Raw genomic sequence first — 55,492 nt, 5'->3', positions numbered from 1 at the left:
TCACCGACGGACTCAACCGGCTCACACAGGTGGCCTCGCGGGTGCTGTACCAGTGCTCCACAACGAAACTGGTGATGCTCGGCTATTCCCAGGGCGGACACGCCGTGTCGATGCTCGCCCAGCAGATCGGGGCCGGGAAAGCGGGAACGATCACCGCCGGTGATATCGCCCTGGTCGCCACGTTCGGCGATCCCACACGCGGCCCCGGCGCGACGCTGTTCCCCGGCCGCCCCGGACAGGTCGGCCCGGACCCATGGCCCGGCACCGATAAGAAGGCCCGCCCGTCGGCGACGAAGTTCCCCGACATGTACAACTCGCCGAAGGGCCAGGGAATCGGCCCGTCCCGCGACATCGCCGCCAGCTTCGGCACCTTGGACGGCCGGGTGGCGCAGTTCTGCTTGGACGGGGATCTGGCCTGCTCAGCGCCCAAGAGCATCAGCCTGGCGAAGGTCGCGCTTCAGATCGCGGGGCAAAGCTCGCTGGACTTCACGCGCGACCCGTTCGGCGTGGTCACGTCGGTGGCGGCCGCGACCGCCAACACCCTGGGCACCGGCCTGGCGACGTTCACCGACAAGGACGTCAAAGGCAAGAACCTGGCCGACATGTATTTCGACGGCAACGCCTCGATCTCCAAGAGGCTCGAAGACGCCGCCGATCCCCGCAACGCCGACACCCAAACCAATCCGCTGGTCGGCCTGCTGAAGGCCGGGCAAATGGTCGCCTCCTCGGTGACGACGTTCGTCGGCTCCGTACTCAATACATCGACGTTGACCAGCCTCATCAACGCCGGGGTGTCGGTCGCGAGCAGTGCCGCGACCGGCGCCGCCGGAAACGCCGCGAAAACCGCCCTGTTGGGCCCGGAAGTAGCGCTTGCGGCCGCCGCTGAGGGCGCGCTGGCCGGAGCCGCGTCCGCCTCACCGAGTCTGGTCGCGCCGCTGATCTCGGTGGTGGGCAACACGGCCACGGCCGCGCTGAACATCATTCCGCCGCAATCGGCCGAGAAGAAGGTGAGCAGCATCTTTGACCTGCTCATCAACGAGGTGAAGGCGAATGCGGATCTACCGCAGGTGCTTTTGGACTCGCGGCTGTGGAATCAGCAGGCCACCCACGGCGGCTATCGCACCGCCCGCATCGGCACCGACGGTTCCACACCGCTCGACATCACCGCGGATTGGATCATCGCCGCCGCGCGGGATCTGAAGAACGCCGCCGACAAGGAGACCGCGAAGAAGAACCCGCCCGCCAGCACCGCGAAGGCCACCACCACGTCCAGCGCCAAGCCTGCGCCCGTCGTGAACGCCCGCTACGACCGCGACGACAACGGCAACATCGTGAATCCGGCCGGAGCACCGGAGCTGAAGGCCGATCCCAAGGCTGACACCCCCGGCGACGTACGGCTGACCACCAACGACCAGACCAAGCCCCCGGCCCCGACCGAAACCACGTCCCTGGTGTGGCTGCCCGACGGAGCCGACACCATCGCCGCCCGCGTCGTCGCCACCGACCCCGCGACCCCTGCCGGAGCCTTGCTCCACCTCGGTTCCCCCGTGCTTCTCGCCGCGCCCGCCCAGGTCAAGGAGGTTGGCAAGCAATGACCAGCATCATCCGCCGCGCGGAACCCATTGTTCGGCCGGTCATCGAACCCGACCCGATCCCCGAGGAAGAGGGCCAGGACGAACGCGGCCCCGCCGAGCACGAGGGCCAGGAGCACGCCGACGCCGAGCCCGCCAAGACGGACAGAGCGGCCGCGCCCGGACCGAGCCTGATCAAGGTCACCGACGACGAGGCGGCCGCCGAGGCGGCCGCCGCCGCCACCGACGACGACGGCCCTACGCCGCTGTTCCACATCATGTCCGCCCTGCCGGAATCCGGAGCTTCGACGCTGGCGGCATGGTGCGGATGCGCCGAAGAAGTGGAGCGGGATATGCGCTGGCGGCCGCCCGCCGGCCACAGCCCGTACCTGGTCCTCACGGCCCCGAAAAGCCCTGATGGTGTGCGCGCCGCCCGCCAGCTGGCGGGCGCGCTCTCGCGCACCGTCGGCGGGGGCGCGCAGGTCGCGGCAATCGCACTGCTCGAAGACCAGCCCCGCCCCACGCTCGCGCTCCGCGAACTCATCGCGGCCGCCGAGCGGGCCGGAATCCCGATTCACACTCTCGCCCACGATCCGCGAATGCGGATGCCGTACGTCATCGAACAAGACCGGTTATGGACTCCGCAGACCGCCGAAAAGCCCACGGTACCGCCGGTTCTCGAGCACATCTACCGCCACGTCTTCCACCACATTGCCCAGAAGGAGAACAGCAGATGAGCCTTAGCACCCTCGCCGATATCGCGGTCCTGACCGTGAACCAGCCCACCCCAGACGGCGGGCCATTCGAGGAACCCGCAGGGAAGTTCCTCGGTCTGCTGTGGGCGTTCGCTGGATGGATCGGGTTGGCGTCGTTCCTCATCTCAGGAGCCGTCTACGCCTACCAGAAGTGGACCATGCAGCAGTCCACCGCTCTTTCCATGATCGGCGGTGTGACGCTGTTCCTCGGGTTCGGCGCGACCGGAGCCGCCGCCGTCAACTGGGCGATGGGCGCGTGACCACCGAAGTACTTGCCGAGCAGCTGCCCGCCGAAGTGCTTGACCCACTACTCAAGCTCGGCGGGCAGCTCATCGGCCTGGCCGGATACTTCGCGCTCGGCGGGATCATCGCCGCCGGAATCGCCGGGACGCTCCGCTACTACCGGGGCGGCGAGAACATCGCCGACTACTGGCGCGAAGTGCTGATCATCCTCATCTGCGCGTCTATCGCAGCCCGCACGTTCGATATCGCCACCTGGCTTCACTGACAAGGACTCCCCAATGCGTATGCGTACCCGAATCGCCTCACTACTCCTCGCCGGTGTCGCGGCCCTGTCCGTGGCCGGATGCGGCAGCGACACTGACGAAGCCGGAAAACCCCTGACCATCACCAGCTATCGCGGCGCGGATTGGGTCACCGACGGCACGGTGAAGCCGCCCGCCTCCCCCGGCCGAGGCGACCGAATCCAGTTCCCCCGCACCATGGACGGCGCGGTCATGGCCGCCGCGGACTCGCAAACCCTGCTCGACACCGCCCCGGACGATGCGTTCGGCGCCATCGCCCGTGACTATTTCGCCGTCGGCAACGGCCTGACCGCCTACCTCGCAGCCCGCGCGAACGTCTCCGTCACCGGCCAACCCGACCCCTCCCGGCTCCCACGCATCAGGGGATTTCGGTTCCTGGACTACAAGGACAGCTCGGCCACCGTCGAAATCCTCTTCGAGCAGCCGGACAAGTCCATCAACGGCCTGACCCGCCAACTCGTCTGGCTCGGTGAGAACTGGCTGATCCAGCTACCCGACCCCAAGGACAACGTGACCGTGCTCAAGGCATACGACGAACTCCCCGGCGACCTCGAAGCGCTCCCCCAGACGTAACCAGATCAAATGATGAGGCAAGCCAACGAAGTTGGCGCGGCAGCCCTACCCACTCAACCACTCACCGAAGGAGCGCCGATATGAAGCGCAAGACCCTCGCCGTGTGCGCCGCAGCCCTGGCCGTCGCAGTCGCCATCACCACCGCCGCCGCGTGCAGCCGCAACAGCGATGACAGCACCGGACCGACGCTGCCCGGCCAGCCCCCCGCTGCCGCAAAGCCGCTCAAGCAAACCCAGTGGTACACCGACAACTTCGGGAACCCGCTGGTCGCTAGCACGAACGTGACGCCGAAGACGATCGAACAGGCCAAGGACGTTCGTGGGACCGTTCTGCCGCAGGACAAGTCCGCCCTGGACGGACCCGTGCTGTGGCAGCGCGTTCGCTGCGCAGCACTGCCGTTCAGCACAACCGACGGGCCGAGCAAGACCCGCGCGGACGGCATCTACGGCGGCTACTCGCGCACATCCCTCGGTGCAGCGCTCGCGGCGCTCCAGATGGCCACCTGGGGCGCGACCGTGGGCGGCAACGACGCCGTGCCAATGGTCATCGCGCCCGCCGACCGGGCCCGGCTCGCCCCGCAGCTGCCCGCCTACGAACGCGGAAAGAACATCGACAACCCCAGCTGCCTGGCCCAACAAAAGATCATCACCCGGCCGGCATTGTGGAAGGCCGAACCGGTCTCCGACACCGTGACCCGCGTCCAGCTCTGGTTCCCGCCCCGCCAAGGCGAATCGCAGGGCGGCACCTTCGACTACTCGGTGATCTGGCAGGACGGCGATTGGTACCTGACCGAGCAGACCGCGAACGATGTCCTGGCCATCGGCGGCCGGACACCGCGGGCAGGGCAGTACACCACCCAACCAGTCGGATGGTCGCCATGGTGATCACCCGCCGCCTCCTAGCCACGCTCGCGGGCCTGCTGCTCGTGGTGCTCGCGCTGGCTGGGACCGCGACGGCACAACCCACGACCACGGAGCCGAGTGCCCCGCCGACCACCACCGCCCCGGCGTCGCCGAGCACCACAACGCCAGCGCCCAGCACCACGCCGAGCGCCCCGACCACGGCCGCGCCCAGCGGCGATGACGAGTGCAACGGAGTGTCAGTTCCGGTCGTCGGATGTGTTCCGACCCCCGGCCAAGTGCTGTCCTCAGCGGCAGGGGAAGCCGCGAAAGACGCAGGTAGCAACATTCTTTCGACCATGGTCGATTGGGTTTTGGCGGGGTTCGTTTGGATCATGAAGTACGTCATCCAGCTTTTCATGGGTACCAGCGTGGATGTCTCCAACACCCAGGGTGCCGTACAGAAGATGGCCGATCTGACCGGCGATCTCCAGACGCTCGCGCTCGGTCTCGGCCTGCTCATCGCCCTGATAACCGTGCTCTACCAGCGCGCAATGCTGTCGGGCGACAATGCCGCCCCCGAAGCTATCGGCGGGCTGGTCCGCTGGGCCGTCGCAGCAGCGATGGCCGCCCCGGTCCTGCTCGCGCTATCAGGAGTCAGCGACGCCCTGGCCAGCTGGATCTTCACCAGCGCCGCCGGGCCCGAAGGCCCCACCCGCGTGGTTGATGGGCTGTCCTCGGCTCTATCGGGCCGTGACGAGCGGCTGAAGACCGAAGATGTCATCAGCTTGGCGCTGTGCATCCTCGGACTCCTCGCGTATCTGGAATTGCTGATTCAGCTGGTCATGCAGAAGTTCTGGATCATCTACGCCGCCGTCGCGCTGCCGATCGCGGGCGCGGCCAGCGTCGTCGGCGGCGGCAAAACGGTGTTCTGGGCTCTATTCCGCGCCGCCATCGCGGCCCTGCTGTTCAAGCCCATTGCCGCCATCGCCTTCGGCGTCGGGTTCATGCAGATCCGGTCGCTGGAATCCGGCGCGGATGTCGTGACCGCCGTAACCCTCATGGTCGCCCCTGCGTTCATCCTGCCCCTGCTGGTCAACATGATCGGCACGAACGTCTCCTACGCCGGAACCCCCATGCTGCGCGGCACCATCCGCAACGGCCGCGCCGGAATCCAGGCGGGAAGAAACGCCCTGAACACCGGCAAGGACGGTGCGAAGGCCGCCGGAGGGGCGGCACTGACCGGTGCGGCCGCAGCCGGCCGGGGAACAGCGAAGGCCGTTCCGTTCATCGGCGCGATGGGCCGCGCCGCCGCGCACACCCTCACCGGCCCCCCGCCGTCGCGCAGTTCCGGAAGCAACACCGGCAACAACGGCAACCGGGCGACGGCATCGGCCAGCGGCAGTGGGACCACAGCTGCCGCCCCCAGCAGCGGAGGAAACCGGGGCCAGGGCGGAACGCCTGGCACTCGCAACAGCGCGAGCACCAACGCCGCAACGAGCGGAACGCGCAACACGACCGGATCGGCCAGCACCACCGGCGGCCGCACGTCGAGCACAGCCAACGCACCGTCCACCAGCAGCACCGCCCGCACCAGTGCCAGCGCCAGCAGCCCCGGCACCCAATCGGGCGCACCGACGAGGCAGAGCAGCGGCCGCGCCCGCAACAGCACCCGCGCCGGGGCCAGCAGCGATACCAGCACAGAGCACACCCCCCGGCCCGGCCGCAGCGCTGCCAGCAGCAGTCCGCCGCGCGACTCGGCATTCCGCCGGATCACCTAGCCGCCGCTCACACCTCCCGACCACACGAAAGAGGTAACCCACCATGGGATCTCAGAAATACGCCGGATGGCGCAAACCGGAATCGACCGGCCTGGTGCCCGGTCTGTCCTCGGGTATGTCCATGGTCGCCGTCGGTGCCATGGCCATGGCCATCGGCTCCGCCTACCTGCTGAACTCCATGACCGGCGCCATCGTCATTGTCGTTGTCGCCGCGCTACTCATCGGCCCGTCCATGATCAGGTTCCGAGGCACCTCCGCCGGTGACTACTTCCTGTCCTGGGCCCGCAGCCTCCCGATTCGCCGCCGCATGGCCCACAGGTACCGCACCGGGTTGTTCGCCCACGTCCCCGGCGGACACGCGCGGATGCCGGGCCTGGCCTCGCCGATCATCCTGGATCGGTTGTTCGACCCGGTGACCGGCGACGACATCGGCGCTCTGATCAACCCGGTACACCGGACCGTCACCATCGTCATGGACATCTCCGCGACCGGCCGCGACACCCAGCCCGAGGAGACCACCAACGCGCAGGTAGCCGGATGGGGCGAATTCATCCGCCGTGCTGGAGAATTCGGCGACGTGGCCGGAATCGCGGTGATCACCGATACCGTGCCCGAGACCGGGGCCCGCTACGACGTCGAGATCGAAAAGCGCCGTCACGAATCCGCGCCCGGTCTGGTTGTCGAGCTGATGGACGACCGCACCGAGAACCTGGCCACCGACCGCATCCGCTACACCCAGCGCATCGCCGTGACGTTCCGCTACTCCAGCGGCAATTTCCGCTCCGGCATGGAATCGGTGGCGCGCCGCCTCGAAGAGTTGACCGACGCGGCCGCCGGGGCGGGCCTTTTCGCCACCTTCGCCACTGTCGGCGAGATCATCGCCTTCACGCACGCGGCATTCAACCCGGCGGCCGGGCCCATGCTGGACGAGGCCATGGCCCTGGACGGTGACCCCGGCATCACCTGGAACGACGCGGGCCCGACCTACCACGACCCCGAGCACAGCTACTACCTGCACGACTCCGGCAAGAGCTTCACGTTCCGCGCATGGGACTACCCCGTGCAGCCGATCGAGGACAACGTGTTGGCCCAGCTGCTCGCGCCCACCTACCGCGCCCCCTACAAGCGCGTGACCATGATCTACCGCCCGTACCGCCCGCAAGACGCCATCGAGATCAGCGACGGCGACTACCGCGACGCCTTCGCCGCCGTGCAGCGCAAGAAGCGCGGATTGGTCGATGCCCGCCAGCAGATGCGCTACGACGACATCGCCGCCACCCGAGAGGATCTGGCCGAGGGCCACGGCCTGACTCGCGTCGGAATCCTGGTCACCGTCACCGTCCCCATCGGCACATCAGGCGTAGACGAAACCGCCTTCATCCGAGGAGCAGGCGTGCGCGCCAGCATCAAGTTCGCACCGTGCTTCAGCGACCAGGCCGCCATGTTCCTGGCAGGGCTCGGGATCGGCGTCTACCCGGACATGGACGAAACCGACGTGACAGACATTTTGTCCGCCTAACCAGCGCAAAGCTCGCGATTTCCGCCGAGCACATCGACCTGATTTAGCCATATGGCCCATAGCGGCCCTATATCAAGGAGACCCGATATGTCCGGCAGTCGCCTACTTCTTCCCCGCCGGGTGACGGCCCGGCAGGAGAACCACGCCAGCGGAGCCGACGGCGTGATGCCCGCCGACGAGGTGGCCTACCTACGCGAGGCCATGCCGTCGATGAGCATCGCGGGCAAGTTCAACGCCGCCCGCAAACTGCGCGCCCACGAACTCGCCGTGTGGCGTGCCAGCTACTCGGCCGCCCGCCAGCCCTGGCAGGCCGACCGCAGCCCGAGTCCCCGCGGATTCCTCGCGCCCTACGGCGGCTACATGAAGAAGCCGATGCCGCTGCCCGAAATTCGCGGCACCACGAACAGAGTGTGCGGCCTGTGGCCCTTCCCCCGCAGTACCGAATTCATCTCCCCTGGTTGGCCTATCGGCATCCAGGAGGAGACCGGCGCACCGTTCTTCTTCGACCAAATGGCGTGGTTCGACGCGGAGATGATCTCCGCGCCGGTCGCAGTCGTCATCGGCCCCAACGGATTCGGCAAATCCACCCTGGGGCGGCAGCTCATCCTTGGCGGGCTCGTCAGTGGTCGAAAGGCCATCGTGCCCGCCGACATCAAACCCGACTACCGGCGGATGTGCGAACTGCTCAACGACCCGGAGACCGGGAGCAGGGACGGACAGATCATCGAGGTAGGCCCTGGTCACGGGGTGATCAATCCCCTGGACCCCTCCCCCTACGCCTGGGCCATTGACCGGCTGCCCGATCGCCACCCGGCCATCCAGGGACTCATGTCCGAGCTGCACCAAACGCAGCTGTTCAACATCGAGGCCCTGGTGAGCCTGCGCCGACGGGCCCCGCTCGAAGACTTCGAGTCAACCGCCGTTGCCGCCGCCCTGGCCGAACTGTATGCCGGTCAACGGTTCTCCCCGTCGCGGCCGCCGATCACATCCGATCTGATCACCCAACTCGAGCACCCCACCGCGGACATGCTCTACGCGGTCGCCGCGTCCAACGCCGAGGAATTCGCCGCCACCACCCACCGGCTATTGCAATCGCTGAAGAGTCTCACGGTCGGCATGTTCGGCGAATCGTTCAACGGCCAAACCACCACACGACTCGACTTGACCGTCTCCATGGTCGATATCGACCTGTCCATCATCGACGCGCACTCCGGCCGCGACCTGCGGGCGGGAATCATCGCCCTCACCGGCATGGAAGCCCAAGCCGCCGTGTCCGCGCGAATGACCCTCGCGAACAACGGCTACGGCCGCCGCGCCGTCACCGACATCCACATGGACGAGCTGTCACAGCTCTTGGACGTGGGCGGATCGAGCCAGATCAAGACCATCGACCGGACCACCCGCACCGGCCGCACGGACGCCAAATCGCTGACCACCTACAGCCACACCGTCACCGACTTCACCAAGGTCTCCGCCGATGTCACCGAGCAGGGAAAGGCCACCGGGTTCATCTCCCGGTCGCGGGTCAAGTTCATCGGCCCCATCAACGGCTACGAGATCGACGCCCAACGCGGACTCATCGACTACACCGACCGCGAACGCGCCCGCCTGCTGTCCTGGACCTCCGCACCGCCCCCGGCCCAGACCGGTCACCGCACCATGCCGCACCCCGGCAAGGGCAGATTCATCGCCAAATGGGGCGATGACCCTGACCGGCCCGGCCTGGCCTTCCGTACGTGGATCAGCCCCCTCGAGCGCGAACTAGGCATTCACGACACCAACACCGGCATGACGACGGAATAGCCGATGACTGCCGTTGTTGCTGTCCTGCTGCGCCATTGGCGCAAGATCCTCGCCGTCATCCTCCTGTTGCTTCTGCTGTTCGCGAGCTGTGAACAGCAGAAGCAGAACACCGGGTGCGCACCGAGCACCGGGGGCATCAGCGTCAGTGGCCCGCTGGCGTACCCGGTGGACCCCAGCGTCGAAGTCGGCTCCGGATTCCAGAGCGCGGACCGGCCCGACCACCAGGGCGTTGACTTCGCAGTCCCGCTCGGCAGCCCCGTCTACGCCCTCGCCGACGGCACCGTCACCGCCGCCCAGGACTCCGGCATATCCGGATTCGGTGGCTGGGTGGTCCTGAGCCACGTCGTAGACGGCAAGCCGCTGAGCACGGTCTACGGGCACATGGACCCCGGCGGCGTGCTGGTCTCGGTCGGCCAGCAGGTCACCGCCGGCCAGCCTATCGCCCGCTCCGGCAACAGCGGCCAAAGCAGCGGCCCGCACCTGCATTTCGAGGTGCACGGCAGCGCCGACCGCATCCAGCAGTACGCGCCGATCGACCCGACCCCGTACCTCGAAGCCGCCCGCAAGGGCACCACCGCCACCGGCGGCACCAGCCCGAACCCCGATCAGCAGGTAGCCGCCGCGGATTCGGCCCGCGACCGAAACGCCGTCACCATCATCAGCACCGGCAAGGGCATGGGCGTACCCGATCAGGGAATCGTCATCGCCCTCGCCGTCGCCCTGGTCGAGACCGAGCTACGGAACCTCGCCAGTGAAGCCGTGCCGGAATCGAAGAACTACCCGAACGACGGGGTATTCCCCGGCGACCACAAATCCGTCGGCGTCATGCAGCAGCAGGTTGGAATGGGCTACGGCACCGTCGCCGAGATCATGGACCCCGCCCACGCGGCCACCGAGTTCTACAAACGCCTGCTCGCAACCGATTGGCAGGCCAAGGAATTCACCATCGCCGCCGCCGACATCCAGCGGCCGCGCGAGGATCTGCGCGGCAAATACGGCGCGCGGGCGGCCGAAGCCCGCGAGCTGTTCACCCGGTTGCAGGGCGTAGCGCCCAGCGGTGCAACAGGAACATGCGGGCCCAACGGAGGCACACCAGGTCAGCCCACAGCACCCGGCGACCCCGGCAGCGGCGCGGCCATCGTGGCGGCCGCCAGATCCCAAATCGGGCGGCCCTACGTGTGGGGTGGCGGCGACGCCAACGGACCCACCGGCGACCCCGCCGGATTCGACTGCTCCGGACTGACGCTGTACGCCTATGCGCAAGCGACCAACGGCGCGGTGCAGCTCCCCCACTACACCGGCGACACCAGCAATCCCGGCCAGATGGGACAAGGCCAACCCGTCGCCGACATATCCCAAGCGCAGGCCGGTGACCTGGTGTTCTTCGGAGCCGACGGCAAGGCCGAACACGTCGGCGTCTACGCCGGAGGCGGCCAGATGATCCACGCTCCGACCTTCGGACAAAACGTCCAGGAAAGCCCCGTCAGTGACGGAGGGCAATTGATCGGCATCCGCCGGTACATAACCCAGAACGACGGACAGGCCGCCGTCGCGGCCGCCGCCCCGAACGCAGGAGGCCAGCAGCAATGACCCGCAACCATACCCCGCACCGAGGGCGCCGGAGTCTCGCCGCCGTCGTCCTGGCCCTCGCCGTCGCGGCCCTGGCCGCGTGCTCCACAACCGACCATGACCACTTCGGCGAACACGATGATCACGGCACCGGCGTACCCTCCGGCGCGAGCATCGAGACCCTTCCGCCACTGCCGGCCCCGTGGACCGATCTCGACCGCAACAACCCCGAAGCCGTCGCCCTGGCCGCCGTGAACGCCCTGTTCGACTGGCGGCCCGCCGCCGGCGATACCGGCCCGGAGTCCGCCCACGACCGAGCGCGGCCGCTGCTCACCCCGCGCGCCGCGGATTCCTACCGGCTCTACCCGATCCCCCGCCCGCTCTGGGAATCGTGGATGAACACCCGCGCCACGATCACCGCCTCCAGCGAGATCAGCAGCGAACAGCACCCCGCCGACACTCCCGTGACCTGGCAACGCAAGATCACCACCCGCCTGCACGCCCCCGAGTTCGGGGACTTCACCGCAACAACTCTGATCACGGTCACCAAACAACCTGTCTGGACCGTCACGGCCGCGACCACTCTCCCGAGTTGACCAGCCGAAACCGAGGCAAGCCAACGAAGTTGGCGCGGCAGCCCTCAGCGCGTGGCGGCAACTCGCGTCGAGCAAGAACACACGTTGTTCAAAAAACCGTGCCATGATCGGCGTGTCCTACCTAATCAATCCATCCGGACCCACTAGGAAGGGACAAGGGCCGATAGGCCCACCACAGACCCCATAAACGAGGAAAAGCCCCCCGGTTGCCGCCGGAAGGCTTTTCAAGGCCCTGAAGGACCACGCTTTGGTTAGCGGTTCCCAGGGTAGCAAGCACGCGCGTGCGTCTCAAAGCATCGCGACCGGCTTTGTCGGTCACGATCGTGGACACACCGATGCCGGGCTACCCATTTCTGTATCTGGGCGAGGTTGCTACACCTCCCCGCGCCGCCGTCGGCGCACGTCGGCGCACCCGAGCGCCCCCGCGCTGTTCGCGCTGCCGCCGCTGCGGCTCACGCTGCCCGAAGACGCCTACACCGGCTCCGAGGACCAGCAGGCCCCGGCGTGCTGGTGGGGCCGGGAACGGTGGCTCGCTCACTGCCTGGCACTCTACGACGAGCACTACTCGGCGCTGCGCGCCGCACAGACCGTCGAATCGGTGAGCCGAAAGACGTTCGCCGCCTACGTCATCGCCGAATCCTCCGGCGCGGACTACGCCACCGGCCGCAACTCGCGCGTGACCGTCGGCCGCCTTCAGCGCGAGGTCTCACGCAGCGAATCGACCATCCACCGGTGCCGCCGCCTGCTCGCCCGGTTCGGATGCCGCACGGTCATATTCCGGGGCCGTCAGCGCACCCGCGCCGAGCGCCTGGAGTCCTGGCGGCGCAACGACCGCGCTCGAGGCTGGGCCGCCGTTTCCGCCCTCCACGAATCCACGACGCTGCCTGTGGATAACTCAGCAGCGAAAACACTCCTTGACCAGGGTTTTGGCACCCCACCGGAGCGAAGCTACGGTTCTTCTTTCATCTCACGATCAAAACTGGTTTCTTCAGCAGAAAACGAGATGAACCGACGCGCTCCGCGCGGCATCGACAAGAGGAGGCGACCCAAGCAGCACCGCGCCTACGACCAGAGAGCCCTATTACTGGCCGAGCATTGCCGCAGAGACGAACGAATGCCGCTCTGGGTACGTCAGACCAGCCGAAGCCAGCTCGCGGCGGCTCTGACGCGATACGCGGTCGCCGGGTGGCTGGTCGATGACGTGTACGGAGCGTTCGAGGAGTACCGGATCTCCGGAAAGAAGCTGATCAGCAACCCGGACAAGCCCGTCGGGTACCTGTGTCACATCCTGCGTTTCGTGCCCCCCGACGTTCCCCCGGCCTTGCTGGACCGGGCCCGGACCGTTGCCGAGGAGGAAGCCGAGCGCGCCGCGAACCGGCAGCTGTTCGCCGAGATGCGCGCGGCCGCCATGCGAGCGGCCGCCGCGGACTCCCCCGGCCGCGCAGCCGCCCGCGCCGCCGTCGCCGAGCTGGCGCACCGCAACATGGGCCAGACGCGAGCCCGCGCCCGCCAGGCCGACGCCGACGCCCGCGCACGGGCCCGCCGGACAAACGACGAGGCCGACCGGTGACCACCCCCAGTTGCGGGGGTAACCAGGTTTCCGGCCGGCCTCGGCGGAAGAAGGGATCTAGCTGGCCTTGCTCGTGGTCTGACTCGGGTACAGCCCGTGGAGCAGCCGCGATACCGAGCCGATAGACACGCCGAGTTCTGCGGCGATCTCCTTGTACTTCTTGCCCTCGGCCCGCAGCTGGCGGGCCCGCTCGCTCAGCGCCGCCGAGCGCCCCTCGAAGTCGTCGCGTGGCTCGGCGATCAGCCGCCGAATCGTCCGGTCGGAGCACTTGTGCGCGGCCGCCAGCTCTTTGGCAGTCTTCGCCCGACGCATCGGGTTCTTCGCGGTCATGTCCTATCCCTCCAAAGCGTCCGCAAGGATCGCGTCGATATCCAACCGTGAGCCACGTCGCCGATTCGTCTCGGCGATGGCCTTCCGCCGCTTCTCGGTCATCGTCTGCCCGCCCTTACGACCACGCCGGGCGAGTTCTTCCGGTCCAGCCTTCTCCGCACTTATTTTCCCACGTCGAGCCTGTTCCTCGGAGAACGACCGGCGGATGTGTCGCCACGTCCAGCGTGAGATGGATCGCGCGACCTGGTGAACCTCGGGAAACAGCAGCGGACCTTTGGTGAAGCATGACCCGATCAGCTCGACATTGCGGTCCCAGGCGTAATCGGACACCGCGGACTCCCACCGGCCGAGGTCGGTGTAGTCGCCACGGTGAGGATATGACCACTTGCGGGTGACCTCGAAAATCTCCACGTTGCGGCCCGTGTCGGTCGTCGCCAGCTTCTCCCGGCGCTCGCGAGCTCCCGCCCACTTCGGCAGCGCGCCGAGCCGTTCCAACGGATCGGCGAGTTCCTTCAGCGAGTAGACCGCGTGATCCGGCCCCCACAACGGCAAATGCTCTTGGTGCCGCGGATTCTTCGTTGTCCTGCCGCCGTAGGCCACATCCCCGCCCAACATGTTGTTGAGCCCGGATTCCACCCTGGACAGCAGGTTGACCGGCCGCCGGTGCGCTGCGTTCGTGAGGACTACCGGCGTGGCCAGCGCATACACGATGTGGCCGTTGCGCAGGTGCGGGTTCATCGCGATATAGCTCGGTGGCGGCAAACCGGCCAGGCCCACGATCTCATCAGCGCGGCCGCCGTCGTGATCGGTGATGATCAGGCTTTTCATGACCAACGGGTTGGCCTCGATGTAGGGACGCTCCAACGCCGCTTCCCTGGACATGCGGTAGTAGCCGCCATGCTTGCGCGTCGCAGCCAAAGGCCGACGCGGCAACCAGTGATCCTCGAACGGGAACGGCAGCGTGTCTACGTCGGTCCAGTCATCGACCTCGGTGTCCATGGCCAGCAGTCTGCCCTCAATTCGGGATTGATTAGGTAGGACACGCCGTAGCCACCTAATCCGGTAGTTCACGGTACGAGGTGCCTGAACAGGGTTTTCGGATTTTGATTAGGTAGGACGTTCCGAAGCCACCTAATCACATGAGTTCGCCCAGCGCTGGAGCACGGGGCGAACAGGGGGCTGCCGCGCCAACTTCGTTGGCTTGCCGCCTGGACCCCAGTGGTTACGTCGGGCCCGCCGGGGGTGCCGGTTCACCGTAGCCCTACGGCCGCCGATCGGCTGGAACCGGCGTCTGATCGGCCGGTGTGTGTCGGCGATCAGTGGCACGATCAGGCGTATGACCGACACCGAGCAGCCGTACCGGGTGGTGGACTCCCTCAACCAGGGATGGCACCGCGAAGGCGGGCCCGAGGGGCTGTACCGCGGATTCGACCCGACCACGACCAAGCTCCTGGAACACCGCACGTATGACGACATCGTGCGCGAGTTCGGCCCGGTCCGCCCGGTGCTCGGCGTACTGGCCGAGGACCGCGAGCAGCTGCGCGGCGCCCTGGAGACCGCCGGCCGGAAGGCGATCGGCTCCCTTGCCTCCGCGCTCGAGCAGGTGAACTCCGAGCTGCGGGCCTGCGCGAGCGAGCCCGGCGACAAGTACCACAGCAGCGGCTACCACTACGCTTCGCGAGCGCTGACCGCCGGGCGGCCCGGTTCGTGGGAATCCGAACGGCTGCAATCGGTCTGGATCTTCGGCAACGGGTTGAACCTGTGGCCCCGCGAAGACGGCAAAGACCCGGACGAGATGCGTGCCACGGGGCCGAACCCGAAGCGCGTCCACGTCGAGGCCCGCGACGAGATGGCCGCCGTCCTGCGCCGTTGGGTGGACTCCCCCGACCGCTACACCGAAGTCGCCGAGCACCTGGCCGCCATCGTCAGCAACTTCGCCGACGAGGCCCACGGGCCCGACGGATGGGCGAAAGTCGCCGACCAGTGGCTACAGCCCGGCGGCCTGGCGCACGAGGACATCGCCGCCTGCTACGGGCTGCTCTACAGCCAGTCGGAGCACTTCAACCCGGACAGGATCTACGCCTAGACACACACAACCGGCGGTAGCGCCCCTATGGGCCCTACCGCCGGTATATTGCGTTTCTTACCAGGTCAGACGGCTTTTTTCTTCTTGGGGATTTCCGGCCACTGCTTGCCGTCGTTGTACCGGTCCTCTAGCTCCGCACACAACTTCGAGACGGACCAGCGAAGGAACGCCTGTTGCTCATTGATCCCGGTGTGCGGATAGGTGTACGCAATCACGGATTTCATGCGTTCCTTGAGGTCCGACGGCAGCGACAACAGGATGTCCGAGGAACCGGCCAGCCGCTTGCTCCGCTCGCTCCCCTCCTCTGAATCCTTGCCTTTACCAGCAGCTTTGCCGCCGCCCCTAGGGGCCCTAGTGCCACCAGTGGCGCTAGGGCCACCCTCCTTCTCGTCGTCAGAATCGCCAGCCGGCCCCGCGGGCTTTTCGGCGCGGCGGCCGAACGGATTCCGGAGCGGCTGTGCCTCCGACGGATCGGGCAAGTCGTCCAGCGCGGACGGAATCTTGGGGGTCATCAGGCGGCCGCCTCCTTGTCGATAGCGTCGAGAATGATCGCGAAGTTCTCGGCCCAGAACCGGGATTTCGCTGTGGGCCGGGTGTGCTGGTCCATCCCCAGGCCCGCGTTCGTCAATCGTGAAATATCCGCTGCCCTCGGGAACGGCTGCCCCAACACCTGGATACCGGCGTTGGCGCAGTAGCTACGGATGTAGTCGAGGCCCTGGGCATGGTCGTTGCGGCTACCGTCCACCTGGTTGACCACGACCCCGACCAGCGGCAACACGTAATCCATGTGCTTTTCGAGGTCTTCCAGGGCTTTGAAGACCGCGAGCATTCCGTCGATCGCGTCGAGTTCCGGCGTGACCACGATGACGAGGTTGTCAGAGGCCAGCATCGTGGCCCGCGTGACCAGATCCACGGCCGGGCGGGTGTCGAAAAGGACGCGACCTTGGGATTTCGCCGCTTTGAACGCCTTGCGCACCGACAGTTCGCCGCCGGTCTGACCCAGCAACGTGTCCTGAACTTCCTGCATCTGATCGAAGCCCGACGGCGCGACGAAGATGCGGTCACGAGTCTTGGCGGGCAACACCACATCCGGCAACTCCGTGGACACCCGCCGGTCCAGAACATCGGCCATGGTGCCGGTCGGCGGCACGTTCTTGATGTGGTACCCCGTCATATGCCTGGTCGTGTTGCCCTGGGGGTCCATATCGCCGATGAGCACGGCGTCATCGGCGTTGCCCTCCTGGTCTTCCGGGGTATCGGCGGCCGCCGACGCGGCGGCCGCCTCGGCTTTGGCGGCGTGCGCGTGCGCGAGTCCGCCGACGACGAACGTTTTGCCTGGTCCGCCCTTCAAATTCATCACTGCGGTAGCAGTCATCGAGGCCCATCCTTGCCGGGGTATATGCCATATGCGAGCCCATCAACCATATCACCGGTACTGCCGCTAGGGGCGGTAACTTGCCATATGGCAGACGGGTAACTATACCCGCCATATAGGCACTATCTACGATTACTAACCCTATTCGCACTGTGGGCCCTAGTGCCCATATGGGCACTAGGGCTGATACGGTTAGCGAGTTGTTCGGGATAGACCGAGCGAGACATAGAACGCTGGCTATACGGTGTGTTCTATCAACACTATGCGACACGACCCCACAATAGACGCTAGGGGCACTATTGGGACTAGTGCCCCTATGGGCACTAGGGGACAATATCAGCACAATGGTTACTAGTGGTCATAGTGCCCATAGGGGCACTGCGGCGAAAGGATCGGATGAACACCATGACAGCGACACAGCACCTGGTCGGCGATGTCGGCAGGTTCCACCGCGCGGCGCTACGCGGCCGCGAACAGCAGCGTGACGCTGCTCTGTACGCCTGCGAGCAGCTGCACGCGGACGGGACCGAGCCCACGGGCCCCGAAGTCCGCCAGTGGCTCGAACAGCACGGCCGCACGGTCGGCCGCACAACGGTATGGAAGGCGGTCACCGAGTACCGGCACGAACACGGCTTACCCGACCTGGACGACGAACGCGGCCTGTTCAACGCCGGAGTGAACACCGAACACGACAGCGAACAGACCACCGAACAGCCTTCAGGAGGCACCACCGTGTTCACTCTCGAACAGACCGACCCCGCTGCGGGCCCTGCCCCAGAGACCGCCGAGCTTGCGCCGAGTCAAGGCAGGAGCGAACACGCCACCGAACAGGCCGAGGAACAGACCGCATCGGTGAACGTCACTGACGAAACGACTGAACAGCAGCTCACCGCTATGACGAACGCCGCCGACGCGGCGGCCGCCGAACGCTCATCGGCGGACCTGGCCGATACCAGCCATATGGGCACTATCGCCGCTACCCCGACAGCTGAACGGGGCAGCGGGGAACCTCCGACGGCTGCTGTTGCAGCGGAAGCCGGGCCCGGCCGGGCCCTACCGACCTGGCCGGTTCTGCTCATGGCCTTTCCCGCGTTCGTCGCCATCTGGTCAGGCTGGGTCGGTCTCGGCGAGGCCACCGGATTCGGCGTCGTTCACCCGCTGCCCGGCATAGCGGACAACTTCACAATCAACAGCGCCATCACACTGCCCATCGGCGTCGAGGCGTATGCGAGTTACGCCCTCTACGTGTGGCTGTCAGGGCGAATCAAGATGCAGACGACCCGGACTTACGCCATGGTCTCGGCGTTCGCGAGCCTCGCTATCGGCGCGGCCGGCCAGGTCGCGTATCACTTCATGGAAGCCCGTCACATCACCGCTGCCCCGTGGTGGATCATCACCATGGTTGCCTGCCTGCCTGTCGCTGTGGTCGGAATGGGGGCGATCCTGGCGCACCTGATCATCCGCGAACGCCACGTCGAGAACGCCTGAACACCCCCTCGCTTCTTGCATCGGTGAACACGAGCCCCCGGACAGTTGGAGCCTGTCCGGGGGCTTCATTCTGTTCGGTGAACGCATCACACAAGAGATCCAGAGGCAAGCCAACGAAGTTGGCGCGGCAGCCCTGTTCTGTCCCGTGCTCACCGAACGAGTGAACACGGGCGCGGCCGCGACGGGACGCGCGTTCACCCGTTCAACAACGGGACGGAACACCGCGCGATTCATCGAGTGGGGGAGGGCGCCTGGAGCCGCCCGCCCGCCGTGTTCACTACCGTCCAGCTGAACATTCAGCGACCGACGGAACGCGCCCTACAGTGGAACTGAACACGGCACGCAACAGACCGGACGAACAGCAGCCCGCAACGAACGAAGCCAGGACGTCTGAGTCGAGTTCGAGCCATCGCCGAGCCGACAGACGAGGGGAACACACGGGTGCCGGTGCGATCCACTTTCGAGACGGATGACGATATTGCCGACACAGCCGGATCGGCACGACTCTTGGCGAAGTTGGGCTATCTCCCCGCGGATTCACCGGACACCTTCCGGGGAGGTCTCAGCCTGCTAGTCGATCAACTCCGCCAGGAGCCCGTTCCTGCGCGCGAGATCCTGACGCGGCGAGTCGAGCAGTACGCGACCAGGGATCGGCCCTACCTTCCCCGACCGTCGCGAGAGTTCCCCGCATCCGAGACGTTCACGGCCTGGATCAACCCAGCCCGAGTACTGCTGAAGTATCCCGGCACACGATCGTTCATCCATGACACCAGCCACTCCGCCCGAAGGGCGCAGACTGGCCCAAGACGGGCCGACTACAACCCGACTGATCCGAAGTCAGGCATCTCGGAATTCGCCGAGCGAATCGCGGGGGAGCGGGGCGACCCCGACGGGCTACGCGAGTTGTTCGGCGAGCCCGACGAACCGGCGATCCAGCTCGAAGCGTGGAACATGCCGATCGGGCCGCTATTCAGAGTCGACACGAACGGCAATCATCGTCTCACGGCACTGGCCGCGCTGGCGGTCCCGTGCGTGCTCGCCGAGGTCCGACTACACACCGGTCTGTTCGACACCGCACCAGCCGCCAGCATGAACGAACTAGATGCCATCGCCGGATACCGCCGACTGCTTCAAACCTTCGGCATCGCCTCATTCTCTGACTTCGGCATGATGGGTGCGTTCGGGATCACTACCGAGTGGCCAATTCTCATCCGTGATCCCGCAAGTGCCGTGAAGTCGCTCACGTTCATGGAACGCATCAACGCTGCATCAATCACTACGAATATCGGCGGCCTGCCGCGATCCTGGTTCACTTCCGCCGACGAACTCCTCACAGCGTCACACGATCTCGGACCAGCACTTGATAGGTACGTAGCAAGGGACACAAAGCGCCGAAGGCGCCTGTTCCACAGGCGATAGCGAGGCAGATAACGGAGGTCAAATAGACGGGTAGATTGAGGTAGATCCGAGCCCGATAGGCTGGCAGTAGAAGGCTATCAATCGCAACATCTACGAGGAGAGTCCGTGGCGATCAAACAGCAAGTCGTAGTGAACATGGCCGACGATCTAACCGGCGAGCCGATCCCCGAGGGAGGCGGCCGAACTGTTCGGTTTGGGATCGGAACACCGGACAAGTTCGTGACCTACGACCTGGAACTCACCACCGCCAACGAGCAGGAGCTAGAGGACTTCCTCAGCCGATACAAGGCGGCCGCTCGCATTGTGAAGCCGGAAGCCAAGAAACGCAGCGGGAGGACGAGCGGAACCGCGGATTCAGACATCCGAAGGTGGGCCCGCTCCGCAGGGTTGGAAGTCCCTGCGCGCGGCAAAATCAGTGAAGAGATTCGAGTGGCCTACAAGGCACGGAGTGAGACGAAGAACCAGCCCGCCGGCACCCAGGCAAGGGCGGGGTAGAGGGTGGGGTAGGAACTGGGGAGAACCAACCTCAGTTCCTACCCCACCCAGTACCCCAGGCCCGAGATGTGCTCCACAGGTCAGCGCGACGCGCTGACCTGTGGTTTCCCGCTCACCCCCGCCCCTTTCTCCGCTGCGCTCCGATTTTGAAGACCACCCTTGCTCTGCGAAAAGCAAAAGATTGCATACCAAGGGTGGTCTTCAAAACCAGGGGCGGGGGTGAGCGGGAAGCCACAAAAGAAGAAGAAATAGAAAGAGAGAGTGTGTATGTGTGATGGGTCAGGTCATGTATTCCGCAGGCTCCATAAGCACATGACCTGACCCATCACACATACACACATCAACATCCCCCTGCCCCCGTTCATTCATGAAGGGGGTTCCTTCCCAACCCCTGCCCCTCCCTTCCAGGGCGGGGTTCCTCCCCCCTCGGCCCGCGCCCCCCTCCGGGGGGCTGGCCGTTCGCCGCCTACGGCGGCCCGGTCCCACATCCGTGGGCCCGCGCTCAGCGATGGGGGAGGGCGGCTTCGCACCCTCCCCCACCACTTCGGAGGAACGCCTACGGCGTCTGTATTTCGGCGACGCTGGCGCGTCGCGGAGGTTGTCCAGTCGACGTGATTGTCGGATCGTTCTAGACGTGCTTGTCTTCGGTGTCGTGTTGGTCTGCCGCGCCAACGTCTATTGCCTTGCCACCCGATCCCATCGGGTCTCGGTCCACCGTCGCCAATGTGTCTATTGACATGCGGTTATGGTTCGGATTTGCGGCGGATTTGGGTTACTATCGAGGGGTGTCTTACCGAGTTTCGCCGCTATCAAGTCGTTGAGGTTGGTTCACAAAATGCCCGATCAAAAGTCACGCACATGGATGTTTCTCGACACGGTGTCCGTGTCATCATCCATGGTTTCTGCCGTGGATTCTGTGGTGATTCTGACCGGCTCCGGTAGCCCGTACTCGTCACTGCACGGCGGCTGGATCTGTGACGTTGACCGGGCCCGCGCGTCGGCTCTGCGTCCGACTCAGGCCGAGCGGATTCGGTTGCGGCCTTCCGCCTCGAATCATCAGTTTCGGTTGTCCGCGCCTCTGCCGGTGCGCTACACCGGCGTCGATATGCCGGAAGTTCAAGGTGTGCGCCTTCCGGCGCCAGGGGAGCCGGGTAGTTCCACGATTGAGGTCCGATTGTTCTGGGCTGGAATGCAGCTACTCGAGGACACGCGGCAACGCCTCACTAGCGAGCAGGCCGACACGATCGAACGCGCGTTCCGTTCCACTTGTGCCGCTGGTTTCTACGCTCGTTCAACCGGAGTTGGCGGCCCGATCATCAGCGAGTCATTGGCCGATGTCGCCGAGCTAGCCGAGCTGTTGATTCTGGCCCGCGACTCGCGGACTGCGACGACCTTTTCAGTCGGCGGCGGGTGCGATGATGAGTCCGCCCGAGCGGTCGGATTTCTCGCATCGGGATTGCCGTCAGCTGTGACAATCGAGATGCGGGAGCAGCAGCCATGACAGTGATCTCGAAGCGCGGCAACGCGACCCCCGATAAGGGGGCGAAGCCGACCCATCCGAACCTCACAGACCGCGATGTTCAAGTGCTCGGATGGCTGCGAGAGGTCCGAGTCGCGTCCTCAGCAGGACTGCGCGCCGCCTACAGTCATTTCGGCGGCGAGGAGCTGGACCAACGTCGGTTTTCACGCCGAGTGATCAAGCTGGAGAACTCCGGCGTTCTCGGATCGGCGTTCATCACCCACGGGCGACAGCACAAGGTGTACTGGCCCGCCGAGCGAACCTACCGGTTGGCGCGGCGCGAGCTGGCCCACGATCTCCTGTTGGCAGAGTTCTCAATCTGGCTCGTTTCCCAGCGCCACGACGGACTTGCCCTGACCGACCACATTCCGGCCGACAGCTGGAGAACTCCAGCGTTCACCGCGGATCACCCGTTGAACACGAGATCCCACGCAGCCGACGGGATGCTATGGCTGCCCGACAACCGCATCGGTCTGATGGAAATCGAACTGTCGCCGAAGTCCGGCCGGAAACTGCGCACCGTCCTGGACTCCCACGCCGCGCGTCTCGCATCAACGAGCGAGCCGATCTCCGGCGTGCTCTACCTGACCACCGAGCGCGCCGGGAAGACCGTCGCGAATGCGTGGCGCGAGTTCGGCCACGCGGTTGACCATCCAGGACGATTCCAGGTACTTCACGCCGTCGATGACCTCACCCTCCAACGGTTGACCGACCTAACCGAACTCGGCTGAACATCCGAGAGGACCACGAACATGACGGCCGCACATCAGGAGCCGAATACGGCACAGTTCCAACTCTGGGACGAAGCCCCGTCCGCGCCCGCCGAGGTGCGGGCTATCGACGCCGGATATCGGCCACGCCGAACCCGCGCGGCCGCGCAATGCCCGTCGTGCCGACACCGGGCCACCAGCTTCACCGAAGACGCCCGAATGCGCGCCGATGCCGGCGTGCTCTGGTTGCACCCCGACCCGGCATCACCTGACGGTGTGCGCGAGGCATTCCACTGCCAGCGCTGCCAGCCCCGGCAGGTCGCCGACACCGGATGCGCTCAATGCTCCGAAGGCGGGCCGCTGCTCGCCGAACAGTTCGCCGCGGATTCGGCACCGGGCCGAGTGCCGGCCGAAGTCGCGGCCTGGCTCGCGCGCCAAGGATGGAACACCGACAACGGGCGCCTGACCTGCCCCAACCACCACCAAGGCCAGAGCTACCGCGACACCAAGCCCTACCGGACCTAGCGCAGCTCCCGCAGGCTCACCACCCAGCCGAGCCGAGCCGAAGGCGGTTCCGTCCCAGCCTGACGGCTCGGAGAAGGTTCGGAGAGCAGACGGCGGCCGCGCGCCGACGACGCGCTGACCTGCACGATTTCACCAGCACATCACTCGGCAGCACCCCGACCGCCCGGCGGTCCCCTGGCCAGCCGGATTCCCGCCCCGAGCTGGACTGAGCCACGATGCCCGACCCCCGGCCGCCACCGACAAGGCCGAACATGTCTCCGCGTGCGCTCCGAGCCTTGTCACCGCCACCGGCCGCCGAGCTACGTCGCCTGCGTCCAACACCGGAAGCGGGAGACCCAGCAGGGCCCAGGCCCCGAGCCTGCCGAACATCAGGGAGCCACCATGAGCGCCGTCACCGTCGAAATCACCGGCCACCTCGCCACCGACCCGGCCGAACTCCGCATCACCCCGACCGGAGAGTCCGTCACCAGCTTTACCGTCATCGGCAACGACCGGCGCCGCGACGAGAGCGGCGAATGGGTCGATGCCCGGTCCACCAGCATCCGCGTCACGGTCTGGGCAGCCCTGGCCGAGCATGTGGCCGAGACCCTGACCAAGGGAACCCTGGTCAACGTCACCGGTGACCGGCTCACCGCGGACCTGTGGACCGACCGCGACGGCCAGCCCCGCGCCACCCTCGAAATGCGCGGCGTCCGCGTCCGCGTCGATCTGGCGACCCAAACCGCCAAGGTCACCCGAGCACCGCGCCCGGCCTGACTACGCCGGTTCCCCGAACGGGGCCCGGCAGCCGATCTGGCCGGGCCCCGGCCCTCTTCCATCGAGCGCGCGAGTGACTTTCGCCCGAAGCGCCCGAGACCCGAGGAACAGAAGAACGCAAGACCCGGACGGTTGGAGCCCGTCCGGGTCTTGCCCATCCACTGTAAGTGCCGGCCGTAGCCTTGACTTCCGGCAGGCTGTGGCACCGCGGCCTCCGGCCGCGCGGGATCTTCGCGGGAGCGTGGTGTGTGTCCCTCTCGGCATGGCCTGATCTGAGGGCTATCACATCAACCTCGGGCATCAAGCGCGCTCCTTCGTCGCGTCGGCAAGCCGATGGCCAAGGCCACCCTTGACACCCGAGGTTGATGTGATCGAGACGCCCTCAGGCCACACCGAGAGGGACACACACCACACAGCCGACCTCACCGCTACGACCCGAACAATCGCGGCCTGCGGCCGCGGAAAAGCATCCGCTCGCCGCGGGGGCAGGCCGCCCAAAAGGGTGGGCAAAACACCGACCAATTAGGCGACTATTCAGACCGTTTCGGAGTGATATGGATCACGGCCCGAGTTGATCGAACCTGGTTGCATAGTACTATGGCCCCATAGTACTATTAAAGTATAAGGAGCGAGGGAAGGAAACAGGGGAGATGATCGTGACCGAGAAATTCACACTCTGCGAGGAATGCACCTGCGAGGTTGTCAACGCCGACTTTTCCGGCCGCGACTTCTCGGACTTGTCCGAGGACGACCGCGCGTCTCGAGATGCCTCGATTGACGCGATGGGAATTGTCGTTCTAGCCGAGATCCGCTCAAACGGATATTTCACCTGCTTTGTGTGCGACGAAGTATCCGCAGGCGACGCAAACATTTTCGAGACCATCACCTAGAGGGAGAGATGATGCACGTTCCGAAAATCATCGGATATACCGAATGCCCCCACTGTGACGAGTGCCCAGTGTGGGACGACGAAGGAATCGGGTGGCGCGGCTGGTCGAAAAGCTGCCCAGTCGATCCCGGCGCGTTCTGGCGAAAACCAAAACTCATCGAACAGCAGCGCTGACAATCGGCGCGCTAGCCGCCCAACCAGCCAAGGAGAACAACAGCAATGACCACAAACACCCCCGCCGTTGTTAAGGGCCTCACCCTGTACGTGTACCGGGACGCATCTGCCGAATCCGACCATACGAACGGCGGCATCACCGCCACCGCTACCCGTCTCACCGTCGTCGGCCTCACCGTGCAAGACCTGGGAGGCGCGGTTACCCCAATCCCCGATTGGCGGGTATCGCCCCCCACCGAGGACGCCCCGCCCGTCGTAGCCGTCATCCAACGCCGTTGGCCCGGAACGGGTTACACGGTCTATCTCGCGCCGGTCGAGATCGAAGACGGAGCAATCCGGTATTCATCCGGCCGCATGTACATGTTCGGCGGAAACTTCGCCGCTACCCATGACAGCCGATTCAGTGCCGCCCTGGCTGCCCAGCTGGGCTACCAGCCCGACGCGGTGCGCGTCCACGACCGCACCGAATAACCCCCCCGGTCGCTCACGGTCTGGACTGTCGGAACCAGTCCAGACCGCAAGCCGACCCGATCCAGCAGCCGAGACGAAATCGACTCGCAACGCGAGCCGACAGGAAGGAACACCCGACATGAAGCGTCTGACCATTTCCACCGCCGCAGATGTCCGCCGATGGGACACCTACATAGTCACCGTGCCCGACAATTTCGACCCTGACGCCGAAGCCAGCGACCGCGAAATTATCGAACTACTGTCGCGCGGAAAGGGCGAGCACCAGGGCACAGACTACGAATTTGAACACGACAACGTGCCCGACGATATCGAGATAACCGAGATCACGGCAGCCGACGACTAAACCCCGACACGGCAATAGCCCGGACACCCCGCCATCGTCCAGGCTATTGCCCGCCGGAGAAATCGCCCTACCGCTCAACGCCCAGAACAGGAACCCCGGCCACATGTACAAATGCGATGAATGCCGACGGCCGAACGACAACGGTTACGCCATCTGCGACGAATGCGACAACAAAGGCCGCGAGGAGCGCCGACGCGCTTTTGTCGCGATGTACGGGACACCTAAAACCTGTTGGATGTGCCATAAGGAAATGCCGCCCTGGCGAGATGACCCATGGTGCCAGCTATGCGCCGGTGCCTACGAAAACCGCAAAATCTCCTAGCGCGCAGCGAACTAGCCCCGAGAAGGTGAGAGCCCGGACGGTCGGAACCCGTCCGGGACCTCACCCCGAATTCTCTCATGTCCCCGCCGACAGCCACGCCCGGCCACGCCCCCCGCGAGCACGGGGAAGACCCACCAGCCAACGAGAAAGACCACGACATGACAACCATCAGCACCCCCACCGATGCGCCCGCGACCATCGAGCACGCCGACGAAGACCACCGGTACGAGGACCACGGCAAAATCTATTTCTATTTCGCCGATGGCGGTTGGCGTTTGGACTCGACCAGCGTCGACGGTTACCCGCTCGACGGGCTAGACGGGCTGGACTGCACCTATGGCGGATGCCCGAACTACTGCCAGACGTGCCAGACCCCCGAGGCGACGGCCGAGCGGAAACAAGTCCACGCGACACCGTTGCCGACCGGGCGCGAAGTGCTCGACATGTTGGCCGATTGGTTCGGATATTCGCTGATCAAGAAGACCGAGAAGAACTGAGACGAGCACCAGGCCAGCGCGGGCGAGGGCCGCTATGCCGCAGGTCACATCCATTGGAATTGCATAGTACTATGGGAACATAGTACTATTAGGTTACCGGCGGAGAGGCCGCCGGAACCGACCAGGAGGCAAGAGAAATGGCGACAGCGACGAAGGCGAAGAAGTCCACGCGCAAGAAGTACAGCCAGGCCGACCGTGCCGCCCGCGATGCCCGCCGTGTGGCAGATGACGCGATCCGCGAGGCAGCCGCCGAGCTGCTGAGCGACCCCGAGCAGGTGGCCCAGATGATCGCCCAGCTCGCGCGCCTGACCTCCCCGAAGCTGTTGCGCTACTCGCTGCGAAACGTGGCGCTGATCTTCAAGCAGGCCGCCGACCGTGGGGTAACCGTGACCGATGTCGACACCTTCAAAGGGTGGCACCAGCGCGGGCGCGGCGTGCGCAAAGGCGAACGCGGGCTACGTATCGTCGCCCCCAAGGGTCGCCAGGCCGCCGAGGGTGCCGACGGAGAAGCCGCCGAAGCGCCCGCCGAGGTGATCGAGGTTGACGCCACGAGCGGCGAGGGCGAGGGGGCGCCAGCCCGCGCGCGTTTCCGGATGATCACCGTGTTTGACGTTTCCCAAACCGAGGGAATCGAGGATTTCGAGGACGAACCGGTCGAGCCCGCGCCCGTCGCCGAACCGGCGGCCGCGATCCGCGCGCGGCTGATCGAGCAGTTCGACGCCATCGGCTACACCGTCACCGAGGGCGCCGAGCCAGGCACCGACGACGACGCGCACACGGTCACCGTGCCCGAAGGTCAGCCACTCCCCCAGCTCGCGCAGGCACTCGCCGCACTGCTCACCCGCCCCGCCGCTGACTGAAAACCCCACGCCACACCCGCGAACGCCCTGGACCGTCGGAACCGGTCCAGGGCGTTCGCATTTGGTGGGAGATCCACACCCGGAAGGCCGGCGGTGGGACCGGGCCGGGGCCATCGAGGCCCCAGCCCGGTCGGGCCGCGGGTACCTCCACGAGCGGCCCTCGGTCCGAGACGCGACCACGCACGGGCGCGCGTCAGTCCCGCGCCTAGCGTTTGACCGATCAGGCCGCGACCTCGAACAACGTCAGCGGCACCACGCCAGCCGCGCGCTGTTCGGCGCGCTCGCGCGCCGCGCACGTCGGCCCGATGCCAGCGTTCACCGACCCCGCCGAGATCAACCACCCTGCGCAACGGCGGCAATGGGCTACCCGGCGCACGGTGGGCTGTTCGACTGTCGCGGCCATGCGCGTACTCCCCTCGGTCGTGCCTATCCCGTTCGAGCCTGACACAAGGGTCTGACAATTTCCCTCGCGGGCGAGGCTGAATCAGGCTCGCGCGCAAGTACATCGGTCGAACGTTCGCGGGGAGCACGACACGGTGGCGCAGGTCACAGTCAATGGAATTGCATAGTACTATGGCGACATAGTACTATTGAGTTACCGACGGAGAAGCCGCCGGAACCGAAATCGAAAGGCCATACACAATGAGCTTCGCTCTCATCGACATCACCGACGCCGCCCACGAACTGGGATTTCCCTTCCCCGTGAGCATCGAGAACAGCGTCACCGTCGATCAGGTCGCCAACGTCCTCGCCGCCGCACGCGACGCCTTCCCCACCAACGCCGTCGGATCGTGGCGGGTGCCCTTCCACATCCCCCAGCTGCGCGACGGCGTTATCGAAAACGTCGACATGGTGATGGTTGTCCGCGTCGACAAGGCCGGACACCCCGCCGCAACCATCCTCGCGTGACCCCCGACCGGCGGCCACCGGCGCGCGCACCGCCACCGGCGGCGAGAACCCCCAACGAATGACGCAGGCACCGGGTAGTCGATAGCTACCCGGTGCCTGCCACCCAGGAACTTTAGGTGAGAGGCACCAACCGTGACAAGCAATAGCACCAACGACACCGCCGCGACCAGGACAGACATGCTCGACAAGGTGCGCAAGCTCCTAGCGCAAGCCGAAAGCGTCGCAGGCACACCCGAGGCCGACGTGTTCAACGCCAAGGCGTTCGAGCTGATCGCGAAATACGGCATCGACGAAACCGCGGCCCGCGAGCAGAGCGGGCGAGGCCCCGCACCGATCGAGATGGTGGAGTTCCTGATTACCGGCCAATACCAGACCCAACAAGCGGCGCTGCTTCACGTCCTGGCCAAGGCGCTGCACTGTGCGCCACTGAGTGACGGCCGAATCCCCGGCCGAAACAACCAGCTCGTCTACGGCACCACCGGCCACATCGAACGCCTGCGGGTGCTGTTCGCGACCCTCATGCCGCAAATGCTGGCCGGAGCCGCACGAGTCCGGCCCCACCAGGGCGCACGGGTCGGAACCAAGGCATACCGAACCTCATGGATGCGGGGGTTCGCCGCGACCGTGAACGAACGCCTAACGGCCGCCGAGAACAACGCCGCCACCGAATCCGAGCCCGGCACCGCCCTGGTGCTGGTCAACGACAGCAAACGAGCAGTCGAGGCGATGCACGACGAATACGGCGGCCAAATCAAAAAGACCGTCAGCCGAGTACGTCACGACAACGCAGCCGCCGCCGCCGGCGCGGCCGCTGCCCGCCGAGTGAACCTCGGTCAGACCGGCCTCAACGGTCGCCGCGCGCTCGGCTGAAAACACCTGCCCGGCTAGAACGCGGGTCGGAGTCCGTACGACTCCGACCCGCCCACGGGCCGACGCCTTGCCCCTTTCCTTCTTGTGCCTGACCGCCCCCGACGCCGAAACACCGACCGCAAGGACCCCCGGATGCCCGCTCCCACGCCGATCGTGACCGTCGCCGCCTACGCGGTGAACTGCCTTCCCGATAACCACCCCCTCGCCGCACAGTTCCGCCTCCACGTCCGCCGCTACCGCGGATCGTGGGTGATTGAGCACCAGGGCGAATTCCTCACCCTGAACCAGGAACTAGCCCTCGAACCCGAACTTTTCGACACCGCCGAACACGCCTTGGCCCTCGCTACCGCCTACGCGCCCACCATGCGGTTCCACGGCCGCCAGCCCGCCGACATCCTTCAGGACGAAAAATGAGCACGAGCACCACGCCCATCCCGGCTAGTACTATGGCACCACAACGCCACGAGTGCAGACCAGGAGACATAGCCATGACCGACGCGCCGAAGAAGACCGCCACCGTGGGAAACAAGGGCCGCATCGGTGCCTACCTGACCCCCGACGAAGCCGAACGAGTACGCGGCGCATACCAATTCGGGTGGCTCCAAGACAACAGCGGCTCGCTCAGCGACTTCGTAAAGTCCCTTGTCCTGGCCGAGGTCGAACGCCTCGAGAACGAACTGAACGGCGGCGAGGAATTCCCGTCGGTGAAAGCCGGCGCGGTCCGCACCGTCGCCATGCAACAAATCGCCGACAAACGCCAGCCCAAACCCTGAACGGCCAAAACCATGCCACGCGCACACTTCCACCGCCCCTGGCGGATCGCACGATGGACAATCACCGGCGAGTCCACCGTAACCTGGGCATTGATCCCCAGCACATGCCCAGCCTGCCCAGAATGCGGCGGCCGAGGCGGACACCCTGTCGTCTTCAGCGACGGCACCACCGACATGTCCGATTGCGGTGTGTGCTTGGACCGGCGCATCCTGGTACGCATTCCGGCCTGGCTGAACCGCATCCTGCCCGGCCCGCCGCTGCACTGGAGCGCACCGTTCCCGGCCACCATGGAGGCCAACAACGTTGGCTGACAACATCATTGAACTGTGAGCTACCGCGACACCAAGCCCTCCCGCGAAAACGCAGCTCCCGCAGGCTCACCCACCAGCCGACTCAACGCCGAGGTGGTCAACGGTGGTCGGGCGGCCCTGCATGGGATGATATGGGCGTGGCTCGCCGTCGTTCCCAGCGGCGCTGCCTCTCCTGCCGCAGCGCCCTCCCGCGCGACGCGAATCCGCGCCGCCGGTACTGCGGCCCGGCCTGTGTCGCCCGTGCCTACCGGGACCGCAAGCGCCGTGCGCAGAGCTACGACCGGTTGGTGATCGAGGGGCGCGCCCTGGTCGCCGGTGTCGAGCCTGAGATAGGCATCATCTGTCCGGGCTGTGGGTGGCGGATCTATCCCGGCAGCCCTGCGCTGCGAGCGGATGCGCGGCATTGCTCCGCAACGTGCCGACAGCGCGACTACCGGGCCCGCCGTGGAGCACCATCGACGCAGTACAAGCGGGTTTATCACCGCCGCCACGGTGACGATGAACCATGACGGATAGCCGTAACGGTGTCACGCCTACCGTCATGGACGCGGGTTGCGCCTTCCTCACCTGGCAAGCCAGTACATCTGGCACCTCCCGCAGTGACCACGCCCGACGCTGAATCGGGTCACCTAGGCTTTCTGGACTATGGCCAACAGGGACCAGAAACTAGCGAAGGTGCTTCACCGGAACACGGGGATCTCCCATGCGCGTGTGCTGGGCTTAATCCGCGAGGTCCCGCGCATCGCCGATCTTCCCGCCGAGATCCATGAGACCGACGACGCAGACCGTGTTGTCGAGATCCTGCGGGAAGCAAGCAGGACGGCGAACGCGGAGCCTGGCCCGACGACCACCGCGCGCGCAAGCGGTGATGATCCATCGGAACCGATGTTCAGCGCGAGCGATCACGCCGGCACGCCGTCGCCCATCACCGCGCCCGACGCGACCGCGCCGATCTACCCGAGCTTCCGCGCCGCGCGATAGGCCATAGTGCCCATATCGCCCATATGGCTGACCCCCTATAAGCATCCTTGTAGGGGGTCAGCCGAGGAAGTGATATCAGGTATGCTGTGGTTGCCATCATTGATGGCCTACAGCGCCGCGCTATCAGCAATGATAGCACCGGTAAGGGAGTTGATATCGCGATGAAGAACGTGACCATCCGAAAACTGAGCGACGAGGTACACCGCGCGATCCACCAGCGCGCGGCCGCGCACGGCCGCAGCATCGAAGCCGAGATGCGCGCGATCCTCACCGAAGCGGTGAAACCGCCCGAACGGATCAAGCTCGGCACGCTGCTCGCCAGCGTCATCAGCGAGGAGAACCGGCTCACCGAGGACGAGCAGGCCGCCTACTTCGGCCGCGACAAGACCCCGGCCGAGCCGATGGTGTTCGGCCAGTGATCATCCTGGACACCAACGTCATCAGCGAGCCCACCACCAAGGCCCCGGACGAACGGGTCACAGCGTGGCTGGACGCCCAGGCCATCGAGACCCTGTACCTATCGGCCGTCACCGTCGGCGAACTCCGGTACGGCATCGCCGCGATGCCCGTCGGCCGCCGCCGCGACGAGTTCGCCGATTGGCTGGAGAACTACACCGTGCCCGCGTTCGCAGGGCGCATCCTGGCCTACGACCTGGACGCCACCGCGGAATACGCCCGCCTGATGTCGGCCGCGCGCACTGCCGGGCTGGCTATCGCCACCGCCGACGGCATGATCGCCGCCACGGCGGCCGCCGCAGGCTTCACCGTCGCGACCCGCGACACCTCGCCGTTCGAGGCCGCCGGAGTGCCCACCATCGACCCGTGGCATACGGGAGGATTGCAGCCATGACCCGCCGAACCCGCTACGGGTACCGCCGAGAGCCGTTCATGGACATGCTCAATCTGTTCGGGATCTTCGGTCAGTTCGCCGTCGTGACAGCTCTGATCGTCTACCACGTACTTCTCTGATCATTCCGCCGAATCGCTACGGCCACTACGCTTTTCGTGTTCGCTCGCCCTCAGCTGAGAGTCTGAGCCGACCGCGCTGACCTATACGACACGAGGACCGAATGACAACGACCTACACCGCCGACGAGATGCGAGCAATGCTCGAAACCTACGCGGCCGCAGCCGATTCCCGATACCAGCGCGCCGCAATACATCTACTCGCCTTCACCGAACTACTTGGCCGCGCCGGGCTGGCACATCACATCGAAACCGGCACCGTCGATATCGACGGTCGCGCGGTGCCCGCTGCATGGGTTCGTGACTGGGCCGCCCTGGGCCGCCTCGAAGGACTCGGGTACCTCAGCGGCGGCGAGGAGCGGTTCGTCAAGCTCGCCGCCAGCATGGCCCACGGCACCCCGGTTGATCTGCGCGGTGCGCTCAGCTCGCTAGGCCACGAGCACGCCCGTTGCGTTCTCGAAGCCGTCGCGATCTGTCTCGAAGCCGACAAGAAATACACGATCAACCCCACACCCGCATTCCTCGAGGAACAGCGGTTCGAGGAACAGCTACTCGCCGATGCGTTGCGTCGCCGCGGATTCGGCCCCGACGGCGAACCGTTGCAGGGCACCGGCACGCCATGACCACCGAGCCCGCGCCGGAACGAGTCTGCCTGCCCTGGGGATTCCTGCCTGTCGGGAAGAAGGTCCGCGCCGTGTGCGCGTGCGGATTCGTCACCACCCCGCGCGTGAACAAGGACCGCGCCGTTTACGCGCTGACGACAGAGCACGGCTACACCGACCCCGTGTGCGTGTTGTGCGGTCGTAATCACCTCGAAGGGCGGTCGCTGCACCACTGGGAGGCATTGCGCAACAAGCACATCGAGATTCTGACCTACGAACACGGGCCGTTCGTTGTCTGCCGGGGAACGCCGCAGTCCTGCCGCGACCTCACCGACCAGAAGATGTTGCACCTGGGCCGCACGGTCGCTGAGGGCTTCGGTATCGAGATGCCCCCGCCAAGGCTTCGGCTGGTCTAGCCGTGAAGAACAACGATCACGAGATCGGAACCCAGGTCAGCGCACCCCGCCAGCCGGCGTACGGCCGGATTGCCGATGTGCTCTCTACCCAGGGAGAAGGGTTGTACCTGGTCCAGTGGCCGAGCGGGCAGCTAGACACGATCGCGGGCGACTGCTTCGCCCCGCGAACCCTGACTGTTCTGTGCGACCTCGGGGAGTACCTTCCGGCCGGATCGGGCGAATGGGTCCAGCTCGACCCGCGAACCGTCGAACTGCCCGTCGCCGAGGCCGGATACTGCGGGCACACATTCACTGTGTGCGCTGAATGCGCCGAGAACTGGGCGCACCACAACGACGATGCGTACATATTCCTCTCGCCGTGGCCGCCGGAATGGTTGCGAGAACTATAAGCGCCCCCATAGCAGCAGGTCAGGGCCGAAAACGTGGCCGGGAGAGAATCCGGTGTGCGACGATAGATGCGTTGCGCAACACATGCCGGGAACTGGCGAGGGCGTAGTCGTGGCCGGACGCCAGTAAGTAGTTCCTCCCTTTGGGATGACCCAGCCTTTGGCAGGTCTCGGCACAACGCGCCGCGACTGCTTCAGGCTCGCGTCAGGCTATGCCGACGCCGGGAGTCGGAGCGTGAGGCTATGCCCACGCGGCCGACGACAACCAGACACATCCGCACAGGCGGCCGGACCCCGGCCGTCAGGGTTTGGTGCCCGGCCGCCGCAATCCGGAAGGCATGACCATGAACAAGGGAAGCAGTACCCCGATGGACCGCGAAGCCGCCGACCGCATCAGCGAGGCTGCTGAACGCGACCCCGAAAGCGCCACCGCTACAAGTGGTTTCGCCGACAGGGCCGAGGACGCAGCCGAGCGTAACGAGGCCGACGACTAACGACATCGAGAGCCGCGCCCGAACCCGATACAGTTCGGGCGCGGTCCCGGCCGCGGATTTTCGTCGGTGCCCATGCCTATGATCCGCCCGTGACCGATATCGTTTCGGCCCAAGCGCACGGGCTGGCAGATCCCAGGGTTGTGGATCGGCTGGCCGTGTTGGACGCGGCGGCCGCCGAGTACGCCCGCCCGATCCGCAACACCGAGGAGGCATACGCCGCCGATTGGCGCGCGTGGTTGCGGTTCCTCGAGGATCTGAATTCCACCGCCGACGAGGAAGAACAGGCCGGTTCACCGATACCGCCGACCGTCACGAACTTCGGTGTGTTTGTCGCCTTCATGGCCTGGCACGAGCGCCGGAAGCTGGCCCCGGCCACCGCAGAACGGCGGCTCTACGGCGTCATCATGACTTTGCGCCAGCGCTACGGTATCGAGGTACCGAAGCAGACGATCAGCGCCGCGCGGCAGACCCTCACGAACTACCGCCGCGAGCTGGCCGAGACAAACACCCCGCGCGGCCGAGGGCAAGCACCCGCCGCGACCGTGCCGGACCTGCGGCGGATCTGCGCGGCGCTGCCGCCGAACCTGACCGGGCACCGAGACCGCGCGATCGTGCTGCTCGGATTCGCCATCGCCGCGCGCCGATCGAATCTCGCCGCCCTGGACGTCACCGATGTGGTCGAGCATGACGAGGGCCTGGCCGTCACTGTCCGATACGGCAAGACCGGCGCCCGCGAGGCCGCCGTAGACCGAGGCACCAACGCCGGAACGTGCCCGGTCCGGGCCGTGCGGACCTGGATCGAGGCCGCCGGCCTTTCGGTCGGGCCGCTGTTCCGGCCGATCACCCGGTACGGCCGCCTGATCGACGCGCGGATGTCACCGCGGGCATGTGGCGAGGTGGTCACCCGCGCGGCGACCGCCGCCGGAGTCCCGTACCGCACCGGCCACAGCTTGCGCGCCGGACTGGCGACCGAGGCACGCAAGGCAGGCCACGACGTGAAAACCATTGCAGACCAAGGCGGTTGGAACCCCACCAGCGCCGAGCTGTACAAGTATCTGCGCATCGTGGACCGCTGGGCGGACAACGCCACGAAAGGCATCGGGCTATAGCACCTCAACCAGGCCGAATTGCATTAAATGCAACACCGCACGTTCCCGCTACGGGCTATTTCTCCTCGAAGTTCCCGCGCCAGCGCCGCGCCCCGTAACAGGTCGCGATAGACGCGACGACCACCCCGACACTGATCCCCAGGCCCGCAGCGTCGGGCTGGAGCGTCTTTCCTGCTGTCGCCGTGCCCAGGAGGAAGGCGAGGCACGGTAGCCCGACACCAGCTGCGGACAACAGGACATCAGCGCGGCGTGTGCGACCGGTCATGCGAGGGCATCCCTTCTTCGGTGGCCGGGGCCGGGGCCGCTTCGGTCGAGGGCTTGCGGCCCCGGATCGCAGCGTAGCCGGTAGCGTCAAACGCCGTGACCGGCAGCGTAACCCAGGTGATTAGCGTAGTGACCGCAGTCGGCCGCGTGGACCCACAGCATTTGGCCGAGGCGTACGAATCGCTGCGCGCGCAAGTGCTCCCGGCCGGGTGGAGCTGGGAATGGGCCGTCCAATCCGACGGCCCCCACCATGACGAACTGCCGCTGCCGGCCGCTGCCCGGCACGATCCGCGGGTCAGGCCGGGTAGCCAACCGCACGGCGGCCCAGCGGTCGCACGGACCACCGCACTCGCCCGCTGCCACGGCCCCCTGGTGCGGGTTCTAGACGCCGACGACCAGCTACCCGACACCGCACTTGCGGACGCGATCACAGCCCTATCCACCGATCCGGGCGTTGGCTGGACAGCGAGCGCAGTCCTCGACCTCGCCCCTGACGGCACCCTCACCGGCTGGGACGGCGATCCCGCCGAAGGCGTACTCCCGCAGGGATCGACCATCACCGCGTGGATCGCCGATCCGGCCGCGTTGCGTATCCATCCGGCCACACTCACCGTGCGCCGTGCGCTACTGGTAGCCGTCGGGGGGTGGTCAGCCCTGCCGGTCTCCGAGGACATGGGGATGCTCGCGGGCGTGGACAGCCTGGCCAGCGGGTACTTCCTGGCCACGGCGGGCCTGATACGGCGCTCACACCCAGGGTAGATGACACGCACCCCGGAGTTCGCCGGTCAGGTGGCCGCCTTGCGGGGGCTCATCGCCGAACGCGCGACCGTGCTGCGCGCGATGTTCCCCTCCGCAGAGGAAGACGCCGCCCAAGCGCGCCAACTGCTCGGCCGGCGGCTGCGCGACCTGCGCCGGGCGAGCAACCTGACGGGCCGGGATCTGGCGCACGAAGCGGGTTGGCATCCCTCGAAGGTCACCAAGACTGAGCAAGGCGGCCGGATGCCCACGCCCGATGATCTGCGTACCTGGTGCGCGATCACCGGGGCCCAGCTCCATCTCCAAGACCTTCTGGCCACCGTCCGCAACGTCGACGCGGCCGCTGTGGAGGCTCGCCGCGCCCGAGCCCGGCAACGAACCATCGCCGCGACCACAGACCAGAGCACCATTCGGAAGGCTGATTGATGCCGCGCTGCCACGATATCGGGCAGGATCGGCAGCGTGAGCGATATCGCGGCCGCCGATGAGCGCGCCATCTTGGACCAGTTACGCAGGGCACAGGACGCCCACCACGGCGGCGACCAGCCCACCGCGAGCGCGTTGGTAGACGATCTGCTGACCAGGTACGGGCGCGAGGCCGTTGACACGGTGCGTTGGCGACAAGCCGGTGATCAGCTGGCCGCCGATGTGAATCTGTACAGCATGTTCGGCGTGGCCGGACTGCTCGGCGACGACTAGACCTGTTGCCGCCGCACGGCCTCCCCACCACGCGCGCCCGCTCGGATCTCTCCGACCAGCAGCGCGGTCGCGGTCCGGGCGGTAGCGCACCGGTCCGCGACTGGAAGTGCCTCACACTGCGCGGTGATTGCGGACGAGTCGATGCCGTTGACCATCGCCGAGGCCAACTGACGGAATCCCATCGGCACCGGGCTACCGACGTTGCCGGTATCCACCAGGTCTACCGGAATACCGCCGAGGGTCTTCACTACGGCGACGCAGGCCCGCTCGACGAGCTGTGCCGTGGTCGGTGCGCTCTCGGCGATCAGGGGCAATAGAGCGTCCTCGCACGAGGGGCATTGGTCGACGGCCGCGCCGACGAGCTGGCTTAGTAGAACGCTGTCCACGTCCCCGGTCAGCTTTCCGCGCGGAACCTCGAACCCGGCATGTCCATGTTCGTTCACACGTCGATGGTGTCACCGATCAGCCGGGACCGTGCAATGTCCAGCTTCAGCGGATGAGAGCGGGAACCCCGGCCACAGGTCAGGGCTCCCGCCCCTATCCGACCGATGTTAGAAGGGGATTGACACCGGTCTCTCGCCATCATGCCACCGGCCACCGACGAAGCGCTGAGTCCGCCGACCCGGCCCCCGGTAGTCCACTCCCTCACCTCGATAAACACCCCTTCGAGTACCGTATATCGGTGCCTTCGATGACCAGTAACCCCGACGTTCGCGACCCCGATGTAGAAGCGAGTTGGATCAGCCGCACGGCCGATCTGGCGATCGAGCACGCGAAGCGCACGGGGGTGAAAACCATCGTGTGTGCATCCGGGATCAGCCCGAGCGGGCCGATTCACCTGGGAAATCTCCGCGAGGTCATGACCGCGCACCTGGTCGCCGAGGAGATCAAGGCCCGCGGCCTGGCCGCCGAACACATCCACAGCTGGGACGACTACGACCGGTTGCGCAAGGTGCCGGCCGGACTCCCCCGCGAATGGGAAGCCCACATCGGCAAGCCGCTGGCGGGCGTGCCCGATCCGTATGGGCAGGTCGATTCGTGGGCAACGCACTTCATCGACACGTTCACCGCATCGCTGGCGCGGCTCGGCGTACACATGCGCGAGATCCGCCAGTCCGAGCAGTACCGGGCCGGTACGTACAACAGCCAGATCCGGCGGGCCATGGATGCCCGCGAGCAGATATTCACGATCCTCGAGGGCTTTCAGACCGAGGGCCGTCACGAGAAGTCCGCCGACGAGCGCCGCGCGGAGTACTACCCGTTCAAGCCGTACTGCGAGGCGTGCGGCACCGATTACACCCAGGTCACCGGGTGGGTTGGGGATCTGCTGGCGTATCAGTGCCGATGCGGCTGGCACGGGACGATGAACATCGGCGATGGGTCGCGGATCTCCGGCAAGCTGGTGTGGAAAGTCGATTGGCCGATGCGGTGGGCGTTCGAGAACGTGGCGTTCGAGCCTGCTGGAGAAGATCACCACGCCCCGACCAGCTCTTTCGCATCCGGCAAGGTTGTCGTGCGCGACATCTTCGGCGGCGAGGCCCCGAGCACCACCGTGTATTCGTTTGTCCGGGTCGCCGGTGGCGGTGCGAAGCTCTCCAGCTCGGCCGGAGGGGCGGCCACTCCGGACACGGCGCTGGACATCCTCGAACCGGCCATGGTGCGGTGGCTCTATGCGCGGCGGCTGCCGTCGAACTCGTTCACTATCGACATGGCCCCGTCGGCTGTGTTGCGCCTGTACGACGAGTGGGACCGTTTTTCGGCCCGTGCCGTCGCCGGTGACGCCTCCCCGGTCGAAACCCACCTGCATCAGATGAGCGTGCGAACCTCAGCGGGTCCGGTCGAGTCGTCGGCCCGCCCGGTGTCGTTCCGGCTGCTGTCGTCGGTCGCCGATATCACCGCGGGCAACGCCGAGCAGATCGAAAGGCTTGTGCGCCAACAGCTCACCGCCGACGGCGCCGAAGACCTGCCCGACGACGCCGCGCTACTCGCCGAACTCGAACCGCGCTTGGACAACGCCATTCACTACGCGAAGTCGCTGCCCGAGGACGACCGCACGGTGATCCGGACGACGTTCAACACCGAGGCATGGGATCAGCTGGACCAGCAGACCCGCGACGGCGTGCAGCTGCTCGTTGACCGCATGAGCGGCGCATGGACGCTCGAGGAGCTGACGACGACGGTCTACGCGGTGCCCAAGCTCATGCACGGTTTGCCCGCCGACGCCGCACCGACGCCGGAGCTGAAGAAGGCCCAACGGGCGTTCTTCCAGGCCCTCTACCGGCTGCTGTGCTCGCGCGACACCGGGCCCCGACTCCCAACCTTGCTGCTGTCGATCGGCCCGGACACGGCCCGGACGCTGCTGCTCCCGCCCGCGTAAACGACCCAGCACCCGGCCGCCGGAATCGGCAGCCGGGTGCTGGTAGTGGTCGGTCAGGCCGCGTCGAGCAGGCCAGCGGCCCGCATCCGGGTCACGAACTCCGTCACCGCCTCACCGTCAACGGGTTGGCCATGGTGGTAGGTAGTCAGTTCGCGGGCGATGTCGGCGCAGCTGCGGGTTCCGTCGCAGCGCTGCATCACCTCGTAGCCGAGTTCGTCTACCACCGCGACTTCACCGTCTCCGGCGGGCACCAGCACCCACACATCGCCGGTTCGTTTCACCGATGCCGCAACAGCTTTCGGACGATCTACCGTGCTCGTGGTCATTCGGATTCTCCTACGTGTTCGAGCCAGGAATTGACCGCGACCGTTGCCCACAGTGCGGGCCCGTGGTCGTGGTGGCCAGCGAGGTACTTGTCAATCGCCACGCTGAGTTTGTCCCCGTCGATCACCCCTCGATCGACCAGCGGCCCACCAGCCGCCACAGCGCGGATGCTGTTCGCGGCCCGCGACAGACCGGCGTGCATCATCACCCGCGCGTCCGCTTTGTCTCGGCGCGCGGCGACCGAGGCGGGCAGCTCATCGGCGAGCGCGTCACGCAGTACCACTTTCTCGATTCCGTTCTTGCGCAACATCTCCGGCGGCAATGCCCAGGTCAGCGCGGCAAGGTCAGGGTCGAGGAACGGATAGGTGACCCGCACACCAGCGCGGCGGGCGGTGTCTTCCCACCACCCGCCACAGTGCACGCGCCCGGCCGCGCCCGCCTCACCGATCAGCGCCCGTGAATAGGCCGTGGTGAACTGCCCCGGCTCACTCAGTGTCGGGTAGCCGTCGGTGAGCCGGTCAACCAGGCCGGAAGCGCTGATATAGCTGGGTGAGAGCCACGGCGGAATATCGCCGAGGGCCCGCATCACCCGTGTTCCGCGCCGTTCGTAATCCCCGGCGATCAGGCCATCGACAACCCGCGCTGCGCCCGCTGGATCGGGGAAGGTCGCCAGCTCGGCCATCGCGCCGTCCACGTCCCCGTTGACGCGCCGGTCGGCCACCGTGAACACCTGCCCGAGAAGAAGTTCGTCACCGCCCTCGCCCGCGATCACCGAGCCCACCGGATCAGGATCGGCCGCGATCCTGCGCAGCATGGCCCAGTTCCGCCCGGCGTAGGTCCACGCCTCTGGCTCATCGCCGAACGGGTACTCGGCCGCGAGCGGCAGCAACGTGTCAGCGGGCATCCGCACCACCGGAATGCCCGTGGCTTGCTCGACCGCATCGACGTAGCGCCGTTCGTCGCAGGCGGCCAGTTCTTCGGTGCTGTAGGTCAGCGCGAACGCTCGCGGCCGCCGACGGAGCCCGCCGGCCACCGCAGCGGCGGCCAGCGATGCCGAGTCGATTCCACCCGAGAGCAGCACCGCGTCAGTGGGACTGCTACACCGCTGCATCGCGACCAGCAGCCGCGCCCGGAACTCAGCCACCACGTCACCGCGGGCAAGCCCGGCCACGTCCTCGGCGTCGATATGCCCCGCTCGATGCACGGTCGCCGCGCCGTCGCGAACGATCAGAGCATGGCCAGGCGGCAACCGGCGTACTCCGGCCCACGCCGACCCGGCCGGATCACACATCGACGGCACCAGGAACGGTGCGAGGCCCACCGGGTCCACACCGATTCCAGGGTTCGCGGCGCGCAGTCCGCGAATCTGGGAAGCCACCAGCACCGATCCGTGGCCAGCGCTGTAGAACAGCGGTCGCGCCGACATCGGCGACCGGTACACCACCGTCCACCGCTGGTCCGGCGACGCCACGACGCAATGCGCATCCCCGGTGACGGCGCTCACCTTCGCCGCGATCTTCTCCGGCGAGTCCGTCACGTCGAGGTCGCTGATCACGGATTCCATCCGCCAATGCACCCAGGACGGGGCCGACACCCCCGCCAGCAGCGCACCGCCCGCGAGCGTGAACACGCTCCCGGCCGCTGTGGCGCTGTCCTCGGCCCCGGCGGTGACCGCGACAGCGGGAACGCCCGCGTGCGCCCATTCCACTGATCGGTCAGCCATGGCGGCCGCCATGAGTTGCGTATCGGCCCGCGCGTCGCGGCCGGTGGCCGTCTGCGCCAGCGCTACCGATGACATGGGGTTGCCTCCTCATCCTGGGCCACATGCAGGACGCCCGAGAGAGCAACCAGCCGCAGCGCGTCTTGGCCGAGAGCGGCGCGCAGCTCGGCTACCGCCTGTTCGTCGTCGGTGACCGCACGGCACAGCGAGCACATCGAGGAATCGCGAAGGTTCTGCGAAACCCGGTGCTGCGCATCGGGACTGAGCCGACCGAACAACGCTTTCGGCCCTTGGGTATGTATCGAATTGATGATCGGATCGACCGAGGCCGCCGCCAGTGCGTCACCCACCTGCGCCGCCGACTCGATCGACAACCGCAGCGGTGAATGCGCCTGTGCCCCGCGTGCGGGGCCGCAGCAGGTGTAGAAGTCGATCTCCGGCGTCAGGATCGGTCGCCCGACCACTCCGCACGGACCGGCCGGAACATCGGCCACGTTCGCGTCTCGCCGCCGCGCCAACGCCACGCCCCGGCCGAACGGGAGCACTTCGGCCGTCTCCAGCCGGGCGCCGAAGCGCGCGGCCGCGGACTCCGCGATCTCGTACGCCGGATCTTCGCCCGCGCCGCAGTACTGCACGACCAGTTCCATCCGCGTCGGTGCCGCCGCCTCCAGGAGCCGATGCAGCGTGCCTGCGCCGATGTACCGCGCGGTCTTCTGGGTCAGGTGGAATTGGTCGAAGCTGACCGCGAGCTTGTCCAGGCCGGCATCGACCAGATCGGCGACGATCGCGGCGGCCTTCTTCGGTGACCGAGCCCAAAACCCGCTGGTCACCATGGATGTGCGCAACCCGAGTTCATGGGTCAGCCGAATCGTCGCCAACGCCACTTCCGGCCGGAGCATCGGTTCGCCGCCGGTGACGCACACACCGTCCACGTAGGCAGCCGCGCCGCGTACCGCACCCTCGATCTGCTCCCACGACAAGTCACCCCGCGAACGGGGTGACGAGTCGGTGATGCAGTGATCGCAGGTGAGTGGGCAGGCATTCGTCAGGTGAATCCCCAGCGTGTTATATCGCATCCCACACCCCGCGCGGGTTCAGCTGCTCTGGGATGAGTGGATGTGCGGCGTGATGACCTCCGGAAGATCGTCCACCAGTTCAGCTTTCGCGAACGTCGCCAGCACCGTGGGCCGCAACGTCTTGCCCGGTCCACCCCGACGATCCACACCGAGCCGCGATGAGTTGCCCATGATGTTCCTCCTTTGCGTATCAATAGCTTTCGGACTCCAACAGTGTTACGGGTCACAACGGCGGGCGTCAATCCCGAAAAGTGTTGCGGCCCTTGACATTTGAAATACGTACGCGCAGGTCAACGCCCGCGACGCGGGGTCTCCCCGAAGGTGCGTCGCGGGTGCGGACAATCTCGATTGGGTCAGTCGGTGCGGATCAGGATCGGCCTTCCTTCCCCTGCGGCGGCCGGTGTCGTTTCGGGACAGGGGGACGGCAGCGACCGCTACCGGTCCGGAAGTTGTCGGGGATCGCGCAGTCGGTAGAACTGCTGCGTCAGCGAGGATTCATCGACCCGGACCCGAAGGCCAAGCGCCGCGAACGCCGCGATCGACTCGTCCACCAGGTCGCGGAGGTTCTGTAGCTCATCACCGCCAGTGGGCGCGGCCTGGCCAGTCGGCCCCTCCCACGTCTTCCACCCCTCGAGCATCGATTCGAGCAAAGCTCTCCTTTCCTCGGTGTCGATTTCGGGTGTCGAGTCGTCCGGCTTTATCAGCAGCGGAAGTTGTGTGCCGGGATTTCTGCGCGGTGTCATGACCGGTCCCCGTCCGCGCCGTGAGCGCCGCTGCGGCGGATCAGGCCGTATCTGAACTGCACTTCGTCCCAGAGTCGGCGTGGCATCTCGGTGAGCGCCTGTCCCAGCTCCAATGGGGGCTGGAACGTGGTCTCGGTGCCATCGGCGCGGCGGACCAACTGCACGCGCACCACGGAGTCCACAATCGTCCACTCGGCCCTGTCCCCGTCGATCTCGCTGACTCTCGTCGTCGCTGCCATCCCAGGCACCATCACCTATTCCTCGCTCTCACTGCATTTTTCGTTCTATGTACGTCGCGGGTGCAGGTCGATCCGGTCGCACAAATGCCACCGGCCGTCGCTGTCCCGCCGCCAGGACCAATCGGCCTCAGCGGGCATCAGGGCGGATTCGTAGTCGTGCGGCTCGGCGTCCAAGAAGACGACCTCGAGGAGCACCGCACCGTCGAGGAGCACCAGGCGCACGCACAGCCGGCGCAGCGGCGAAGTCGCGGCGGCCGCGCCCGCGACCAGGGCCCGCGTCCTCGCCATTCCCGGTTCGAGCGGCAGCCGCCAGTACGCCAGCGCCGAAGCCGCCAGGGTCTCGCCGCCCGTGCCCGCAGTGTCGGCGGCCACCAGCATCAGTTCGGCGGAATCACGCACCACGAAGGCGGATCTGGCCGCGCCCTCATCTCCGATCATCAGCGCCTCCACCGGGCGGCCGTCACCGCGGATACTGCGGCCGTGCCGATCCGGCGGACCGGCACATTCACGCACAGTTCGGCGGCGACCACCGCCGCGCGGGTGATCTCACCGGCTGCCGCGAACCGGCCTACCTGTCGGCAGACCTCGCGATGCCCGCCGACCTCCTCAATGACATCGGTCAGCGTCAATGCTGTTGACAGTGAACGCATTTGATCGTTACCCCCCGTTCCGGAGCATCGGCTCCGTGGTGTTCATCCCCAGGTGACGCGAGGCCGGATCGGCGACCCATACGAAGGCATGGGCTTCAGCGCGTAGTAGCTCCACCAGCGTGTTCGGCGAGGCTGAACCGGGTCGGAGCATGTGCGACAGGCCCGGAACGGCAACGTCGTGACATTCGGAGCGCTTCAGTTCGACCATGAGCGAGGCGAACGCGGACCATGTGAGGTCCGGCGGTTCTTGGAACACGGTTCCGACATCGAAGCCTTCGGCTCCGGCGAACTCGTGGATCTGGCGTTCCCATTCCTCGAGCTGGCTCGCGTGCTGCCCCAGATCGGCACGCAGATACCCGTAGATCAGCGGCTTGACGTTCATGCCGCACCCCCGCTAAACGACCACCGCCGCCCGAGTCGGCTCCGCGCGGGCTCGGTGTCAGGGTTCGGTGGCCGAGGCCAATCACACTCCCCCATCGTCACGAACCCGAAGAGTTCGCGATCGGTGAGCCCTAATTCCTGCGCTCGCGGCTTCAACCAGGCAAGAAGGGTGGCGGCCTCTTCAGCCGCTCGGAGCGCGACTACTGCCTGTTCGGATGTCAACTGCCAACCCGGAAGGCAGGAAAGCTCCCAGTTCCCCTGGCCGACGTAGCGGGCCTGGTGGGTTGTCCGGTCGCTGAGCATCAGCCTTTGGGAGATCACTTCGACAGCCATCGCCACCACTCCCCTAGACGGCGGCCCGATGGCCTCACCAGCGAAAACCCACCCGGTCCGATCTTCACAGCCATCGCTTCACCTGCCTGTCTGCGGGGGTGAGGGTAACCCCGGTCACCCGGTCAGTGTCCTACGCGACTGGGTAGCATGGCAATGGATTCGGTGAAACTGTGTCAGAAAATCCGGACTCCAATAGTCTTGCGTCCGATTGGTGCGGATCGCCGGGCACAGTCTTGCGTTGAACACTCGCCAGATGTTTAATTTGGTTGACACATTGAGATGGCGTTAGGAGCAGGCGTGTCCCTGGATTCAGTCGGAACGGCGCTCATCCGCCGTCATGTCGGCAGGCAGCTCGCTCACCTGCGCGACAAGGCGGGATTGACGCAAGAGCAAGCGGCGCAGCGGCTAGAGAAGGGCAGGTCCACCATCATTCGTATGGAGGACGGTGCCGATAACGTGCGGTTCCGCGACATCGACATGAAGGCGATGCTGGATGTGTACGGGGCAGACCCCGAAGAAGCCACCATCATCCTCGCGCTTGCTGCGGAGACCCGGAACGGCAAGAAAAAGAGCTGGTGGCACGACTACACCGAGTTACCGGAGTGGTTCGGCCTATACGTCGTTCTGGAGGACTCGGCCACCCGAATCCGTGAATATGAATCCGAACTGATTCCCGGTCTTCTGCAAACGCGGGAGTACATGGAAACGGTCATCACCACACCCGCCGCCGGGGTAACCCCTGAACAGGTGCAGCAGCGGGTACAGGTCCGGGTCGAACGTCAAGGCGTGCTTACTCGGCCGAACCCGCCGAGGTTTGAGGCGGTGCTCAACGAAGCCGTGATCTGCCGCCCGGTCGGTGAGCCCGGCCTCATGATCGGACAGCTTGAGCACCTGCTTGAGGTGGGAAAGCGGCCGAATGTCTCGATCCGCATCCTGCCCTACGCGGCTGGGGCGCATGGTGGGATGACCGCAGGCAATTCGTTCATGCTGCTGGACTTCCCGAACGATCCGGGCGGCGAACCGATCGAACCTCCGCTCGCCTACGTCGATACGCTCACCGGCGCGATGTACCTCAACAAGCACACCGAGATCTCCGCCTACGAACGAGTGTGGCGCGACATCGACAAGAAGGCCCTCAGCGCCGGTCGATCCAAAGAACTCATCACTTCAGCACTGGAAGGATTCAGACAATGACCCCCTACGCAACCGTTACATGGCGGAAGGCCCGCCGCAGCGGGGGAAACGGAAACTGCGTCGAAGTCGGCGTATGGCGGAAAGCCACTCGGAGCGGGGGAAATGGCAACTGCGTCGAGGTCAGAGCGACCGATACGTCGATCCTCATCCGGGACAGCAAGTATCTGCGCGACCCCAGCAACGACCCCGAGGCCCAGCCGATCATCTCCCTTACCGTCGCCCAGTGGCGCGATTTCCTCGCCGCCGTTGCTGGCGTCTCCGAACTCCCCTCGGAGCCGGTGATCACCGTGCACAGCGACGGATCTGCCACGCTTGAATCAGCCGATGGTGTCGCGCTGGTCTACACGCCTACGGAGTGGTTGTACTTCTCCGAGGCCGTGACCGAGGGTGAGTTCGATGACCTCGCAGACCAGTGGAAAGCACCAGAAAATCAGCTCACCGTGGTCTAGGAGGCAAGCCAACGAAGTTGGCGCGGCAGCCCTTTCCCTACGCCGTGCGCCGCTAACTACCGGCTGACGGCGCAATCCCGCTGACGAAACGAACCACTGACCGGGCCCGCGGATTCGGGGGCCTGGTCAGTCGCATATCGGCACCCCGGCGCACTGTCGGTGGGGCGCGCGATACTGCGGCTGCATCAACCGCATACCGCACCCGTCCCCGGAAAACTGGAGGCCAGCAAGTGACCACTTCGACCGAGCTGGCGGCGACGCCGTGGAAGGCACCGAAGCCTCACGAGCTGCCGGAGTGGCGGATGCAGATGTGCGAGTACATCGGCAGCAGGGATTCCATGGAATCGCTCGCTCGAGCCATCAACGCCGGACAGACTTCCGTGTTCCCGACGGTGCCCGGCATGGATGCCTCCCCCGGAGCCATCGCCTCGATTCTGCTGGCGCGCTCCGAAGAACGCCGATTGCGCGAAGCCCAGCTGTTCTACGCCACTGCCGATATGACCTCGCTCGCGCTGGCGGCCGCCGCCGTCCCGCCCACTGAGCCGGTGAAGCCGTCGCGACTGCCTTCCCCCTACGGGTTCATGGTGTTCGCCGAGCCGATCGGCGGCTACACCCAGGAGACCGCAGATGCCCTGGCTGGAACTCCGATGGCGCGTGAAGGGGCCAACGCCACCGTCACCACACCAATAGTCGCGGTCAGCTGGGGTGAGTGGTCACCCGGCGATGTCACCGTGACCGATGGCCCTACGGTCCGCTGGGTCAACCAGCGCACCCGTGACGGCCTGAAGCCGATCCCCCCGCACTTCGACGGCGTATGGCTCACCTTCTACGCCCCGGTCGGGAACGCCTTCGAGGCCCTGGCGCCGGACACCATCATCGGCACCGCACCCGACGGCGCCCCGATGACAGCCGGCGACCTCCAATCCCACCCCCGCAGCACCCCACTGAACTGGGACAACGAAATGGCCTTGGCGTTCGGCGTGCCGTTCGGTGAGCCAGAGCCCGACACCACCAAGGAATGGGCCCAGGTGGTCTATACCGCCTGGCAGCTGATGAGTCAGACCGGGAAAACCCAGCTCACCGAGACCGAGGACATCCCCCGCAACCGTGCGGGCCGCAAACGGGACCACCGAGCCGGTATCGCCGGGCCCTCCGATGTTCGGATCGTCAACGTCCATACCGCGCACCGGCCCAGCCCGGCCGCCGCGGAACAGGACGCCACTTCCTCCACCGGCCGCCGCGCCCCGCAATGGTCGTGCCGCTGGCCCGTTCGTCCCTACCGGCGTAACACCTGCCTCAACCCCAGCCGCCACGGCGACGGCGGGTGCGAACACGAAGACCGCATCGTTCCCCCTCACATCAAGGGGCCCGCAGACAAACCGCTCAAGCTCGGTGAGACCGTCCACCTCTGGGACCATCAGCCAGAAAACTGATGCTGCGCGGCCCCACATCCCGGCCAAAATATGTGATGTTCAGCACCCCGGCGTGACGATCGCGGCAGCGCCGAAAACCGACGACCACGCCACCGGCCGCCCCAGCGAGGCTAAGCACCACCGCCGCGTGCGAACGCACAGCTAGTCAGTCAGTGGGCCTCGCTACAGTGGTCGAATAGGTCGTTACTACCGCTTATATCACCCAGGTATCGTGATGGTGATAACTGCTAGATAACGGTCCTTCCTGCGTGGTAACGCTGCGGGACTGTGTGCAGTGGGCCACGTAGATACGTGCGCAATCTGAAGATCGCTGTATAGAACCTGGAGGTCGGGGCTGCGGTGGAGGAGAGCCGGTTACAGAGCATCCTTGAGGGGATACCTCTGACACCGCCGTGGACCGTGGGAGAGTTCACGACGTACTTGTCCGAACGACTCGATAAGCGGATCGTGCTCGACCCCTGGCGGGTGCATGTGCCGTCGGTGTCGCGCTGCGGCGCTCTGTGGGTGACACAGCAGGAACTTGTCATCAAGTACGACCCGGCCCGTTCCCCGCGCGGTCAGCGGCAAGAGATCATGCACGAGATCGGTCATGTGCTGCTCGAACATCGCGGTGACGACCAATTCGACGTGACAGATTCGCTGCTGGCCGAGGGCCTGGACCCGCGCCGAGTCCGCGAAATCATGCACCGTCGGCACTTCGACTCCGACGCCGAGCGCGACGCGGAATGGCTGGGCACGCACTTGGCCGGCCTGAGCCGAGGCCGACCGGATGACACCGGAGGCGCCGGACACCGAGCGGCGTCGCTGATCGAACTGAACTGGCGATGAGCCCCAGCCCCTTGCTGGTCGCCGAGGCAACTTCTTCGGTATCCGGTCCGGTCGCGGCGGCCCTGCTGACCTGGATCGCGGCCGCGCTGATCCTGCGAATGGCCGTGCTGGTCGATCGGGTACGCCTGGATTGGGCAGTAGCAGTGCTGATCGGGTCCATGTGGTGTACCGCGTTGCTCCGAGACCGACAGCTGCAAGCGGTACTCACCCGGTGGATATCTCTCGCGGACGTGCGACTCGCGACGCACGCGGCCGCGCTCGTCGGTGCGGGCGCGATTCTATGGATCGGTCTGCTGTGGCGGGCCCGGCGGCCGGTCCCGAACACCGTCATGCCGCTGATCTGGGCGACCGTAGCGGCGCTCGCCGGAGCGCTGGCGTGGATCTCCGCACCAGCACGGGCGGCCAATATCGCGGTCGAGGAACTATCAGGCTGGCGGCCGGGGGTCTACCTCACGGTCTACTCCCTACCCACCGCATTGGCCGAGATCCTGCCGCTGGTCACCGCACTCGGCCTGATATGGCATTGGCGTAAGAGCTGGTCCCGCGCGTTGTTCGGCGCGATCGTCACCGTCTGCATCGCGATATCCCAGCTCGACGCCTGGACCCGGATCGTTACCGGGTGGCTGATCACCACCGGCGTGGGCGACCAGCTCACCGCCGAACGCGCCGTCGGCAACGACCTGCTTTTCCTGCTCCCCGTCGCGCTGATGATGCTGCTGGCGGTGCCGTCGATCGCAACTTCGCTCGCAATCCGGCTGCACAAGGACGCGGCGTCACGGAACGTTCGAGTTCTCGCGCCGATGTGGGAGGACATGATGGCCGCCCGGCCGGAAATGCGCCTGCACGTTCGCGCCCGAGCCACATTGCCGCAGGTCACCGAACACCGGATGCGCATCGAGATCGAGGACACGATTATCTCCGCCGCGCCGCACCTAACCGGCCTGAGCCCGCGCCCCACCCCGGCGCAGGTGTGCCAAGCCTTGCGCGCCGCGCTCAGCGCTGGTGACGCCGAGCGAGGCGACGAGGCCGCCGCCGCGCCGCCCTGGATAGGCGACGAAGCCTTCGTACTCGACATCGCCAACGAATGGACCCGACCCCGCGCCGAACCAGGCCAGCCCCCTGTAGAAGCCGACTCGAACACCCGGAAGGCAACCACATGACGACAACGACGAAACCCACTGCACAGAAGATCCCGCACCCGCCCAAGCGGGTTCCGATCCTGGGTGACGTACTCGGCATGGACCGCAAACGCCCCAATCAGAAGACCTTGTGGCAGTTCTCCCAGCTCGGCCCGCTGTACCGGCGCACGTTCATCGGCGGGGTGAACCTCACGTTCGCAGGCTCGGCGGACCTGATGCGCGAGGTCATCGACGAGAAGACCTGGCAACGCCACTTCGCCCGCCCATACGAGAAGCTACGCGCGATGGCCGGTGACGGCCTGTTCACCGCGGCCAACGATTCGCTGGAGTGGAAACGCGGGCATGAGGCCCTGATCGACGGGTTCGTACCCGCCGCGATGGCGGACTACCACGACGCGATGGTGAGCGTGGTGAACCTGACCTCGCAGTGGCTCGGCGACCGCCGGACCGTGACCGACACCGCCGCCATGATGGGTGACGCCGCCCTCGAGACCATCGGCCTGGCCGGATTCGGGTACTCGGTCGGCGCGTTCACCGAAACCGACACGGCGGGCCGGGCCCCGTTCGCCGATGCGCTGACCCGAGTGTTCGCCTACGTACAGGAATCGGCAATCCCGGTGCTGGGCAAGCTGACCGGCGGCAAGCGGGCCCGCCAGCACGCCGCCGACATCGAATTCATGAAGCGCACGGTGCTCGATGTCATCGAAACCCGCCGGCGCACCGGCGAGCGGTGCCCTGACCTGCTGGACCGGATGTTGCACCCCGAGAACGGCGAGGTGCTGCCCGACGACAACATTGCCGATCAGGTGCTCACTCTGTTCATCGCAGGACACGAAACCACCGGCAACCTGCTCGCGTTCACCACATACTTCCTGGCGCGAGATCCGGAGCTCGCGGCCCGCGTGCGCGCCGAGGCCGCTGCGGTCACCACCGATGGGCGGATCGCCTACGAGGACGTGGCCAAGCTGAAGGTCACCGAAGCCGTGATCTCCGAAACGCTGCGGCTCTGGCCGACCGCACCCGGTTTCTTCCGCGCCGCGCGGCAAGACACCACGCTCGGCGGATACGACATCGCGGCCGACGAATGGGTATTCGTGCTGCTACTGGCGGTGCACCGCGACACGAACGTGTGGGGCCCCGACGCCGAGGAGTTCCGGCCGGATCGGTGGCTGGTCGACGGGTTCCGACCGAAGCCGTGGATGTACCGGCCATTCGGCACCGGGCCGCGGGCCTGCATCGGAAGGGCGTTCGCGCTGCACGAGGCCAAGCTGATCATCGCCTCTTTGCTGCGTGACTTCGAGCTGGAGACCAGCGGCGAACTGGATGTCGAGGAGAATCTGACGCTGCGCCCGTCCAACCTCGAGGTCGAGTTCCGTCGGATCGGGTGACACAGGTAGGGAGCTGATCTAGGCGGTACGGGGCGGAAGCGCCTGTAGGTCGGCGATCAGCTCCCTGAGCTTGTCGCGGGTCATCGCCCGCGCCGCGACATGCTGAACACCACGATCACGCACGAGGGTCCAGAGCTGGACCCGAAGATCAAGATCCACGTCCTCATCACCGTTGGGCAACAGGATGCCCACATCGGTGACACCGCACAACGCGCACAGCGCCTCCGCGATGTCGCGCGGAATCACGAGAACCGCGCCGCTGCGCAGACTCTCGATATACGCGGGCTCGACCGTACGACCAAGCCGTTCGGTGAGTCCGGCGGCAATCTGGTCGTTGGTGAGCGCCGGTTCGCCCCAACGGTGGTTGTACTCGATCATGCGCTCGAGCTTCTCGGCCAACGGCAGTGACATCGGGTAGTTCCTCATTCGTTGATCCTGCGGGGCGCGGCGAAAATCTGCTGCACCAGCGCCCACCGCTGCGCGAAACGTTCTGCCTGCTCAGCTGGCACTGAATCCGGGAGTCGGCCCAGCAACCAGCGCAGGTACATCAACTCGTTTTCGTCTTGGACCGTGGGCGCCTGCGGAGTCCGGCGCATGTAGTGACCAAGCAGCATCTCTATCGTGGCCGAACTCAGCGTGCCCTCATACCGCTGGCGCTCGACATCGGCGATCGTCCAGGCCCGCAGGATGCGATCCGCCACGGTGTCCATGCTGTTCACGATCGCCGCCAGTCGCTCGTCACCCCCGGCGGCGTCGGCAACCGATTCGGCCATCTTGACGGTGGTCTGAATCAGTTCGGGTGGAAACGGGATGTACAGCACGCTCGGTACCGGTTCCTCCGGGGCATCCGCGTCGATCTCCACCGGCGGCCGCCGCATCGTGAACGCGAGTTCGGCCGAGCGTTCCTTCCACTTGTACACCTTGTCTAACCTGGTCAGGGTGTCCTTGCGGATGCGCCCGGCCTCGCCGTTTTCGATCTTGCTAATCGTCAACGGGTTCAGCCCGACCGCAGCGTGAACCGCCTGCTTGGTCAGGCCCAGGGCTTCACGCCGCGCCAGCGCCACCTGGCCCAGGTACTCCGGGTGTTGTGTAGTCATCGCCTCGACTCTACGTAGGAACGCACGCAGCAAGGCTGCTACGTCCACATTTTCGCCGACGCTACCCGATTGCATCAGGCAGTTCTCAACGACGCAACCTTTAGTTTCTATGACCATCTGCAACGGACTCCAATCAGTAAATAACCATCCTTGGTAAGGATACTAAGCACAAACACTGTTGAAAGTAAGCGGCAAGCTGGGTACAGTCACCGGTTGTAGCTACAGGCAGTCGCGCCTTCCCGGCGCGACATCCCAGGGGGCACCTTCCGTTTCTCGGCGTGAGCAGGGGCGGCGCAGGGCCCCGTCAGCAGGGGCCGCGACCCGCCTGGAGCGCAGGAAACCGAAGGAAGGCTCAGCGTGACCAACCCACTCACTGCCGCCGGGGCCAACAAAGCCCAGGGCGCCGAACCGCCGGCCGCCGGTGCTGCGGCCCTCCTCGGGCTGGTCGTCGGCGCGGTCGCCGCGCCGGGCCTGGTCCCGCTGGCAATCGGGTTCGGCATCGGTAACCGCGGATACGCGGCGTCCAAACACCGCCGCTTCTGGCTGTGGCTCACCCCGGAACGCTGGCTGCTGATGGCCGCGACCGCACTGTCGTTCGCCCTGGTGATCGGCCTTACCGTCGCCGCGATAGTCCAGGTGTCCCACGGGGCAGGTCCGGGCCATTTGTGGCCCTGGCTGGTCGCATCGCTGACCGTCGGCAGCGCGGGAGCGCCGGGCGCGTTCCTGATCGGCCGCCGCCTGCTGCGCCGCGAACTGCTCGAGGGCCGTAGCCGCGATGTGCTCGTGAACGCCCAGGCCATCGACGCGATGACCGATGCCGACGACGAGCAGGTAGCGCGGTCGGTCGGGGTATCGCTGAACGAGGACACCGTAGGTCTGTCGGTGCTCGATCCGAACCGGGTGATGACCGCGCCGGTTCCCGTCGATGTGGACAAGGACGTTCGCTACGGCGTCGGCATCCTCATGCCCGACGATTCCATGACCGACCGCCGCAGGTCGGCCCAGTTCACCGCCCCGAACTGCGATCTGCTGCTGGTCCCGGCCACGGCCGGTCAACAACGCATTCAGGTGTTCGCCGGGTCCGGCGTCGGCAAGACGGAGTTCCTGGCAGGCGTCCACGCCGCCCAGAACCGCATGGCCATGACCACGGTCATTCTCGACCTGAAGGGCATTGCCGAGGACGCCGAGCGTTTTGCCGCCGATGCCCGCGCACAGCGTGACTACGTTGGCGCGGAACAGCTGGTCAGGGTGGAGCGCGGCGGATGGGACTTCTTCGACACCACTCGTGACGAGCTGCTGGACCGGTTGATGTTCATCGCGCCCAAGACGCAATCGACGGACTTCTACACCAAACGGTTGCGCCGCGTGCTCGACATCATCATCGACGGACGCGGCACCAAACCCCTGGTGAGGTCACTCGATGAGCTGACCGAGCGCCTGGCCGATCCGGTACGCCATCTCGGCGCGCAGCTGGCCGGGCCGATCACCGAGAAAGACCGTCACGGCGACAGCGACGCCAAGAGCGTGGCTCAGGACGTGGAGGCGATGTTCGCGCCGCTGCGCAGGCTGTTGCCGAAAACCGGTGAGGGGTGGAGCTTTACGAAGCTCCCCCAGGGTTCGGCGACGATCGTCTCCCTGCTCCCGGTGCGCCCGGCGGAACGATTGCTGGCGAACTTGATGCTGCGCGATCTGCGCGAACTACTGGCCCAGCGCTCCGAGCAGAGCAAGGCCGGAACGAAGTTGCACCCGCTCGCGGTGACCATTGATGAGTTCCCGCAAATGGTGGAGCCAGAAATGGATGCCGCCGACGAAGCGGTTCGGATCTTCGAGACCGCCCGCGCCGCCGATGTGGGCCTGATCCTGGCGTCTCAGACCGTCGAGGCATGTAGCACCGATGCGCAGATGCAGCGCCGGATGCTCGGTGCCGGAACCGCCGTCGTGCTGGGACGTTCCGCGCTACCCGACACCGTGACCGAATCCGCCGGTACGCGCTGGCAGCTGGAGGCAGCAGGTGACCCGTACGGGCGCGGGATCAACTCCGCTCGCGCACAGCAGACCTTCGCCGTCAGCCCGCAGCAGGTCCGCCAGCTCCACACCGGCCTTTTCTACCTGATCCACGAGGGCGCGACAGCGCGATTCATGGCCTTCCGAACCATATGACCACCGATCCAATCTCGATTTCTGTTGTCCAAGAAGGGAATTAGGAAATGTACAAGAAGATCACCACGGCCGCCGTCGGTGCAGCCTGCACCGTGTGCATGGTCGCCGGGGTCGCCACCGCGGACCCGGTTACACCGAGCCCGCAGGTTCCCCGTACCAGCCCCTCGCCGCAGGCCACTCAGCCTCCGGCCCCGGAGCCGGTAACACCCGGTGTGTCCAGCTTGCCGCAGGCGCCGCCCGCGACAGTGTGGCGGCAGTCCCCACCCAGCACCGGCAACGGCGGGGGTGCGTACAACGGTGGCGGGAACGGCGGCGGTACGAACAACGGCGCAGGCAACGGCGCAGGTGCGAATAACGGTGGTGGACAGGCGGTTACGCCCGAAGCTCCCGCCGAGCCGCCCAAGTACGAGCAGATCATCTTGCCCCCGACCCCGCCGGATGTGCTCGGTTCCGGTGCGTCCACCATCCCGCGCCCGGACATCGTGCCGCGCGATGTCGCCCAGTGGGCGAACGGATGGCTGGACTACGGCAACTCCGTCGTTGATGGCGTCTACACCTCCGCCGGAATGCCGCCGGACCAGGCCAGCCGCGCCGCTGCCGGAACGACGACCGGCGCGGCCGCCGGTGCGCTTATCGGCGGCACGACCGGGGCGGTACTGGTGGGCGTGCCCGCCGCCGTCGCCGGTGGTCTGATCGGCGGAACAGTCGGCGGTATCGCCGGTGCCGCTGTGGGAACTCTGGTCCCCATTCCCGTTGTCGGAACCGTGACATCCGGCGTAGCCGGAACCGCTCTCGGCGCGGCCGCTGGCGCAGCGGCGGCCGGTGCGGCCGGTGCGGCAGTCGGCGGTGTCGCCGGTGCCGTGGTCGGCGGAACGATCGGCGGTGTCGCCGGTGCGGCCCTGTCCGGCGGCCCCGGAAACCCGACGATGCCCACCGATCCGCTTCCGCCGATCCCCGCCCCGGAGCCCATCCCGGCCCCGGCGCCCTCGCCGGAGGTGCAGGCCGCGCCGATGCCCGCCCCTGCCGCTCCCGCTCCGGGCCCCG

Annotated in this window: 66 protein-coding genes and 1 pseudogene (1 of these 67 cut by a window edge); 50 read left to right on the top strand and 17 right to left on the bottom strand. The window is 66.3% G+C overall.

Annotated elements, in window-relative coordinates; all coding sequences use genetic code 11:
• The 12 genes from NS1_RS34230 to NS1_RS34175 form a co-directional block, all read left to right on the top strand.
• Positions 1–1,595, top strand: partial view of a cutinase family protein gene (locus NS1_RS34230; protein ID WP_062991263.1) — the 3' portion only. The gene continues 325 nt to the left of window position 1, outside the view; the window shows 1,595 of its 1,920 coding nt (coding positions 326–1,920); the start codon falls outside the window, past its left edge; its stop codon occupies positions 1,593–1,595.
• A complete protein-coding gene (locus NS1_RS34225) occupies positions 1,592–2,308 on the top strand; it encodes a hypothetical protein (protein ID WP_062991261.1) in 717 nt (238 codons plus the stop codon). Before NS1_RS34230 ends, NS1_RS34225 begins: the two co-directional genes overlap by 4 nt.
• Positions 2,305–2,586: a hypothetical protein gene (locus NS1_RS34220; RefSeq protein WP_062991259.1), complete on the top strand. Its 282-nt coding sequence runs from the start codon at positions 2,305–2,307 to the stop codon at positions 2,584–2,586. The genes NS1_RS34225 and NS1_RS34220 overlap by 4 nt, the downstream gene beginning before the upstream one ends.
• Positions 2,583–2,834, top strand: coding sequence for a hypothetical protein (locus tag NS1_RS34215; RefSeq protein WP_062991257.1), 252 nt, complete (start codon positions 2,583–2,585; stop codon positions 2,832–2,834). Before NS1_RS34220 ends, NS1_RS34215 begins: the two co-directional genes overlap by 4 nt.
• A 13-nt stretch (positions 2,835–2,847) precedes the next feature.
• Positions 2,848–3,444, top strand: a complete 597-nt coding sequence (locus NS1_RS34210; protein WP_062991255.1) for a DUF8175 domain-containg protein — start codon at positions 2,848–2,850, stop codon at positions 3,442–3,444.
• A gap of 80 nt (positions 3,445–3,524) precedes the next feature.
• Positions 3,525–4,328 (top strand): DUF8175 domain-containg protein, encoded by an 804-nt coding sequence (locus NS1_RS34205; protein WP_062991253.1) that lies wholly within the window; start codon positions 3,525–3,527, stop codon positions 4,326–4,328.
• The gene (locus tag NS1_RS34200) at positions 4,322–6,064 is read left to right on the top strand and encodes a hypothetical protein (RefSeq protein WP_157125548.1); all 1,743 of its coding nucleotides are present in this window, start codon (positions 4,322–4,324) and stop codon (positions 6,062–6,064) included. The genes NS1_RS34205 and NS1_RS34200 overlap by 7 nt, the downstream gene beginning before the upstream one ends.
• 43 nt (positions 6,065–6,107) lie before the next feature.
• Positions 6,108–7,583 carry an SCO6880 family protein gene (locus NS1_RS34195; protein ID WP_062991249.1) on the top strand — a complete coding sequence of 492 codons (1,476 nt, stop codon included), beginning with the start codon at positions 6,108–6,110 and terminating at the stop codon, positions 7,581–7,583.
• Between the two features lie 87 nt (positions 7,584–7,670).
• The gene (locus NS1_RS34190; RefSeq protein ID WP_157125547.1) at positions 7,671–9,386 is read left to right on the top strand and encodes a putative type IV secretion/conjugal transfer ATPase; all 1,716 of its coding nucleotides are present in this window, start codon (positions 7,671–7,673) and stop codon (positions 9,384–9,386) included.
• A 3-nt stretch (positions 9,387–9,389) separates the two neighbouring features.
• Positions 9,390–10,976: a peptidoglycan DD-metalloendopeptidase family protein gene (locus tag NS1_RS34185; RefSeq protein WP_062991246.1), complete on the top strand. Its 1,587-nt coding sequence runs from the start codon at positions 9,390–9,392 to the stop codon at positions 10,974–10,976.
• Positions 10,973–11,551: a hypothetical protein gene (locus NS1_RS34180; RefSeq protein WP_062991244.1), complete on the top strand. Its 579-nt coding sequence runs from the start codon at positions 10,973–10,975 to the stop codon at positions 11,549–11,551. The genes NS1_RS34185 and NS1_RS34180 overlap by 4 nt, the downstream gene beginning before the upstream one ends.
• A 247-nt stretch (positions 11,552–11,798) precedes the next feature.
• Positions 11,799–13,121: a hypothetical protein gene (locus tag NS1_RS34175; RefSeq protein ID WP_062991242.1), complete on the top strand. Its 1,323-nt coding sequence runs from the start codon at positions 11,799–11,801 to the stop codon at positions 13,119–13,121.
• A 57-nt stretch (positions 13,122–13,178) separates the two neighbouring features.
• On the opposite strand, the gene NS1_RS34170 is transcribed toward NS1_RS34175, so the two are convergent.
• Positions 13,179–13,451 carry a sigma factor-like helix-turn-helix DNA-binding protein gene (locus NS1_RS34170; protein ID WP_062991241.1) on the bottom strand — a complete coding sequence of 91 codons (273 nt, stop codon included), beginning with the start codon at positions 13,449–13,451 and terminating at the stop codon, positions 13,179–13,181.
• A gap of 3 nt (positions 13,452–13,454) precedes the next feature.
• On the bottom strand, positions 13,455–14,450 hold the full coding sequence (locus tag NS1_RS34165; protein ID WP_062991239.1) for a replication initiation protein: 996 nt from the start codon (positions 14,448–14,450) through the stop codon (positions 13,455–13,457).
• Positions 14,451–14,787: 337 nt separating this feature from the next.
• Between NS1_RS34165 and NS1_RS34160 the strand changes: the two genes are divergently transcribed.
• Positions 14,788–15,537: a hypothetical protein gene (locus NS1_RS34160; protein ID WP_063816351.1), complete on the top strand. Its 750-nt coding sequence runs from the start codon at positions 14,788–14,790 to the stop codon at positions 15,535–15,537.
• Positions 15,538–15,602: 65 nt separating this feature from the next.
• Here the strand turns inward: NS1_RS34160 and NS1_RS42020 are convergent, their stop codons facing one another.
• A complete protein-coding gene (locus NS1_RS42020; protein WP_255284802.1) occupies positions 15,603–16,049 on the bottom strand; it encodes a hypothetical protein in 447 nt (148 codons plus the stop codon).
• Positions 16,049–16,912, bottom strand: a complete 864-nt coding sequence (locus NS1_RS34150; RefSeq protein WP_157125546.1) for a ParA family protein — start codon at positions 16,910–16,912, stop codon at positions 16,049–16,051. The genes NS1_RS42020 and NS1_RS34150 overlap by 1 nt, the downstream gene beginning before the upstream one ends.
• Positions 16,913–17,308: 396 nt before the next feature.
• On the opposite strand from NS1_RS34150, the gene NS1_RS41390 reads away from it, so the two are divergent.
• From NS1_RS41390 to NS1_RS34090, 12 genes are all read left to right on the top strand, one after another.
• Positions 17,309–18,400, top strand: a complete 1,092-nt coding sequence (locus tag NS1_RS41390) for a hypothetical protein (RefSeq protein WP_218019999.1) — start codon at positions 17,309–17,311, stop codon at positions 18,398–18,400.
• A gap of 441 nt (positions 18,401–18,841) precedes the next feature.
• Positions 18,842–19,819 (top strand): hypothetical protein, encoded by a 978-nt coding sequence (locus NS1_RS34140; protein ID WP_062991234.1) that lies wholly within the window; start codon positions 18,842–18,844, stop codon positions 19,817–19,819.
• 105 nt (positions 19,820–19,924) lie between these two features.
• The gene (locus NS1_RS34135; RefSeq protein ID WP_062991232.1) at positions 19,925–20,314 is read left to right on the top strand and encodes a histone-like nucleoid-structuring protein Lsr2; all 390 of its coding nucleotides are present in this window, start codon (positions 19,925–19,927) and stop codon (positions 20,312–20,314) included.
• Between the two features lie 835 nt (positions 20,315–21,149).
• On the top strand, positions 21,150–21,815 hold the full coding sequence (locus NS1_RS40525) for a hypothetical protein (RefSeq protein WP_157125545.1): 666 nt from the start codon (positions 21,150–21,152) through the stop codon (positions 21,813–21,815).
• Complete coding sequence (locus NS1_RS34125) at positions 21,812–22,564, top strand: hypothetical protein (protein WP_157125544.1); 753 nt, start codon at positions 21,812–21,814, stop codon at positions 22,562–22,564. Before NS1_RS40525 ends, NS1_RS34125 begins: the two co-directional genes overlap by 4 nt.
• Positions 22,565–22,585: 21 nt before the next feature.
• A complete protein-coding gene (locus NS1_RS34120) occupies positions 22,586–23,068 on the top strand; it encodes a hypothetical protein (RefSeq protein WP_062991227.1) in 483 nt (160 codons plus the stop codon).
• 381 nt (positions 23,069–23,449) lie between these two features.
• Positions 23,450–23,824: a single-stranded DNA-binding protein gene (locus NS1_RS34115; RefSeq protein ID WP_062991225.1), complete on the top strand. Its 375-nt coding sequence runs from the start codon at positions 23,450–23,452 to the stop codon at positions 23,822–23,824.
• Between the two features lie 656 nt (positions 23,825–24,480).
• Entirely contained in the window at positions 24,481–24,714 is a 234-nt protein-coding gene (locus tag NS1_RS34110) for a hypothetical protein (protein ID WP_157125543.1), read from the top strand.
• A 218-nt stretch (positions 24,715–24,932) separates the two neighbouring features.
• The gene (locus NS1_RS34105; protein ID WP_157125542.1) at positions 24,933–25,358 is read left to right on the top strand and encodes a DUF8317 domain-containing protein; all 426 of its coding nucleotides are present in this window, start codon (positions 24,933–24,935) and stop codon (positions 25,356–25,358) included.
• Between the two features lie 118 nt (positions 25,359–25,476).
• On the top strand, positions 25,477–25,701 hold the full coding sequence (locus tag NS1_RS34100) for a hypothetical protein (protein WP_062991219.1): 225 nt from the start codon (positions 25,477–25,479) through the stop codon (positions 25,699–25,701).
• Between the two features lie 480 nt (positions 25,702–26,181).
• Entirely contained in the window at positions 26,182–26,520 is a 339-nt protein-coding gene (locus NS1_RS34095; protein WP_062991217.1) for a hypothetical protein, read from the top strand.
• 137 nt (positions 26,521–26,657) lie between these two features.
• Entirely contained in the window at positions 26,658–27,380 is a 723-nt protein-coding gene (locus tag NS1_RS34090) for an ArdC-like ssDNA-binding domain-containing protein (protein ID WP_062991215.1), read from the top strand.
• Between the two features lie 220 nt (positions 27,381–27,600).
• Here the strand turns inward: NS1_RS34090 and NS1_RS34085 are convergent, their stop codons facing one another.
• The gene (locus NS1_RS34085) at positions 27,601–27,783 is read right to left on the bottom strand and encodes a DUF6011 domain-containing protein (protein WP_062991213.1); all 183 of its coding nucleotides are present in this window, start codon (positions 27,781–27,783) and stop codon (positions 27,601–27,603) included.
• Positions 27,784–28,022: 239 nt separating this feature from the next.
• On the opposite strand from NS1_RS34085, the gene NS1_RS34080 reads away from it, so the two are divergent.
• From NS1_RS34080 to NS1_RS34005, 16 genes are all read left to right on the top strand, one after another.
• A complete protein-coding gene (locus NS1_RS34080; protein WP_062991211.1) occupies positions 28,023–28,289 on the top strand; it encodes a hypothetical protein in 267 nt (88 codons plus the stop codon).
• Positions 28,290–28,421: 132 nt separating this feature from the next.
• Complete coding sequence (locus NS1_RS34075) at positions 28,422–29,159, top strand: DUF2786 domain-containing protein (protein WP_157125541.1); 738 nt, start codon at positions 28,422–28,424, stop codon at positions 29,157–29,159.
• 132 nt (positions 29,160–29,291) lie between these two features.
• Positions 29,292–29,573 (top strand): hypothetical protein, encoded by a 282-nt coding sequence (locus tag NS1_RS34070; protein ID WP_062991207.1) that lies wholly within the window; start codon positions 29,292–29,294, stop codon positions 29,571–29,573.
• Positions 29,574–29,647: 74 nt separating this feature from the next.
• Positions 29,648–29,932, top strand: a complete 285-nt coding sequence (locus tag NS1_RS34065; protein ID WP_062991205.1) for a ParB family protein — start codon at positions 29,648–29,650, stop codon at positions 29,930–29,932.
• Between the two features lie 957 nt (positions 29,933–30,889).
• A complete protein-coding gene (locus NS1_RS34060; protein WP_062991203.1) occupies positions 30,890–31,225 on the top strand; it encodes a hypothetical protein in 336 nt (111 codons plus the stop codon).
• A 161-nt stretch (positions 31,226–31,386) separates the two neighbouring features.
• Positions 31,387–31,644, top strand: coding sequence for a FitA-like ribbon-helix-helix domain-containing protein (locus tag NS1_RS34055; RefSeq protein WP_062991201.1), 258 nt, complete (start codon positions 31,387–31,389; stop codon positions 31,642–31,644).
• The gene (locus NS1_RS34050) at positions 31,641–32,075 is read left to right on the top strand and encodes a type II toxin-antitoxin system VapC family toxin (RefSeq protein ID WP_062991199.1); all 435 of its coding nucleotides are present in this window, start codon (positions 31,641–31,643) and stop codon (positions 32,073–32,075) included. Before NS1_RS34055 ends, NS1_RS34050 begins: the two co-directional genes overlap by 4 nt.
• Positions 32,072–32,194, top strand: a complete 123-nt coding sequence (locus NS1_RS42015; protein WP_255284801.1) for a hypothetical protein — start codon at positions 32,072–32,074, stop codon at positions 32,192–32,194. The genes NS1_RS34050 and NS1_RS42015 overlap by 4 nt, the downstream gene beginning before the upstream one ends.
• A 101-nt stretch (positions 32,195–32,295) precedes the next feature.
• A complete protein-coding gene (locus NS1_RS34045; RefSeq protein WP_062991197.1) occupies positions 32,296–32,814 on the top strand; it encodes a hypothetical protein in 519 nt (172 codons plus the stop codon).
• The gene (locus NS1_RS34040) at positions 32,811–33,209 is read left to right on the top strand and encodes a hypothetical protein (protein ID WP_062991195.1); all 399 of its coding nucleotides are present in this window, start codon (positions 32,811–32,813) and stop codon (positions 33,207–33,209) included. Before NS1_RS34045 ends, NS1_RS34040 begins: the two co-directional genes overlap by 4 nt.
• A 2-nt stretch (positions 33,210–33,211) precedes the next feature.
• Entirely contained in the window at positions 33,212–33,598 is a 387-nt protein-coding gene (locus tag NS1_RS34035) for a hypothetical protein (RefSeq protein WP_062991193.1), read from the top strand.
• Between the two features lie 335 nt (positions 33,599–33,933).
• Positions 33,934–34,089 carry a hypothetical protein gene (locus tag NS1_RS34030; RefSeq protein WP_157125540.1) on the top strand — a complete coding sequence of 52 codons (156 nt, stop codon included), beginning with the start codon at positions 33,934–33,936 and terminating at the stop codon, positions 34,087–34,089.
• An 89-nt stretch (positions 34,090–34,178) separates the two neighbouring features.
• The gene (locus tag NS1_RS34025; RefSeq protein WP_157125539.1) at positions 34,179–35,198 is read left to right on the top strand and encodes a site-specific integrase; all 1,020 of its coding nucleotides are present in this window, start codon (positions 34,179–34,181) and stop codon (positions 35,196–35,198) included.
• 393 nt (positions 35,199–35,591) lie between these two features.
• Entirely contained in the window at positions 35,592–36,221 is a 630-nt protein-coding gene (locus tag NS1_RS34015; RefSeq protein WP_062991186.1) for a glycosyltransferase, read from the top strand.
• Entirely contained in the window at positions 36,222–36,644 is a 423-nt protein-coding gene (locus tag NS1_RS34010; RefSeq protein ID WP_062991184.1) for a helix-turn-helix domain-containing protein, read from the top strand.
• Positions 36,645–36,680: 36 nt separating this feature from the next.
• Positions 36,681–36,917, top strand: coding sequence for a hypothetical protein (locus NS1_RS34005; protein ID WP_062991182.1), 237 nt, complete (start codon positions 36,681–36,683; stop codon positions 36,915–36,917).
• On the opposite strand, the gene NS1_RS34000 is transcribed toward NS1_RS34005, so the two are convergent.
• A complete protein-coding gene (locus NS1_RS34000) occupies positions 36,914–37,360 on the bottom strand; it encodes a hypothetical protein (protein ID WP_062991180.1) in 447 nt (148 codons plus the stop codon). The genes NS1_RS34005 and NS1_RS34000 overlap by 4 nt on opposite strands.
• A 53-nt stretch (positions 37,361–37,413) precedes the next feature.
• Here NS1_RS34000 and lysS point away from each other — a divergent pair, with 53 nt between their 5' ends.
• The gene (gene lysS, locus NS1_RS33990; protein ID WP_255284800.1) at positions 37,414–39,294 is read left to right on the top strand and encodes a lysine--tRNA ligase; all 1,881 of its coding nucleotides are present in this window, start codon (positions 37,414–37,416) and stop codon (positions 39,292–39,294) included.
• A 53-nt stretch (positions 39,295–39,347) separates the two neighbouring features.
• On the opposite strand, the gene NS1_RS33985 is transcribed toward lysS, so the two are convergent.
• From NS1_RS33985 to NS1_RS33950, 9 genes are all read right to left on the bottom strand, one after another.
• The gene (locus NS1_RS33985) at positions 39,348–39,620 is read right to left on the bottom strand and encodes a PqqD family protein (RefSeq protein ID WP_062991174.1); all 273 of its coding nucleotides are present in this window, start codon (positions 39,618–39,620) and stop codon (positions 39,348–39,350) included.
• The gene (locus NS1_RS33980) at positions 39,617–41,416 is read right to left on the bottom strand and encodes an asparagine synthase-related protein (RefSeq protein ID WP_084504729.1); all 1,800 of its coding nucleotides are present in this window, start codon (positions 41,414–41,416) and stop codon (positions 39,617–39,619) included. Before NS1_RS33980 ends, NS1_RS33985 begins: the two co-directional genes overlap by 4 nt.
• Positions 41,404–42,414: a radical SAM protein gene (locus tag NS1_RS33975; RefSeq protein ID WP_084504728.1), complete on the bottom strand. Its 1,011-nt coding sequence runs from the start codon at positions 42,412–42,414 to the stop codon at positions 41,404–41,406. Before NS1_RS33975 ends, NS1_RS33980 begins: the two co-directional genes overlap by 13 nt.
• 18 nt (positions 42,415–42,432) lie before the next feature.
• Positions 42,433–42,585 (bottom strand): hypothetical protein, encoded by a 153-nt coding sequence (locus NS1_RS40520; protein WP_157125538.1) that lies wholly within the window; start codon positions 42,583–42,585, stop codon positions 42,433–42,435.
• Positions 42,586–42,848: 263 nt separating this feature from the next.
• The gene (locus NS1_RS33970; RefSeq protein WP_157125537.1) at positions 42,849–43,157 is read right to left on the bottom strand and encodes a hypothetical protein; all 309 of its coding nucleotides are present in this window, start codon (positions 43,155–43,157) and stop codon (positions 42,849–42,851) included.
• Positions 43,154–43,396, bottom strand: coding sequence for a hypothetical protein (locus tag NS1_RS33965; protein WP_157125536.1), 243 nt, complete (start codon positions 43,394–43,396; stop codon positions 43,154–43,156). Before NS1_RS33965 ends, NS1_RS33970 begins: the two co-directional genes overlap by 4 nt.
• 45 nt (positions 43,397–43,441) lie before the next feature.
• Positions 43,442–43,834 (bottom strand): hypothetical protein, encoded by a 393-nt coding sequence (locus tag NS1_RS33960; protein ID WP_157125535.1) that lies wholly within the window; start codon positions 43,832–43,834, stop codon positions 43,442–43,444.
• Positions 43,834–44,046 (bottom strand): hypothetical protein, encoded by a 213-nt coding sequence (locus NS1_RS33955; protein ID WP_157125534.1) that lies wholly within the window; start codon positions 44,044–44,046, stop codon positions 43,834–43,836. Before NS1_RS33955 ends, NS1_RS33960 begins: the two co-directional genes overlap by 1 nt.
• A gap of 7 nt (positions 44,047–44,053) precedes the next feature.
• Positions 44,054–44,428, bottom strand: coding sequence for a hypothetical protein (locus tag NS1_RS33950; RefSeq protein ID WP_062991160.1), 375 nt, complete (start codon positions 44,426–44,428; stop codon positions 44,054–44,056).
• Between the two features lie 629 nt (positions 44,429–45,057).
• Between NS1_RS33950 and NS1_RS33940 the strand changes: the two genes are divergently transcribed.
• From NS1_RS33940 to NS1_RS33915, 6 genes are all read left to right on the top strand, one after another.
• Positions 45,058–45,954, top strand: a complete 897-nt coding sequence (locus tag NS1_RS33940; protein WP_218019998.1) for a helix-turn-helix domain-containing protein — start codon at positions 45,058–45,060, stop codon at positions 45,952–45,954.
• Positions 45,951–46,403: a DUF397 domain-containing protein gene (locus NS1_RS33935; protein WP_062991154.1), complete on the top strand. Its 453-nt coding sequence runs from the start codon at positions 45,951–45,953 to the stop codon at positions 46,401–46,403. The genes NS1_RS33940 and NS1_RS33935 overlap by 4 nt, the downstream gene beginning before the upstream one ends.
• Positions 46,404–46,633: 230 nt before the next feature.
• Complete coding sequence (locus NS1_RS33930) at positions 46,634–47,836, top strand: hypothetical protein (protein WP_062991153.1); 1,203 nt, start codon at positions 46,634–46,636, stop codon at positions 47,834–47,836.
• A gap of 399 nt (positions 47,837–48,235) precedes the next feature.
• Positions 48,236–48,664, top strand: a complete 429-nt coding sequence (locus NS1_RS33925) for an ImmA/IrrE family metallo-endopeptidase (RefSeq protein WP_062991151.1) — start codon at positions 48,236–48,238, stop codon at positions 48,662–48,664.
• Positions 48,661–49,824, top strand: a complete 1,164-nt coding sequence (locus NS1_RS33920; protein WP_062991149.1) for a DUF6545 domain-containing protein — start codon at positions 48,661–48,663, stop codon at positions 49,822–49,824. Before NS1_RS33925 ends, NS1_RS33920 begins: the two co-directional genes overlap by 4 nt.
• The gene (locus tag NS1_RS33915; protein WP_062991147.1) at positions 49,821–51,191 is read left to right on the top strand and encodes a cytochrome P450; all 1,371 of its coding nucleotides are present in this window, start codon (positions 49,821–49,823) and stop codon (positions 51,189–51,191) included. Before NS1_RS33920 ends, NS1_RS33915 begins: the two co-directional genes overlap by 4 nt.
• Positions 51,192–51,209: 18 nt before the next feature.
• Here NS1_RS33915 and NS1_RS33910 read toward each other — a convergent pair whose 3' ends face one another.
• Both NS1_RS33910 and NS1_RS33905 read right to left on the bottom strand, forming a co-directional pair.
• Complete coding sequence (locus tag NS1_RS33910) at positions 51,210–51,617, bottom strand: hypothetical protein (protein ID WP_062991145.1); 408 nt, start codon at positions 51,615–51,617, stop codon at positions 51,210–51,212.
• Positions 51,614–52,405 (bottom strand): helix-turn-helix domain-containing protein, encoded by a 792-nt coding sequence (locus tag NS1_RS33905; RefSeq protein ID WP_084504727.1) that lies wholly within the window; start codon positions 52,403–52,405, stop codon positions 51,614–51,616. The genes NS1_RS33910 and NS1_RS33905 overlap by 4 nt, the downstream gene beginning before the upstream one ends.
• A gap of 240 nt (positions 52,406–52,645) precedes the next feature.
• Here NS1_RS33905 and NS1_RS33900 point away from each other — a divergent pair, with 240 nt between their 5' ends.
• Together NS1_RS33900 and NS1_RS41240 are read left to right on the top strand one after the other, a co-directional pair.
• A complete protein-coding gene (locus NS1_RS33900) occupies positions 52,646–54,448 on the top strand; it encodes a type IV secretory system conjugative DNA transfer family protein (protein WP_062991141.1) in 1,803 nt (600 codons plus the stop codon).
• A 47-nt stretch (positions 54,449–54,495) separates the two neighbouring features.
• Positions 54,496–55,492, top strand: a pseudogene (locus NS1_RS41240) (hypothetical protein); the annotation flags it as partial.

This window comes from Nocardia salmonicida NBRC 13393 (genome assembly GCF_001613085.1).
In the GTDB taxonomy this organism is placed as follows: Bacteria; Actinomycetota; Actinomycetes; order Mycobacteriales; family Mycobacteriaceae; genus Nocardia; species Nocardia salmonicida.
The sequence above is the reverse complement of the archived record's forward strand: the minus strand, read 5'-3'. Positions and strand labels throughout refer to the sequence as shown.

Excerpts from the sequence above, each read along its gene's own strand:
- NS1_RS34185 (WP_062991246.1), top strand. The coding sequence starts at position 9,390 with ATGACTGCCGTTGTTGCTGTCCTGCTGCGCCATTGGCGCAAGATCCTC.
- NS1_RS34070 (WP_062991207.1), top strand. The coding sequence starts at position 29,292 with ATGCCCGCTCCCACGCCGATCGTGACCGTCGCCGCCTACGCGGTGAAC.
- NS1_RS33950 (WP_062991160.1), bottom strand. The coding sequence starts at position 44,428 with ATGAACGTCAAGCCGCTGATCTACGGGTATCTGCGTGCCGATCTGGGG.
- NS1_RS34220 (WP_062991259.1), top strand. The coding sequence starts at position 2,305 with ATGAGCCTTAGCACCCTCGCCGATATCGCGGTCCTGACCGTGAACCAG.
- NS1_RS33965 (WP_157125536.1), bottom strand. The coding sequence starts at position 43,396 with ATGGCAGCGACGACGAGAGTCAGCGAGATCGACGGGGACAGGGCCGAG.
- NS1_RS33905 (WP_084504727.1), bottom strand. The coding sequence starts at position 52,405 with ATGGTCATAGAAACTAAAGGTTGCGTCGTTGAGAACTGCCTGATGCAA.
- NS1_RS33910 (WP_062991145.1), bottom strand. The coding sequence starts at position 51,617 with ATGAGGAACTACCCGATGTCACTGCCGTTGGCCGAGAAGCTCGAGCGC.
- NS1_RS33975 (WP_084504728.1), bottom strand. The coding sequence starts at position 42,414 with ATGCGATATAACACGCTGGGGATTCACCTGACGAATGCCTGCCCACTC.
- lysS (WP_255284800.1), top strand. The coding sequence starts at position 37,414 with ATGAGAGCGGGAACCCCGGCCACAGGTCAGGGCTCCCGCCCCTATCCG.
- NS1_RS34150 (WP_157125546.1), bottom strand. The coding sequence starts at position 16,912 with ATGACTGCTACCGCAGTGATGAATTTGAAGGGCGGACCAGGCAAAACG.
- NS1_RS34105 (WP_157125542.1), top strand. The coding sequence starts at position 24,933 with ATGACCACAAACACCCCCGCCGTTGTTAAGGGCCTCACCCTGTACGTG.
- NS1_RS34065 (WP_062991205.1), top strand. The coding sequence starts at position 29,648 with ATGACCGACGCGCCGAAGAAGACCGCCACCGTGGGAAACAAGGGCCGC.
- NS1_RS34190 (WP_157125547.1), top strand. The coding sequence starts at position 7,671 with ATGTCCGGCAGTCGCCTACTTCTTCCCCGCCGGGTGACGGCCCGGCAG.
- NS1_RS40525 (WP_157125545.1), top strand. The coding sequence starts at position 21,150 with ATGCCCGATCAAAAGTCACGCACATGGATGTTTCTCGACACGGTGTCC.
- NS1_RS34055 (WP_062991201.1), top strand. The coding sequence starts at position 31,387 with ATGAAGAACGTGACCATCCGAAAACTGAGCGACGAGGTACACCGCGCG.
- NS1_RS34160 (WP_063816351.1), top strand. The coding sequence starts at position 14,788 with ATGACCGACACCGAGCAGCCGTACCGGGTGGTGGACTCCCTCAACCAG.
- NS1_RS33920 (WP_062991149.1), top strand. The coding sequence starts at position 48,661 with ATGAGCCCCAGCCCCTTGCTGGTCGCCGAGGCAACTTCTTCGGTATCC.
- NS1_RS34200 (WP_157125548.1), top strand. The coding sequence starts at position 4,322 with ATGGTGATCACCCGCCGCCTCCTAGCCACGCTCGCGGGCCTGCTGCTC.
- NS1_RS34115 (WP_062991225.1), top strand. The coding sequence starts at position 23,450 with ATGAGCGCCGTCACCGTCGAAATCACCGGCCACCTCGCCACCGACCCG.
- NS1_RS33970 (WP_157125537.1), bottom strand. The coding sequence starts at position 43,157 with ATGACACCGCGCAGAAATCCCGGCACACAACTTCCGCTGCTGATAAAG.
- NS1_RS33955 (WP_157125534.1), bottom strand. The coding sequence starts at position 44,046 with ATGCGTTCACTGTCAACAGCATTGACGCTGACCGATGTCATTGAGGAG.
- NS1_RS34030 (WP_157125540.1), top strand. The coding sequence starts at position 33,934 with ATGACCATGAACAAGGGAAGCAGTACCCCGATGGACCGCGAAGCCGCC.
- NS1_RS33935 (WP_062991154.1), top strand. The coding sequence starts at position 45,951 with ATGACCCCCTACGCAACCGTTACATGGCGGAAGGCCCGCCGCAGCGGG.
- NS1_RS34180 (WP_062991244.1), top strand. The coding sequence starts at position 10,973 with ATGACCCGCAACCATACCCCGCACCGAGGGCGCCGGAGTCTCGCCGCC.
- NS1_RS33960 (WP_157125535.1), bottom strand. The coding sequence starts at position 43,834 with ATGATCGGAGATGAGGGCGCGGCCAGATCCGCCTTCGTGGTGCGTGAT.
- NS1_RS34195 (WP_062991249.1), top strand. The coding sequence starts at position 6,108 with ATGGGATCTCAGAAATACGCCGGATGGCGCAAACCGGAATCGACCGGC.
- NS1_RS34165 (WP_062991239.1), bottom strand. The coding sequence starts at position 14,450 with ATGGACACCGAGGTCGATGACTGGACCGACGTAGACACGCTGCCGTTC.
- NS1_RS34205 (WP_062991253.1), top strand. The coding sequence starts at position 3,525 with ATGAAGCGCAAGACCCTCGCCGTGTGCGCCGCAGCCCTGGCCGTCGCA.
- NS1_RS34080 (WP_062991211.1), top strand. The coding sequence starts at position 28,023 with ATGAGCTTCGCTCTCATCGACATCACCGACGCCGCCCACGAACTGGGA.
- NS1_RS34010 (WP_062991184.1), top strand. The coding sequence starts at position 36,222 with ATGACACGCACCCCGGAGTTCGCCGGTCAGGTGGCCGCCTTGCGGGGG.
- NS1_RS34210 (WP_062991255.1), top strand. The coding sequence starts at position 2,848 with ATGCGTATGCGTACCCGAATCGCCTCACTACTCCTCGCCGGTGTCGCG.
- NS1_RS42020 (WP_255284802.1), bottom strand. The coding sequence starts at position 16,049 with ATGACCCCCAAGATTCCGTCCGCGCTGGACGACTTGCCCGATCCGTCG.
- NS1_RS33985 (WP_062991174.1), bottom strand. The coding sequence starts at position 39,620 with ATGACCACGAGCACGGTAGATCGTCCGAAAGCTGTTGCGGCATCGGTG.
- NS1_RS34170 (WP_062991241.1), bottom strand. The coding sequence starts at position 13,451 with ATGACCGCGAAGAACCCGATGCGTCGGGCGAAGACTGCCAAAGAGCTG.
- NS1_RS34085 (WP_062991213.1), bottom strand. The coding sequence starts at position 27,783 with ATGGCCGCGACAGTCGAACAGCCCACCGTGCGCCGGGTAGCCCATTGC.
- NS1_RS41390 (WP_218019999.1), top strand. The coding sequence starts at position 17,309 with ATGAACACCATGACAGCGACACAGCACCTGGTCGGCGATGTCGGCAGG.
- NS1_RS34095 (WP_062991217.1), top strand. The coding sequence starts at position 26,182 with ATGACAACCATCAGCACCCCCACCGATGCGCCCGCGACCATCGAGCAC.
- NS1_RS34045 (WP_062991197.1), top strand. The coding sequence starts at position 32,296 with ATGACAACGACCTACACCGCCGACGAGATGCGAGCAATGCTCGAAACC.
- NS1_RS42015 (WP_255284801.1), top strand. The coding sequence starts at position 32,072 with ATGACCCGCCGAACCCGCTACGGGTACCGCCGAGAGCCGTTCATGGAC.
- NS1_RS34120 (WP_062991227.1), top strand. The coding sequence starts at position 22,586 with ATGACGGCCGCACATCAGGAGCCGAATACGGCACAGTTCCAACTCTGG.
- NS1_RS34125 (WP_157125544.1), top strand. The coding sequence starts at position 21,812 with ATGACAGTGATCTCGAAGCGCGGCAACGCGACCCCCGATAAGGGGGCG.
- NS1_RS33915 (WP_062991147.1), top strand. The coding sequence starts at position 49,821 with ATGACGACAACGACGAAACCCACTGCACAGAAGATCCCGCACCCGCCC.
- NS1_RS33980 (WP_084504729.1), bottom strand. The coding sequence starts at position 41,416 with ATGTCATCGGTAGCGCTGGCGCAGACGGCCACCGGCCGCGACGCGCGG.
- NS1_RS34100 (WP_062991219.1), top strand. The coding sequence starts at position 25,477 with ATGAAGCGTCTGACCATTTCCACCGCCGCAGATGTCCGCCGATGGGAC.
- NS1_RS34060 (WP_062991203.1), top strand. The coding sequence starts at position 30,890 with ATGGCCAACAGGGACCAGAAACTAGCGAAGGTGCTTCACCGGAACACG.
- NS1_RS40520 (WP_157125538.1), bottom strand. The coding sequence starts at position 42,585 with ATGGGCAACTCATCGCGGCTCGGTGTGGATCGTCGGGGTGGACCGGGC.
- NS1_RS34090 (WP_062991215.1), top strand. The coding sequence starts at position 26,658 with ATGGCGACAGCGACGAAGGCGAAGAAGTCCACGCGCAAGAAGTACAGC.
- NS1_RS34040 (WP_062991195.1), top strand. The coding sequence starts at position 32,811 with ATGACCACCGAGCCCGCGCCGGAACGAGTCTGCCTGCCCTGGGGATTC.
- NS1_RS34225 (WP_062991261.1), top strand. The coding sequence starts at position 1,592 with ATGACCAGCATCATCCGCCGCGCGGAACCCATTGTTCGGCCGGTCATC.